The sequence below is a fragment of the Fibrobacter sp. UWR3 genome (genome assembly GCF_900143055.1).
Classification (GTDB): Bacteria; Fibrobacterota; Fibrobacteria; order Fibrobacterales; family Fibrobacteraceae; genus Fibrobacter.
The window spans coordinates 1-57671 of sequence record NZ_FRCW01000003.1; the positions used below are offsets into that span (position 1 = coordinate 1).

At 50.4% G+C, this 57671-nt stretch carries 44 protein-coding genes (1 of these 44 running past the window's edge); 18 read left to right on the top strand and 26 right to left on the bottom strand.

Annotation, left to right across the window (positions count from 1 at the left end):
* Positions 1-95: 95 nt before the first annotated feature.
* The 4 genes from dcm to BUA44_RS04135 all read left to right on the top strand — a co-directional run bounded on the left by dcm (position 96) and on the right by BUA44_RS04135 (position 3067).
* Positions 96-1079, top strand: coding sequence for a DNA (cytosine-5-)-methyltransferase (dcm, locus tag BUA44_RS04125; protein WP_083579470.1), 984 nt, complete (start codon positions 96-98; stop codon positions 1077-1079).
* Positions 1069-2238 carry a type II restriction endonuclease gene (locus BUA44_RS04130; RefSeq protein ID WP_072808915.1) on the top strand — a complete coding sequence of 390 codons (1170 nt, stop codon included), beginning with the start codon at positions 1069-1071 and terminating at the stop codon, positions 2236-2238. Before dcm ends, BUA44_RS04130 begins: the two co-directional genes overlap by 11 nt.
* 252 nt (positions 2239-2490) lie before the next feature.
* On the top strand, positions 2491-2664 hold the full coding sequence (locus BUA44_RS15555; protein ID WP_173357848.1) for a hypothetical protein: 174 nt from the start codon (positions 2491-2493) through the stop codon (positions 2662-2664).
* Between the two features lie 25 nt (positions 2665-2689).
* On the top strand, positions 2690-3067 hold the full coding sequence (locus BUA44_RS04135) for a zeta toxin family protein (RefSeq protein ID WP_072808919.1): 378 nt from the start codon (positions 2690-2692) through the stop codon (positions 3065-3067).
* A 77-nt stretch (positions 3068-3144) separates the two neighbouring features.
* Here BUA44_RS04135 and BUA44_RS04140 read toward each other — a convergent pair whose 3' ends face one another.
* Both BUA44_RS04140 and BUA44_RS04145 read right to left on the bottom strand, forming a co-directional pair.
* Positions 3145-4641: a glycoside hydrolase gene (locus tag BUA44_RS04140; RefSeq protein WP_072808924.1), complete on the bottom strand. Its 1497-nt coding sequence runs from the start codon at positions 4639-4641 to the stop codon at positions 3145-3147.
* A 114-nt stretch (positions 4642-4755) separates the two neighbouring features.
* On the bottom strand, positions 4756-6213 hold the full coding sequence (locus BUA44_RS04145) for an esterase (protein ID WP_072808928.1): 1458 nt from the start codon (positions 6211-6213) through the stop codon (positions 4756-4758).
* 118 nt (positions 6214-6331) lie between these two features.
* Between BUA44_RS04145 and BUA44_RS04150 the strand changes: the two genes are divergently transcribed.
* From BUA44_RS04150 to BUA44_RS04160, 3 genes are all read left to right on the top strand, one after another.
* Positions 6332-6811 carry a GNAT family N-acetyltransferase gene (locus BUA44_RS04150; protein WP_072808930.1) on the top strand — a complete coding sequence of 160 codons (480 nt, stop codon included), beginning with the start codon at positions 6332-6334 and terminating at the stop codon, positions 6809-6811.
* A gap of 249 nt (positions 6812-7060) precedes the next feature.
* On the top strand, positions 7061-7402 hold the full coding sequence (locus tag BUA44_RS04155; protein ID WP_072809612.1) for a P-II family nitrogen regulator: 342 nt from the start codon (positions 7061-7063) through the stop codon (positions 7400-7402).
* A 57-nt stretch (positions 7403-7459) separates the two neighbouring features.
* A complete protein-coding gene (locus tag BUA44_RS04160; RefSeq protein ID WP_072808933.1) occupies positions 7460-8725 on the top strand; it encodes an ammonium transporter in 1266 nt (421 codons plus the stop codon).
* 123 nt (positions 8726-8848) lie between these two features.
* Here the strand turns inward: BUA44_RS04160 and BUA44_RS04165 are convergent, their stop codons facing one another.
* Genes BUA44_RS04165 through gltB form a run of 3 tightly spaced genes read right to left on the bottom strand, consistent with a single transcriptional unit; the run spans position 8849 to position 16693 of the window.
* Positions 8849-10882 carry an NAD(+) synthase gene (locus tag BUA44_RS04165; protein ID WP_072808936.1) on the bottom strand — a complete coding sequence of 678 codons (2034 nt, stop codon included), beginning with the start codon at positions 10880-10882 and terminating at the stop codon, positions 8849-8851.
* A 22-nt stretch (positions 10883-10904) separates the two neighbouring features.
* Entirely contained in the window at positions 10905-12269 is a 1365-nt protein-coding gene (locus BUA44_RS04170) for a glutamate synthase subunit beta (protein WP_072808940.1), read from the bottom strand.
* Complete coding sequence (gene gltB, locus BUA44_RS04175) at positions 12269-16693, bottom strand: glutamate synthase large subunit (RefSeq protein WP_072808942.1); 4425 nt, start codon at positions 16691-16693, stop codon at positions 12269-12271. The genes BUA44_RS04170 and gltB overlap by 1 nt, the downstream gene beginning before the upstream one ends.
* Before the next feature lie 295 nt (positions 16694-16988).
* Here gltB and BUA44_RS04180 point away from each other — a divergent pair, with 295 nt between their 5' ends.
* The 4 genes from BUA44_RS04180 to BUA44_RS04195 all read left to right on the top strand — a co-directional run bounded on the left by BUA44_RS04180 (position 16989) and on the right by BUA44_RS04195 (position 22576).
* Positions 16989-17969, top strand: a complete 981-nt coding sequence (locus tag BUA44_RS04180) for a hypothetical protein (RefSeq protein ID WP_072808945.1) — start codon at positions 16989-16991, stop codon at positions 17967-17969.
* Positions 17966-18931, top strand: coding sequence for a hypothetical protein (locus BUA44_RS04185; RefSeq protein WP_072808947.1), 966 nt, complete (start codon positions 17966-17968; stop codon positions 18929-18931). The genes BUA44_RS04180 and BUA44_RS04185 overlap by 4 nt, the downstream gene beginning before the upstream one ends.
* The gene (locus BUA44_RS04190; protein WP_072808950.1) at positions 18928-20223 is read left to right on the top strand and encodes a hypothetical protein; all 1296 of its coding nucleotides are present in this window, start codon (positions 18928-18930) and stop codon (positions 20221-20223) included. The genes BUA44_RS04185 and BUA44_RS04190 overlap by 4 nt, the downstream gene beginning before the upstream one ends.
* Before the next feature lie 232 nt (positions 20224-20455).
* Positions 20456-22576: a glutamine synthetase III family protein gene (locus BUA44_RS04195; RefSeq protein ID WP_072808953.1), complete on the top strand. Its 2121-nt coding sequence runs from the start codon at positions 20456-20458 to the stop codon at positions 22574-22576.
* Between the two features lie 102 nt (positions 22577-22678).
* Here the strand turns inward: BUA44_RS04195 and feoB (BUA44_RS04200) are convergent, their stop codons facing one another.
* From feoB (BUA44_RS04200) to BUA44_RS04220, 5 genes are all read right to left on the bottom strand, one after another.
* The gene (gene feoB / locus BUA44_RS04200) at positions 22679-24970 is read right to left on the bottom strand and encodes a Fe(2+) transporter permease subunit FeoB (protein ID WP_072808955.1); all 2292 of its coding nucleotides are present in this window, start codon (positions 24968-24970) and stop codon (positions 22679-22681) included.
* On the bottom strand, positions 24970-25209 hold the full coding sequence (locus BUA44_RS04205; protein WP_072808958.1) for a FeoA family protein: 240 nt from the start codon (positions 25207-25209) through the stop codon (positions 24970-24972). Before BUA44_RS04205 ends, feoB (BUA44_RS04200) begins: the two co-directional genes overlap by 1 nt.
* Positions 25210-25220: 11 nt before the next feature.
* Positions 25221-25646, bottom strand: coding sequence for a metal-dependent transcriptional regulator (locus BUA44_RS04210; RefSeq protein ID WP_072808960.1), 426 nt, complete (start codon positions 25644-25646; stop codon positions 25221-25223).
* A 161-nt stretch (positions 25647-25807) separates the two neighbouring features.
* On the bottom strand, positions 25808-27034 hold the full coding sequence (locus BUA44_RS15560; protein WP_072808963.1) for a hypothetical protein: 1227 nt from the start codon (positions 27032-27034) through the stop codon (positions 25808-25810).
* Between the two features lie 16 nt (positions 27035-27050).
* The gene (locus BUA44_RS04220) at positions 27051-29330 is read right to left on the bottom strand and encodes a TonB-dependent receptor plug domain-containing protein (protein WP_072808966.1); all 2280 of its coding nucleotides are present in this window, start codon (positions 29328-29330) and stop codon (positions 27051-27053) included.
* Between the two features lie 126 nt (positions 29331-29456).
* Here BUA44_RS04220 and BUA44_RS04225 point away from each other — a divergent pair, with 126 nt between their 5' ends.
* The 3 genes from BUA44_RS04225 (at position 29457) to BUA44_RS04235 (ending at position 34107) form a co-directional block, all read left to right on the top strand.
* Positions 29457-31223: an ABC transporter ATP-binding protein gene (locus tag BUA44_RS04225; RefSeq protein ID WP_072808968.1), complete on the top strand. Its 1767-nt coding sequence runs from the start codon at positions 29457-29459 to the stop codon at positions 31221-31223.
* Positions 31224-32972 (top strand): ABC transporter ATP-binding protein, encoded by a 1749-nt coding sequence (locus BUA44_RS04230; RefSeq protein WP_072808970.1) that lies wholly within the window; start codon positions 31224-31226, stop codon positions 32970-32972.
* A gap of 103 nt (positions 32973-33075) precedes the next feature.
* Positions 33076-34107 (top strand): DMT family transporter, encoded by a 1032-nt coding sequence (locus BUA44_RS04235; protein WP_072808973.1) that lies wholly within the window; start codon positions 33076-33078, stop codon positions 34105-34107.
* On the opposite strand, the gene BUA44_RS04240 is transcribed toward BUA44_RS04235, so the two are convergent.
* From BUA44_RS04240 to BUA44_RS04305, 14 genes are all read right to left on the bottom strand, one after another.
* Positions 34084-34620 (bottom strand): helix-turn-helix domain-containing protein, encoded by a 537-nt coding sequence (locus BUA44_RS04240; RefSeq protein ID WP_072808975.1) that lies wholly within the window; start codon positions 34618-34620, stop codon positions 34084-34086. The two genes, BUA44_RS04235 and BUA44_RS04240, sit on opposite strands and share 24 nt — an antisense overlap.
* 105 nt (positions 34621-34725) lie before the next feature.
* Entirely contained in the window at positions 34726-36120 is a 1395-nt protein-coding gene (locus BUA44_RS04245) for an LlaJI family restriction endonuclease (protein WP_072808978.1), read from the bottom strand.
* Positions 36121-37431 carry a hypothetical protein gene (locus BUA44_RS04250; RefSeq protein WP_143151862.1) on the bottom strand — a complete coding sequence of 437 codons (1311 nt, stop codon included), beginning with the start codon at positions 37429-37431 and terminating at the stop codon, positions 36121-36123. It abuts the gene before it with no gap.
* Positions 37428-38147: a hypothetical protein gene (locus BUA44_RS04260; RefSeq protein WP_072808987.1), complete on the bottom strand. Its 720-nt coding sequence runs from the start codon at positions 38145-38147 to the stop codon at positions 37428-37430. The genes BUA44_RS04250 and BUA44_RS04260 overlap by 4 nt, the downstream gene beginning before the upstream one ends.
* A gap of 3 nt (positions 38148-38150) precedes the next feature.
* Entirely contained in the window at positions 38151-39179 is a 1029-nt protein-coding gene (locus BUA44_RS04265; protein ID WP_072808989.1) for a DNA cytosine methyltransferase, read from the bottom strand.
* Positions 39176-40255, bottom strand: coding sequence for a DNA cytosine methyltransferase (locus BUA44_RS04270; RefSeq protein WP_072808992.1), 1080 nt, complete (start codon positions 40253-40255; stop codon positions 39176-39178). Before BUA44_RS04270 ends, BUA44_RS04265 begins: the two co-directional genes overlap by 4 nt.
* Before the next feature lie 750 nt (positions 40256-41005).
* A complete protein-coding gene (locus BUA44_RS15565; protein WP_178348737.1) occupies positions 41006-41164 on the bottom strand; it encodes a hypothetical protein in 159 nt (52 codons plus the stop codon).
* A 71-nt stretch (positions 41165-41235) separates the two neighbouring features.
* Positions 41236-41631 carry a four helix bundle protein gene (locus BUA44_RS04275; protein WP_218587594.1) on the bottom strand — a complete coding sequence of 132 codons (396 nt, stop codon included), beginning with the start codon at positions 41629-41631 and terminating at the stop codon, positions 41236-41238.
* Between the two features lie 290 nt (positions 41632-41921).
* On the bottom strand, positions 41922-43409 hold the full coding sequence (locus BUA44_RS04280) for an ABC transporter ATP-binding protein (protein ID WP_072808995.1): 1488 nt from the start codon (positions 43407-43409) through the stop codon (positions 41922-41924).
* Positions 43410-43451: 42 nt separating this feature from the next.
* A complete protein-coding gene (locus BUA44_RS04285; protein WP_072808998.1) occupies positions 43452-44138 on the bottom strand; it encodes an energy-coupling factor transporter transmembrane component T in 687 nt (228 codons plus the stop codon).
* On the bottom strand, positions 44135-44749 hold the full coding sequence (locus BUA44_RS04290; RefSeq protein ID WP_072809616.1) for an MptD family putative ECF transporter S component: 615 nt from the start codon (positions 44747-44749) through the stop codon (positions 44135-44137). The genes BUA44_RS04285 and BUA44_RS04290 overlap by 4 nt, the downstream gene beginning before the upstream one ends.
* A 130-nt stretch (positions 44750-44879) precedes the next feature.
* On the bottom strand, positions 44880-46283 hold the full coding sequence (locus BUA44_RS15570) for a hypothetical protein (RefSeq protein WP_175549773.1): 1404 nt from the start codon (positions 46281-46283) through the stop codon (positions 44880-44882).
* A 227-nt stretch (positions 46284-46510) separates the two neighbouring features.
* Positions 46511-49432 carry a ferrous iron transport protein B gene (gene feoB, locus BUA44_RS04300; RefSeq protein ID WP_072809000.1) on the bottom strand — a complete coding sequence of 974 codons (2922 nt, stop codon included), beginning with the start codon at positions 49430-49432 and terminating at the stop codon, positions 46511-46513.
* Positions 49432-49716: a FeoA family protein gene (locus BUA44_RS04305; protein WP_072799378.1), complete on the bottom strand. Its 285-nt coding sequence runs from the start codon at positions 49714-49716 to the stop codon at positions 49432-49434. The genes feoB (BUA44_RS04300) and BUA44_RS04305 overlap by 1 nt, the downstream gene beginning before the upstream one ends.
* A 430-nt stretch (positions 49717-50146) precedes the next feature.
* Here BUA44_RS04305 and BUA44_RS04310 point away from each other — a divergent pair, with 430 nt between their 5' ends.
* The 3 genes from BUA44_RS04310 (at position 50147) to BUA44_RS04320 (ending at position 53006) form a co-directional block, all read left to right on the top strand.
* Positions 50147-51211: a Fic family protein gene (locus BUA44_RS04310; protein WP_072809003.1), complete on the top strand. Its 1065-nt coding sequence runs from the start codon at positions 50147-50149 to the stop codon at positions 51209-51211.
* A 318-nt stretch (positions 51212-51529) separates the two neighbouring features.
* Positions 51530-52204, top strand: coding sequence for an outer membrane beta-barrel protein (locus BUA44_RS04315; RefSeq protein WP_072809005.1), 675 nt, complete (start codon positions 51530-51532; stop codon positions 52202-52204).
* Positions 52205-52217: 13 nt separating this feature from the next.
* Positions 52218-53006 carry a ZIP family metal transporter gene (locus BUA44_RS04320; RefSeq protein WP_072809007.1) on the top strand — a complete coding sequence of 263 codons (789 nt, stop codon included), beginning with the start codon at positions 52218-52220 and terminating at the stop codon, positions 53004-53006.
* 8 nt (positions 53007-53014) lie between these two features.
* Here BUA44_RS04320 and feoB (BUA44_RS04325) read toward each other — a convergent pair whose 3' ends face one another.
* Both feoB (BUA44_RS04325) and BUA44_RS04330 read right to left on the bottom strand, forming a co-directional pair.
* Entirely contained in the window at positions 53015-55063 is a 2049-nt protein-coding gene (gene feoB / locus BUA44_RS04325; RefSeq protein ID WP_072809010.1) for a ferrous iron transport protein B, read from the bottom strand.
* Positions 55064-55065: 2 nt separating this feature from the next.
* On the bottom strand, positions 55066-55317 hold the full coding sequence (locus tag BUA44_RS04330; RefSeq protein WP_072809012.1) for a FeoA family protein: 252 nt from the start codon (positions 55315-55317) through the stop codon (positions 55066-55068).
* A gap of 160 nt (positions 55318-55477) precedes the next feature.
* On the opposite strand from BUA44_RS04330, the gene BUA44_RS04335 reads away from it, so the two are divergent.
* Positions 55478-57671: the 5' portion of an efflux RND transporter permease subunit gene (locus tag BUA44_RS04335; RefSeq protein WP_083579473.1), read on the top strand. The gene runs 182 nt beyond the window's last position; only the first 2194 of its 2376 coding nucleotides appear in the window; its start codon is at positions 55478-55480; the stop codon falls past the right edge of the window.

A 57671-nucleotide genomic window follows, 5' to 3' on the forward strand; every position in this document is an offset into this window, starting at 1 on the left:
CCCGCCCTTTCTTTTGTCCGCACCCCGGCCAAGCGAATCGGCCAGAACCGCTCCCGCGAGAGTGAACTCGTTCACTTTCAACACGGAGCGAAAAGATGACAAAGAGTTCCAAGAGCGGCAAGTTCACTTTTATTGACTTGTTTGCGGGAATTGGCGGAATGCGTATAGCATTTGAATCTGCAGGTGGAAAGTGCGTTTACACAAATGAATGGAATAAGTTTAGTCAAAAAACATACTTTGACAATTTTGGTGACATGCCCGACGGAGATATTACTAAGGTTGACGCGCAGACAATTCCCGATCATGACGTATTGGTAGCAGGCTTTCCGTGTCAACCATTTTCTATTGCTGGCGTTTCTAAGAAAAATAGTTTAGGAAGGGCAACAGGCTTCGAGGATAAAACTCAAGGAACTTTGTTCTTTGATGTTTGCCGTATTATTAAGGCGAAACGTCCGAAAGCGTTTATGCTTGAAAATGTCAAAAATCTTTGCAGCCACGATAAAGGCAATACGTTCAAAATAATCCAAGAATCATTAGATGAACTAGATTACGAGATTTTTTATAAAGTCTTAGACGGCCAGAACTTCGTTCCACAACATCGTGAACGTATTCTCATTGTCGGTTTTGATAGACAAAGGTTTAATACCCCAATAGATTTTAAATTTGATATAACCCCAGTAGAGCCGAAACCAACTATAAAAGACATTCTTGAAAAGAAACCTGATTCGAAATACACTCTTTCTGACAAATTGTGGAGTTATTTACAAGCGTATGCAGCAAAACACAAAGCTGCCGGAAATGGTTTCGGTTATGGAATAGCTCCGTTAAATGGTGTATCACGTACCTTAAGTGCAAGATACTATAAAGATGGCTCGGAAATTCTCATTGCACAACGAAATAAAAATCCAAGAAGATTGACACCGCGCGAATGTGCAAGATTGCAGGGCTTTCCGGATACTTTCAAAATAACCGTTTCCGATGGACAGGCGTATAAACAGTTTGGAAACTCAGTCGTTGTTCCTTTGATGGCTAGTGTCGCGAAACTGATTGCGGAGAGATTGAAATCAAATGCAAAATAACGCCTCTGACGCTATTAAGGTAGTTACTTTGGGACAAAGAACATTTTGTAAGTTCTTGTCGGCAAATGATACGGACCCCAAACAAAGCCATCAAGCGGGAATCTATATTCCGCAAAACAGTTTTTCTATTCTATTTGATTCTCCAGGAATAAAAGGAGACAATAAGGATAGATTTGTTTCTGTTTATTGGCATTATGAAGAAGAATACATCTCTGATGAAGTGCGCTTCATCTATTATGGGCGGAATACAAGAAACGAGTACAGAATCACGCATACACCGTTTTTTAAAACTGAATATACAGGAGCTCTATTTGTATTTACCCAATGTAACGAAGAAAATTATCAAGCCTTTATTTTAAATACAGATGACGAAATAAATCAATTCTTGGACGCATTCGGCCTCTCTCCGCATAAAACAAATTGCTTGATAGATGGTTGTAAGCCAACAAGCGACAACGATTTGATAAAGGCGTTTATCCAAGATATAGATGACAAGGGAATTGATTTTCCCGATTCAAAAAGAATGTCTGCTGCCGCAAGGGATATTTGTGATAAAACAATTTCTCCTCAAGCATTGATTTTGACAAACCCAGACAAAAAAATTTTAGACTGGACTGATATGGAATACAATATTTTCAAAGCGGTAGAGTATTCTCGCTATGGAAATATTGTTTCACAAGGTTTTCCATCGGTTGATGAATTTGTTGACATGGCAAACCAAGTCTTGAATCGAAGAAAAAGCCGAGCAGGAAAAAGTCTTGAGCATCATCTTGCCGCAATATTTGATGGAAACCATTTGCCATTTGAGGAACAGGTAGTGACCGAAGGAAATAAAAGGCCTGATTTCATATTTCCATCAAAAAAGGCATACCATGATTTGACATATCCAGCAAAAAAACTGATTTCTCTTGCGGCTAAAACAACTTGCAAAGATCGTTGGCGTCAGGTGCTCAATGAAGCGGACAGGTTGAAAGACGATTATAAATATCTATGTACTTTGCAACAAGGTATTTCTATTGCTCAGTTAGATGAAATGCAAGCCGAAAAAGTTAGGCTGATTGTTCCAAAACCGTATATAAAGACATATCCAGAAGAACGTCGTGATGATATTTGGTCTTTGGATAAGTTTATCGCATACGTGCGTGAAACAGTTACATAAATAATTTTGCGTTAGGGATAGTGACCCCTTGGGGCGGCGCTGTGGCGCCGTTGCAAGAGCGGCGCGGGCGTGCCGCAGGCGCGCACGGGGCGCCTTGCAATATAGCCCGACCGCACATATATGTGCGGGAACGCCCATATAATCCCTCCTGGAAGCTGTTATAATAGCCTTTTCTAAGCAGAAAAGGCTCAAAACTTGCGTTTTTGCCCCTAAAAAACTATATTAGGAGTATTACGGCATCAAGGAGCCCCTATGACAACGACAAAAAGCATTGATTCTTACAGATTGACGGACTTGGAAGAGCCGACCGATGAAATGCTTGCCCAAATTATGAGGGAAGCCGCCGAGGACGCTCGTAAAGCCAATGCCGACGCCACCAAACGTTTTTTCGATGAAATTGAAAAGGCAGCCGCGACCATCCGTTAATTGCAAGTCCTGGCGTGAAGAATCTTTGAAGAACCATAAAAGTCTTATTTTTGAGTCAGTTTTTTCTTCTGATGAAAAGGTCGACTTTGTTTGCCGTGCGAAACAGCAAGGTTATTTCATCCGTTTGTTTTTTATCGCGACCTCACACCCATCTATCAATGCCGCTAGAATTGCAAAGCGAGTGATACAGGGCGGTCATGACGTCCCGATTTCCAAGATTATTTCTAGATACCAGAAGTCCATTTTCAACTGCAAGAAGATAATTCCATCGGTGGATCGCCTTTATGTCTATGACAATTCGGTTGAAGACCATGACGCTTCGCTTTTGTTCAGATTGTCGGATGGAAAACTGGTTAAAAGCTACACAGACAACATTCCTCAATGGGCGATGACGATACTCTAATAGCGTCCACCGACTCACCACTTTTTCATACACCTCAGCGAAATAAAAAAGTCGTCCCTTGCAGGGCGACCTTTTACTTATCTCAAAACCACACGTTGCGTTTTTGCATTGCCGCATTTGACCATATACACACCGCGGCTTAAGCCTGCGTTTGTCATGGCGTTGCGGAGATCGCCGATATGTCCGGCTTGGAATTCGCCGATGAACGCGCCGAGCGGGCTAAATACTTTATATGTACTTTGAAGGTTTTGGGGCGCAGCATGCGTCCCGAAGGCAATTGCATCGGTAGAGTCTGAAGGCGGTTCAACCTTTGGCTCTTGCCACAGAATGAATTCGATGGTCGTTGCACTGCGGGCCGGAACGCTGAAACTGCACTTTGTATCGTCGACTTTGACTTCGGTTCCTTCTTTGAGGTTGTTATTGTCGTCGGTGACGTAGGGCTTGAAGTTTCCAATTCTCGTGTTTCCGAAGTCAAAGTCCGCCTTGAATTCATCGTTCTTGGAATTGAGAATGACGACTGCGATTTTCGTCTTGAGGGAATCGCGGTAGGCGGTTACCTTTACGTTTGCTTCCGGATTCTTGGTGGCGTCGATTCTCCAGGAGCCGGGTCGCGCGAAACGGCTGAAGTTCCCCATGACCCAGAGTCGCTTGGTAGGCTCCACATTGTCGGGGTTGCCTTGTCCTTGCGGCCAGAGGGCTCCGTTGCCGCAACTGGCTTCGCTGCAGGAATAAATCCACCAGAAATGCCAGGCGTTCATGTTCGCAATAGTCAGGGCGTCATGGATTACGCCTGCAACGCGGAGAGCACTTCCCATGCCCACGTCTTCCTTGTTACTTCCAAGATCATAGACTTCGGTTTCCCAGAATTCCTTGCCGGCTTCGTGGATTTCGGGATAAGCCGCCGGGTCTCCGCCGTATTCGTGCGTCCCAAAAATATCGGTGTATTTCAGGGCGGCGGGATTGTTGAAGAAGGCTTTTTTGTAATTGGGAAATCCGTACCAGTTGATGGCTTCGGTGCCAATGATTTTGATGCCCGTGGTATCGAGGGTGGGGCCAAGGTAGTCGCCGACCCAATGCGCCAATTCATCGGGTTCGTAGTGGTTGTCGCCGGTGCCGTCGGGCTCGTTTTGCGACGAAATTGCATATAGATTAACGCCAGCCTTCCGCATGTCTTGCGTAAACTTCAAGATGGTGTTGGCCCAGTCCTGAGCGTGATTGAAATCCAGGTGCTTTTTTTCACCGTCGTAATTTATGGTGTATCTAGATGTCCACGGGGCTGCCCAGACTTTGACGCCGTATTCACTCGCCTTTTTTGCGATACTCGTTTCAGATGTGGTGCCGTCCGGGGCGATACGGATGCGGTGCAGCGTAAGCCCGGCGCCACTGGTGGAGTCCCAAAGGAAGGCTGCATTCTTGTCGGTGATGGAACCGGCCCATGCCGAGGCAGCCCCAAAGCCGCTGATGCGCTGGTATTCCTTGCCGATATCTACGTTAATCGTTGCCGCACTGGCGAGGGTGCCCAAAAACGCGACAAAACCTGCAAAAAAGGGAAATCCCTTAATTGAAAACGACATAAAGCCTCCCATACGAACTTTACTTACTATAAAATAAGTTGAAAAATTCGCTTAATATAAGGCTTTATTCGAATTCGTTTTGATAAATTGACAACAGAATGATGTATTTATCCGCTAGAACTTCTCGAAGAACTCCCACGTAGCTTGTGGCACCCAGGACTGCTGCTGGCCGGGGTCCTTGTGGTCCCAGATGTGGCCGCCGCTCTGCGTGCACCAGCGAACGGGGAATCTTTCCTCGACGGTCGTGTAGTCGTAGCACTTGTGCGGGGCGTTGCGTTGGGCTTCTTCGGCGTGTTCGTTCTTCGCCTTGCCGCCTTCGGAGTTGAGCGTCAAGATGATGTCGCGCGCGTTCCGGCCCATTTCAGGGGTGCACATGCCGTCATCGAGGCCAAGCACGCCCATCCAGCCGATTCCCATTTTCTTGCGCTGCGGGAGCCAGATGTTGCGTTCCGCGGTTTCGTAAACGGCCACTGCGCGGAGCACGTCCTGGTGGTTCCACGAAAGGCCATTGCTGAACATGGCGCCGTAGCTGAATCCCGTGGAAAAAACGCGACTCGAATCGATACAGAAGTTGCCTTCGAGATATGCGAGGAGTTCGTCAAACAGGAGGTAATCATCTTGCCCCCAGGGTAGCTGGCTTCCATTGCCTTCGGGCGCAACGAAAATTGCGGTTTCGTTCTTGTCAATCCACTTGAGGCCGTGATAGCCCTCATCCTGCACGGCGCTTCCTGAACCGCCCATGCACTGCATTCCGAAAATGAGTTTGTACGGTTTGTTCTTGTCGTAACTTTTCGGCATGTCAATGCGCACGGTACGCACGCCCTTGCTCCACCTGAAATCGATGTAGGGCTTGTCGCCACGATACTTGTAATCAAGTCGCGTATCCTTGCCGCAGCCACGAGTGGGAACAGGGTCGTTCTTGAGGCCCCATCCGTATTCGTACTGCGGTTGCGGCGGAGCAGCTTTCTTGAGCGTAAGCGCAAGATTCGTATCGAGATTGTTGAGTTTTACATTGAGGGTATCGAAACCGTCGGCAACAATGCGCAGGTCATCCGAATGGCCCACCTTGAGAAGCGCCTTTGCTCCAGACTTCGCGCCGAATGCCGTATTGAAACTTCCATCGGCGACAAACTGGAACGTTTGCGAAGCGCTGCCTACGCGGACGCGCGCGAAGTACTTGCCCTGCGCTTTCACGGAAGACTTCATGTCAACCGTACCCGCGCCGTAGAGAGTTTCATTCAGCCGGCGGTTTCCGAACACGTCGAAAATCTGCACCTGTACCGGAGAATTTTGCCCCTGCGAAAACGATAGAACGCCATTGTTCACGGAGAGAAATCCGACCGAGGCCTTGTTCGCCAGAGCCAACGGTTCTTCGTCCTGGTGAATCGTGAATGCGCCCGAGGCATCTGTTTTCGCATTGAGGCCTTTTTGAACAAGCAAGACATCTGCGCCTCGGACAGCCTTGCCGCCATCGTCGCTCACCTTGCCTGTCAGGGTAAACGCATTCGCTGTCACGACAGACAACGCCATAATAACGCCAACGGACACACCGGTCCATAGAGCATGATTCATAAAACCACTCCTTTTTGATTATCTATTCCAGAAAATACTTTCAAAAAACACGCTCCGAAAGCATGTAAACTTTTTTCCGTTGACAACGCTGTCCACAAAGAGTTCTATCTTTCCCGCTATGATTATCAGGCAATACAGCGAAGCGGACCTTGCGGCAATGATCCGCATCTGGAACGAGGTGGTCGAAGACGGCATCGCCTTCCCGCAAGAGGACTTGCTCACACCCGAAAGCGGCAGGCAGTTCTTTGCCGCACAGACCTACTGCGCCGTCGCCGAAGAGGGCGGCAAGATTTTCGGCCTATATATTCTGCACCCGAATAACGTGGGACGTTGCGGTCACATTTCAAATGCGAGCTATGCGGTCGCTTCGGAATCCAGAGGCAAGCACATCGGCGAAAAGCTGGTGAAGGACTGTCTTGAACAAGCTAAAAAGCACGGTTTCGGAGTTTTGCAGTTCAATGCCGTCGTCGAAAGCAACACGCATGCGCGGCACCTGTACGAACGCCTCGGGTTTGTCCAGCTCGGAACCATCCCGAAAGGTTTCCGAATGAAGGACGGACATTACGAAAACATTTGCCCGTACTATCACGAACTGTAATTCTCTTCCGCAAAAAACAAGATTACTTTATTCGTCACACCCTGTCCTTGCGCGGCAGGGATTTTACGTTTTTTGGATATTATTCAATAAACGAAAAACATTATCCGTAAAGCCAGCGCAGTTTTCTTTCATTTTCCCGAGCAATTTCGCCGTTTTTTGCGAAATTTCGCGCATTTCTCTTTTTTGGCACGCTCTTTGCATAGAGGGGGTGAATTCCAAAATTCCTTGGAATCAAACAAGGACGAAAAAATGAAACTCGTTACGGCCTACATCCAACCCGAACGACTGAATCTCGTGAAGCAAGCGCTTTACGAAAACAACATTTTCAAGATGTCAGTTACCAACGTGCTCGGCTGCGGCCAGCAGAAGGGCTATAACCAGCGCTTCCGCGGCGTGGTGACCGAGGTGAATTTGCTCAAGAAGATTTGCCTCAAGATTGCGGTGAACGATGAATTCGTGCAGCCCTGCATCGACGCCATCATCAAGGGCGCGCGCTCCGGCGAAATCGGTGACGGAAAGATTTTCGTCACAAGCCTTGAACAGTGCATCCGCATCCGCACCGGAGAATCGGGCCCGGAGGCAATCGGTTAGACGAAAGAACGGCGCTTCGCGCCTACAGACGAAAGATCAATCAAAAGGATTTAAAGAATGAACGAAGTTACACAAGTCGTACCTGTCAGCGACGCAATCTTTATGACAGAAAACATCTGGATCATGATCAGCGCCATGCTGGTGTTCATCATGGGTCTTGGATTCGCCTGCGTTGAAGCGGGCCTCGTGCGCGCCAAGTGCGCTGCCAACGTCGCCTTCAAGAACATCGCAGTCCCCGCCATCGGTATCACGATGTACGCCCTGCTAGGCTTCGGCCTCATGTATCCGGGCACCTTCAACGGGATTCTCGGTTTCGCAGGCTTCGGCATTGGCGACTGGGCCAACCCGGCAAGCTTCACCTCTGCCTACAACGGCCACTTCACGCTGTTTGCCGACTGGCTTTTCCAGGCCATGTTCGCCGCCACAGCCGCGACAATCGTGTCCGGTGCCGTAGCCGAACGTGTGAAACTCAATTCCTTCCTCGTATTCACCATTGTCTACGTAGCTCTCGTCTACCCGATTGTGGGTAGCTGGACATGGGGCGGCGGCTGGCTTTCCACCATCGGCAAGGCCGGTTTCCACGACCTGGCGGGTTCTACCCTCGTGCACTCCGTGGGCGGCTGGGCGGCTCTCGCCGGCGTGATGATTCTCGGACCCCGTATCGGCAAGTACGTGAACGGCAAGGTGCACGCCATCCCGGCACACAACATTCCGCTTGCAACCATCGGTGTATTCATGCTGTGGTTCGGTTGGTGGGGATTCAACGCAGGTTCCGCACTCAGTGGCGACCCGAAGGCCACTAGTTGGATTCTCGTGACCACGAACCTCGCCGCCGTCGCAGGTATCATTACCGCAACGCTCACGAGCTGGATCGTCTCGAAGAAGCCCGACGCCACCATGGCTCTCAACGGATGCCTTGCCGGCCTCGTGGCAATCACTGCCGGTGCAGACGTGGTAACCCCGCTCTCTTCCTGGATTATCGGCGCCATCGCTGGCGTGCTCGTAGTCGGCGCAGTATTCATGTTCGACCGCCTGCACTTGGACGACCCGGTCGGCGCCCTCTCTGTTCACCTGGTGAACGGTGTGTGGGGCACGATTGCCGTGGGTATCTTTGACATGACGGGCGATTACAGCGTGCTCACGCAGCTCATCGGTGTTGCCGCCTACGCCCTACCCTGCTTCGCCGGCGCTAGCCTGATATTCTTCGTCATCAAGAAGACAATGGGCCTGCGCGTCACGGAAAGGCAAGAACTCCGCGGCCTCGACCAAAGCGAACACGGACAAGAATCCTACAGCGGATTCCAGATCTTCAGCAATATGTAGATTAAACGAAAGAATTTCTCTGTTGACTAAAATGCCCCGGGACAAATGTCTCGGGGTTTTTGCGATTTAGACTAAAATAAAAAAGCCTCGGCACGGAGGCATAAATACATACATTTTTTTTGATTAGATTTCCTTGAGCCAATCCCCGAAACTTGCGTCGCTGGGCATGCGCCAGTCGGCACGTGGCGATAGCGAGATGGTTCCGACCTTCGGGCCGTCGGGAATGCAACTGCGCTTGAACTGCTGCGTAAAGAAGCGCCTGACAAAGATGGCGAGCGCCTTGTCAATTTCTTCGTCAGTATGCCTGTTTGCGAACGCGTATTTCGCGAGATAGCGGAGCTTATCGGGAGCGGCACCGTATTTCGCAAAATGGTAAAGGAAAAAATCGTGCAGTTCGTAGGCGCCGAGAATGCACTCCGTCTTTTGCGCAATCTGGCCGTTTGAATCGGCGGGCAAAAGTTCCGGAGAGACGGGCGTATCGAGGATGTCGCGGAGGACTGCGACAAGTTCCGCGCCTTTTTCGCGGGTTTCAAGATGTGCGCCGGTTTCGCTGGGGGAAAGTTCTGCGCCGAATTCGCTCGGATTGTGAACTGCGCGGTCGGCATACCAGCGCACAATATGGCGCACGAGCGTCTTGGGAATATCGCAGTTCACCGCATACATGGACATGTGATCGGCATTGTAAGTACTCCAGCCCAGCGCAATTTCGGAGAGGTCACCCGTGCCGATAACAATTCCGCCTTCGCTGTTCGCGATATCCATCAGGATTTGCGTGCGTTCGCGGGCCTGCACATTCTCGTAAGTCACATCGAGCTTTTGCGGGTCGTGCCCGATGTCGACAAAATGCTGGAGGCATGCCTTCTGGATATCGACGGTGCGCAGCTCTACGCCCAAGAGTTTCGCAAGTTCAACCGCATTGTTCTTGGTACGCTTGGTCGTGCCGAATCCAGGCATCGTGAGCGCGAGAATTTCAGAAGCCGAGCGGTTCAGCAGCTTGAACGTTTCCGCAACCACAAGAAGAGCGAGCGTAGAATCGAGCCCGCCGCTCAGGCCAATCACAGCACGCTTGCTGCGGGTCGCCTCCAAGCGCTTGGCAAGCCCCGCGCACTGTATATTGAAAATCTCCGTGCAATTTATATCGCGGGTTTCAATGCTCCCCGGTACAAAGGGCGTCGACGAAACATAGCGGTACTGGAGCGTATCGCAACCACGCAGGCAGTCAAGAGTCGCCGCACGCGCAATAATGGCACGGCTGTCAAAATCCTGGAAGCTTCCTTCACTCAGGCGCTGCATATTCAGGCGCTCCACGTCCACATCGGCATACACGATTTCGGTTTCACGCGAGAACGGCCTACTTTCGGCAAGCATGCTCCCGTTTTCTGCTATCATCAAATGACCGCTAAAGACCATATCCGTCGTAGATTCGTGCACTCCGGCAGAGGCATACACGTAGGCCGCCATGCAACGCGCCGACTGATTCATCACCAAGTTCCTGCGGTAATCGCGCTTGCCTACCAGCGCATCGCTTGCCGAGAGATTCACTATGACGTTCGCACCCGCAAGTGCAAGTTCCCCGCTGGGTGGCGCAGGCGTCCACAGGTCTTCGCAAAGTTCCACGCCTATGCGGACCTCGGAACCCGAATTACAAGACGCGCCGCCCTTCACAGTAATAAAATTCGTGATAGGCACCTCGCCCGCACTGTCAATAAAACAGCGGAGAGGCGCGCAGCCATTACCCGCATCACCACACAGTAAATCCCGCCCGCTGGAAAAATGGCGTTTCTCGTAGAATTCACGCTGGTTCGGCAAGTGAATCTTGGGCGTAATCGCAACAACGCGCCCGTGTTGCACAAAGGCAGCGCAGTTATATAGCCTGCCGAGTATGCGCAAAGGCAGACCCACCGCTATCACGGTGTCGCTTTCTTTTAAGGCGTCCGCAATCCGCACCAACGCGCGGGTGCTGTTCTGCAAAAGCAGTTCCTGGTGGAACAAGTCGCTGCAAGTATAGCCCGTAATGCAAAGTTCCGGGAAAACGACAAAAGCCGCCCCGTTAGAGGCAGCAATTTTTGCGCTCCTGATAATTTCTTCGGTATTGTAGGCGGTATCGGCCACTTTTAAAATGGGCGAAACGGCCGCAAAACGATAAAATCCGAACATAGTGCCGCGCGCAGTTTATAGCTTACTTGAGCGCCGCGACTTTCGCCTTCGCGTCAGCCATAGCACGCACCACGAGAGAGGCGCCGTTCGCGCAGTCGCCCACCGCATAGATGTGTCGGGCCGGATCCGGGATAATCGCTGTTCGCGGGGTAAGTTGCAGGCCCAGGTCATTCACGATTCCCTCGGCAGGCACTCCGGTGAATCCCATCGCGAGCACCACCAAGTCGGTATCGATGACCTCGGTAGAATTCGGGACTTCTGCAGGCTTGAGGGGACGGCCCTGCGGAGACATTTCCCATTCCACACGAACCGCTTCCACGCCAGCCACACGACCGTCCTTCACAATAAACTGCTTGGACGAAACATTCCAACGACGCTCACCGCCTTCATGCTGGGCGTAGCTGGTGCGTAGCATGTACGGCCAATCGGGCCACGGCGTAGAAGGAGAACGTTCCTCAGGGGGCTTGGGCATGAATTCCACCTGGAGCACGCTTTCGCATCCTTCGCGAATGGCCTTACCCACGCAGTCGTTACCCGTATCGCCACCGCCAATCACCAACACCTTGCGGCCCTTGGCGCTGAACTTTTCGGGATTCTTTTCGCCCGGCATTTCGGCTCCGTGCAAGAAATCGAGAGCGAGAAAAATTCCTTCGGCATCGCGGCCCGGGATTTTCAAATCACGGGCGTTCGGCGTTCCAATCGCGAGGAACACCTCGTCAAAATTCTTGTGGATGTATTCTGCCGCAATGTCCTTCCCTATTTCGGTATTGTAGACAAACTTGATTCTAGCGGCTTCGAGCAAGGCGATGCGGCGGTCGATAATGGACTTGTCCAGTTTCCAGTTCGGGATGCCGTAGCGCAGCAGGCCACCCGCCTTCGCATGCTTCTCGAAAACCGTGACGGCATAGCCCTTGCGGCGCAACGCCTCAGCAGCAAACAGGCCCGAAGGACCGGAGCCGATGACGGCGGCAGACTTTCCGTTGGGTTCAGCAGTCGGGAGCACCACGCGACCTTCCTCGAAGGCAGTCTCGACGATGAACTTCTCGATCTGGCGCACCATCACCGGATCGTTATGTACGTTGCCGGTACAAGCGGATTCGCAAAGCGCGGGACAAACGCGGCCCGTAAACTCCGGGAAAAACGCAGTCTTGCTGATGATATCGTATGCGCGTTCCGCATTCCCGGCAGCAATCGCCGCATTGAATTCGGGGACGAGATTACCGAGCGGGCAACCCGCACCATGGCAGAACGGGATTCCACAGGTGTGACAGCGTTCCGCCTGGCCGATGATTTCGATTGAAGTGAGCTTGCGCTCGACTTCGTTGTTGTCCTTAACACGCTCTTCGACAGGGCGGTAGATGTCTGCGATTCGGTTGATTTCCTGCATTATGCCCTCCCCTTCTTCGCCAACGCGTTCCTGTAATCCACCGGGAAAATCTTCACGAATTTCGGGCGTTCGCTGTTCCAGTTCTCCAGAATGCGCTTGCCCTTCTCGCTGCCCGTCGCTTCAACGTGCTGCTTGATGATGTCGAGCAGTTCGCTTTCGCTCTCGGTGCCCGGAAGTACGCTTTCCAGGTCGGCGGAATCCACGTTGCAGCTCAGGTCAAAGTGGCCAGTCTCATCATAGACATAGGCAAAACCACCCGTCATACCCGCGGCGAAATTCACGCCCACGCGACCAAGCACTACAACGCGACCGCCTGTCATGTATTCGCAGCCGTGATCGCCCACGCCTTCGCTGACCAATAGCATGCCCGAGTTACGGATGCCAAAGCGTTCGCCGGCGAGACCGTTGATGAAAATCTTGCCCGAAGTTCCGCCATAACCGATGACGTTACCCGCAATCACGTTGTCTTCGGCCTTGAAGCTTGCATTGCTGGGCGGGCGAACGATAATCTTACCGCCCGAAAGACCCTTGCCCATAAAGTCATTGGCTTCGCCCTGCAAATCGAGAGTGATACCCGGAGCAAGGAATGCACCGAAGCTCTGGCCCGCGACACCCTGCAGGTGAATCTTGATGGTATCTTCGGGGAGGCCCTTCACGCCGAAGTGTTCATCCACCTCGCCGGAAAGTTCCGTACCGACCGTACGGTCGACGTTGTGTACCACCGTGCAGAGTTCCACGGCCTTGCCGCTCTTGAGCGTATCGGCCACGAACGGCAGGAGTTCACGACGGTCGAAGTTTTCAAGCGGTTCCTTCACGAAGTTCTTGTCGAAGGACTTGACGCCACTACCCACAGTTTCGAAAATCTTGCTGAAGTCGAGGTTGTGCGCCTTGTAGAAGGCAATAGCTTCGTCCCGTTCCAGCAAGTCGCTACGGCCGCAGGCTTCCGCCAGGGAACGCAGGCCAAGGCTTGCGAGAATCTCGCGGACTTCGTCGGCAATGAAGAAGAGGAAGTTTTCCACGTATTCGGGCTTGCCCGCAAAGCGCTTGCGGTAATCCGCATCCTGCGTGGCAATACCCATGGGGCACTGGTTCGTATGGCACTTGCGATCCATCACGCAACCAAGGCTAACGAGCAGGTTTGTCGCAAAACCGAATTCTTCGGCACCGAGGAGGGCGGCAACAACAACGTCACGGCCCGTCTTGAGCTGACCATCCACCTGGAGCTTGATGCGCCCGCGCAAATCGTTCAGCACCAGCGTCTGTTCTGCTTCGGCAATGCCCAGTTCCCAGGGGAGGCCCGCATGCTTGATGGAAGTAAGCGGAGATGCGCCCGTACCGCCATCGTGACCGGAAATCAGCACCACGTCGGCATGGGCTTTGGCGACACCAGCGGCAATCGTGCCCACACCTACTTCGGACACGAGCTTCACAGAAACGCGTGCCTTCGGGTTGGCGTTGCGCAGGTCGTAAATCAACTGAGCCAAGTCCTCGATAGAGTAAATATCATGGTGCGGCGGCGGAGAAATCAGCGACACGTTCGGAATGCTGTGACGGATACGCGCCACAAACTCGTTCACCTTGTGGGCCGGCAGCTGGCCGCCTTCGCCGGGCTTTGCGCCCTGGGCCATCTTGATTTGCAAATCCTTTGCATGACGCAGATAATCGATGGTCACGCCAAAGCGGCCCGATGCCACCTGCCGAATCGCAGAACTGCGGATATCGCCGTTAGCCGCCGGAGTATCGCGGTCGGGGTCTTCACCACCTTCACCGCAGTTGCTCATGGCACCGATGCGGTTCATGGCAATGGCAATCGTCTCGTGGGCTTCGGGGCTCAAAGAGCCAAGGCTCATCGCGCCCGCCACAAAGTGATGGATAATCGATTCGCGAGATTCGACTTCGCTAATGTCAATCGGGGTTGCCTTCTTAAACTTGAAGAGGCCGCGCAGAGTCGCCTGACGTTCAGACTGATCGTTGATCAGTTTGCTGTAAACCTTGAACTTTTCGTAGTCGCCACCCTGCACCGCCTGGCGGAATGCGGCAAGCGACTGCGGAGTCCACAGGTGCTTCTCGCCTTCCTTGCGGAATGCATACTGGCCACCCGACTGCAACACCTTGCTTGCATCGGCAAATGCAATCTTCTGGCGCTCGCCCACTTCGCGGGCAATCTCTTCGAGGCCGATACCTTCGATACGGCTTGCCGTACCCGGGAGGAACTTCTCGATGAGTTCGTGGTTCAGGCCCACGGCTTCGAAAATCTGGGCACTGCGGTAGCTGCGGAGGGTAGAAATACCCATCTTGCTCATAATCTTCAGCAGGCCCTTATCCACCGCCTTTACATAATTTGCAGCAGCCGTCACCGAGTCCACATCCAGGTCACCATTGTGGCACATGTTGGTGATGCTCTCGAAAGCGAGATACGGGTTGATGACCGTGGCACCGTAACCGAGGAGCAGGGCAAAGTGCATCACCTCACGCACTTCGCCGCTCTGCACAATCAGGCCGATTTCGGGGCGAACGCCCGCTTCCACCAGGGCACGGTTCACGCAGGCCGTCGCCAAAAGCGAAGGCATGGGCACGTAACCCCAGTCGATGTTCTTGTCCGAAAGCACGATGATATCGTAGCTGTCCTGCACGGCGCGCACGGCATCGCCGGCGAGGTTCTGCAAAGCTGCTTCCAGCACGGAACCGTCACCGCCCAGCGGGAACTGCATCTTGAGCACCTTCGCCTTGAACGCCTTGTCACCGATATTCTCGAAGCGGCGGATTTCGTCTTCCGTCACAATCGGGCGCGGAATCTTGATAAGATGCGCCTGTTCCGGAGTCTCTTCCAGAATGTTGCCGTGGTTCCCGATGTATGTCGTAAGGCTCATCACCAGCTCTTCGCGAATCGGGTCAATCGGCGGGTTCGTCACCTGCGCAAACAGCTGCTTGAAGTAGTTGAACAACGGCTGCGGCTTGTCCGAAAGTACGGCCAGTGCGGCATCGTTACCCATGGAGCCAATCGGCTCTGCACCGTTCTTTGCCATGGGCAGCAAAATGATGGAGAGGTCTTCGGCAGAATAACCAAAGCGCTTCTGCTGCACCAGAATATCTTCGGGAACGTCGGACGGGTTGATTTCGCTGAAAAGCCCGCGAACGCTCATCTTGTTCTCGGCAACCCAGCGGCGGTAAGGCTTGGCGCGTGCCACCTGCGCCTTCATTTCCGCATTCTTCAAAATGCGGTGGTTTTCCAAATCCAGATAAATGATTTCGCCGGGCTTGAGGCGGCCCTTTTCTTCCACCTCGTCATCGCGCAAATCAAGCACGCCCGTCTCGGAGGCCATCATGAAAAGACCGTCTTTACACAGAGTGTAACGTGCCGGACGAAGACCGTTGCGGTCGAGAATCGCACCCGCATTCACGCCATCGCTGAACGCCACGGCAGCAGGGCCATCCCACGGTTCCATGAGCATGGATTCATATTCGAAGAACCCACGCACGTCGCGTCCCAGGTAATGCTTCTTGCCCCAGGCCTGAGGCATGAGCATCATCATCGCATGCGGAAGGCTACGACCCGCAGCGACGAGAAGCTCAAACATGTTGTCAAGGCTAGCCGAGTCACTCTGCCCCGCCGGAACAAGCGGCAAGAGCTTCTGCAGGTCATCGCCGATAATTTCGCTCTTCAGGTGCGGTTCGCGGGCACGCAGGCTGTTGAGGTTTCCGCGCAGGGTGTTGATTTCGCCGTTGTGAGCGAGGTAGCGGAACGGGTGTGCCAGCGGCCATGTGGGGAACGTGTTCGTGGAGTAGCGCTGGTGAACAAGCGCAATCGGGCTCTCGAAATCGAGATCGTTCAGGTCCTTGTAGAAGCCCTCAATCTGGCTCGCAAGAAGCAGGCCCTTATAGACGATGCTACGACGGCTGCAACTGCAAACGTACAAGCCCTTGCAGGCCTTTTCCATCAGGCGGCGGGCAACATACAACTTAATATCAAATGCACCGTCTTTTTCAAAAGCGGAACCGTCGAAGAACACCTGACGGATATGCGGCAACGTCTCGCGGGCCGTGCGACCGATCTTGTCGGCATTCACCGGCACCTCGCGGAAGTTCAGCACCGGCATGCACTCGGCAGCGGCAATCTCCTTGATCTTCGCGTCAAAGGCATCCGCCGCAAGCGTATTCTCCACAAAGAACATCGCCACGCCGTAACGCGCAGGCAGTTCCGGGTACAACTTGCGGAAAAACTTGTGAGGCATCGAAAGCAAGAGACCCGCACCGTCGCCGGTTTCCGGGTCTCCACCTGCTGCACCGCGGTGCATGAGTCTCTTCAAAACGGTAATGCCCTGCAGCACAATCTGGTGCGAGGCAACGTTATTAATATTAGCGACCAGACCGACACCGCAGGCGTCGTGTTCGTTCATCGGGTCGTAAAGAGCTTGAGCGTTCATACTCGTCCTTTCCTAATTTTGCGAATCATTCTCAAATCCGCGCATTATTCCTATTTTTGCGATAAGGCTTTGCAAAATCCGTGCCAATTCCAGGAAATACCCGCCAATTATTGAAAAAGCGGAAAGAATCTGTAAAACAATAGCAGAATCACAATATTAGTCCAAATCTTTAATTTCAAATTTTGTAAAATAACTAGCAGAGATTACAATATTTGTAATCCCAAAAAGACTCTCTCAACCCCTAAAAGGGTATTATTAAGAATCACCACCCACATCCCTTTTTTATATTTTAATTATGCGAAATTTCAGGAGGATTTTTTACAACGTTATTCCTCTTCGAGGCTTGACTGCTGCGGTTATCCAATACGAACGCAAGCGTTCGTGCTGTCTAACCTTGCACGTCATTCTCTCGCTCGCGATGCTTACAGCACCGCTTTTCGCACATGACTATTGGCTAGATTCCGAAGAGGTTGGATGCTACGGTCTCGCAGGCCTACTTGGCGGAGGCGGAGGAGGACTCGCCACTAAAACTATCTGCCATTTTTTCGCCGATGACGGGCCAAAAAACATTTTCCCCTGTTACGAGCCAGACTCCAACGGAGGCTGCCGTATCGCACGGTACGCAAGCAGAACAAGGCTCCCGATGGTCGGCACACCTGAAGTTTTCAATCAAGACATTGAATGTTTCCGCTACAAGAACGAATCCTACATCGTCATTCCTACATCTATCCCGGAACAGGTTCAAGATTCGATTTTTCACTTTCCCACTCAAGCCAAATGTTATAGTGACAGCTTGAACTGCGGCAACATCAAAAGTGACACATTACCCCACGAAGGGCTTCCAAAGCCGTATTCTCATAAATATTTTTACTCCTGCAAGTATGCGTCCGCAACAACAGAAGGCTGCCCGATTGCAGAAAACGGCCTTTCCCTTGTCTTCGACGAAACGGGCAAACTCAAGCACTGGAAGCGAGACGGCTTATTGCTCTATCTCGAAATGAAGGCTGAAAACAACGTTACAAAATTCATGAACCGCGTAGAGCAAGAAGGCAAGCGTTATCAAAGCTATAAGCTTATATCGCCATGGCATTTTTACGATAACGACGCAACAAACATTATCGAAAAGTCCATCCACAAGGCGAGTGGGATGCAGTTCTTCTCAGGAATAAAAAAGTCTGAACGGAAGGACCTGCATTTCAACACGATGCAAGAGGCCATCAAGACTTGCAAAGAATGGATCCCTCTTAAAACGAATCAGAACGGAGGTGGAAAATGAATTCTTTTTCTGCACTCCGCATCATCGCTATTGCTGTATTTTTTGCTGGAGTCTGCTTAACGGCTTTCGCCCAAGACCGCTCCGCATCAGCAAGAGACAGCGTCGCCGCCTACTGCGTCACGTTCGAAAACGACAGCACCTACACGGCTCGGCTTTTCCGCAAAGAAATTTCGCCCGCCAAAAAGAAACCTTTTAAAAGCGACGATTACTTCCTCAATCTTCCACGAAACCTAATAAGCAGTTATTCTCCAAAAAACGTATTCCATCTGACAAATGCCCCAAAAAATCTTCCGCATTACTACGGACAGCTCTTCCGTGCAAGCGAAAGCAAATCGGAATGTCTCTCCGACATCACACGCAAAGAACGGGAATACAACGTATTACTTGTTGGCCCATGCGTAAAATCCATGCCCGTAGCCCATTACTGCCTTATAGAAGGGAAACATCCCGCACTTTACCGCACCGAACTTTTCGAGAACGTTCCGGAAATCAGCCTGTTCGATGGAACAGGAACGGATCTAAACAGCTTGACTTGCAGCGGCACGGCGCAAAAAGAAACATCAACCGAATGGGATTTTGCAGAAATTGGAAAATTTAGGCTGGGCCCCTATACGGAAGAAGACTCCTGCCACGGGAAAAGTTCCTGGGAACGGAAATCGTCCGCTCTAATCCCCGAATACATCAACTTGTCCATAGACACCAATTTCAAGGCCACCTCAAAACAGCTAAAAGGTTTCTACGGCAAAAGCATTTCTGCCGTTTGGAACATCTCCATGGAATGCGGATTCGATAAAGTAAAGCAAGCCTTTGAATACGAGATTATACTGACAGGAAAATGTCCGAGATTCATAAAACCACCGAAGACCAAGCTAAAAGCCGATAATTTCTGGGCCTTGAACATGGTTCAAGTTCACGGAGAATACGAGACTAAAAACTGCGCTATAAAGGGAGGCCTCGAATGAGAAAATTCGCCCTACTCCTTTGCTGTTTTTTGGTCATCCAAGCATTCGCCAAAACACCCGTCCAATTCTGCGTCTCGTTCGAAGACGAAGAACACTACAGGTTGCTACTTCTCGATGAAATCCCGACGGATTTTACGCCTTCAAAAAAAATTGAAAGTGCACCCGATTCCATATTTTGCGACACGCCCTTTTGGGCATACACCTTCTGGCCCAGTTTCGAAGGCGATAAACGGAGCAATTTCCGACGCAGTGATTACGACCGCGGAGAACTCGACAATCTAGACAAGCAATGCGACGAGAAACGCCTTTCAGCAAGCACACCAAAAGCAGTACCTTCTCTCGAATGGAATACCGGCACCATTGACGGCAGCATATACCACAAGAAAAACGCACGCAAGTTTATCCAAAAATTTTACAAAAAAACATTCACGGGATACTGGATGGCTGACCTCGCCTGCATCTGTCCCCATTTTGAAATAGCTCACCACGCATCCACAATCAAGGCCAAAATCGTCGGGGAATGTAAACCGGATTTCAAAAAAGAATTGAGAATTGTTCCCAAAGCAATCCCAAAGGACACCGCTGTTCGTGAATGGGAGCGCAAACCAGCCCCCATCGCCAACCCAGACTGGATCCCATGTTATACCAAAGATTATTTCAACGGCGGCTGCAAAATCCAAAACTATGCCAGCATGAAACCGCTACCAGTTCACGGAAAAACTTCTGGAATCGACGAAAGCTTGGAATGCCACCACGTTGACGGGAAATCCTACATTAATTTCGGCACCGATTTACCCGCCGAAACATATAATAAACCGTCTTCCTATAAGACGTTCGCAAAATGCTATACAGATAGCATCAACTGCAATTACAGCGATACCACCGCACCGCAACTCACAACACCATTCTATTTATGCAAAAAATTCAACCTGAAAGAAGGCGGCTGCGAGCCTATGGAGCACGGCATTGATTTTATCATCGGGGAAAGTCTGCAATTCGAAGGCTGGAACCGCAAAGGCATGCACTACTTCTTTAGGCAGAAAAATGAAGGAATCGACGAATTTATCAGCCAGCTATTCTATTTCGACCCGCCTAGCCAAGAATATCGCGAAATTTTGCCCGAAGGGATTTCTAATAAAGACATCGGCAGAATGGGCGACGAAGCGGCCCGCAAAACGCCCGGTATGTTCTTCTACGACGGCCTCACGAAAGTCGGCTACGAAAAATTTGAAAAACCGATGTTCAAGAATCTCAAAGAAGCCATGCAGCACTGCAAGGAACACAAGTTCTAAAGATTTCAGCGCTCAAAAAGACAAAATCTTCCCAAGCAACCTGTTTACATAATTTGTAAATCACTTGACGTCTTTTCAAAAAACGTAATCTTTACACTAAAGAAACGCACATACCAGAGCACATCTTTTTTTCGTTTTTCGAGCAAATTTTGCGATTTTATAAGAAAAAAGTTTTTTGGCATACTTTTTGCGCTCATGGCACCGAAAACAAAACTAACACTAGGAGATTGCCATGAGCAACGAATACAGGCTGAAGGCCATCAAGGAAATCGCGAGCGAAGCCGCGGGCGCAAACATGCCCGCAGCACCCGCAAGTCTCGACTTTTACGGCGAGGACGTCTTTAACGCGGAGGCCATGCGCGCCTACCTGCCCAAGGATATCTGCAAGAAGCTCTTCGCCACCATCGACGAGGGCGCACCGCTTGACGCGAGCATCGCGAACGAAGTCGCACACGCCATGAAGAAGTGGGCAATCGACCGGGGTGCCACCCACTTCACGCACTGGTTCCAGCCGCTCACCGGCTCCACCGCCGAAAAGCACGACTCCTTCCTGGAACCCGAAAACGGCAAGGCCATCATGGCCTTCAGCGGCAAGAACCTGATCGTCGGTGAACCGGACGCGTCCAGTTTCCCGAGCGGCGGCCTTCGCTCCACCTTCGAAGCCCGTGGCTACACCGCCTGGGACCCCACCTCCCCCGCTTTCATCAAGCGTCACGGTAACGGCGCTACGCTCTGCATCCCGACTGCATTCTGTAGCTATACCGGCGAAGCCTTGGACAAGAAAACTCCGCTGCTCCGCTCCATTCAGGCCCTGCAGAAGTCCGCCGATCGCCTGATGAATTTGTTCGGAGTCGCCCAGCAGAAGGTCACCGTCACGCTCGGTGCCGAACAGGAATATTTCTTGATTGACAAGCGTTTCTACCTGCAGCGCCCCGACCTGTACCAGGCGGGCCGCACGCTGTTCGGTGCAGCTCCGGCAAAGCACCAGCAGATGGAAGACCATTACTTTGGTAGCATTCCGGCCCGCATCTTGAACTTTATGAACGACGTGGAAAAGGAACTCTGGAAGCTTGGCATTCCGGCGAAGACCCGCCACAACGAAGTCGCCCCGGCACAGTTCGAACTTGCCCCGATGTTCGAGGAAGTGAACCTCGCCTGCGACCACAACATGCAGATTATGGAAGTGCTCCGCCAGGTGGCCGACCGTCATGGCCTCGTGTGCCTGCTGCACGAAAAGCCGTTTGCTGGCATCAACGGTTCCGGCAAGCACAACAACTGGTCGGTGAACTACGGCAAGACGAACCTGTTGAACCCGGGCAAGGACCCGCACCAGAACGCCATCTTCCTCACTACGCTCTGCGCGGTGATTTACGCCGTGGATACTCATGCCGACCTGCTCCGCATGGCTGTTTCGGGCGCGGGCAACGATCACCGTCTCGGTGCCAACGAGGCTCCTCCGGCAATCATCTCCATGTACCTGGGCGACCAGCTTGCCGACGTCATCGACCAGCTCGAAAAGGGTGACCCGAAGTCCAGCAAGCAGGCTGGCGTCATGAAGCTCGGTTCCGACACGCTGCCGCCTCTCCCGCGCGACGCGACCGACCGTAACCGTACTTCTCCGTTCGCCTTCACCGGCAACAAGTTCGAATTCCGCGCTCCGGGCTCCAGCCAGAGCTGCTCCGAACCGAACGTCATCTTGAACACGATTGTTGCCGAAGCATTCGACATCATTGCCGACAAGCTCGAAAAGGTTCCGGCCGACAAGTTCCACGAAGAACTGCAGTCCTTGCTGCAGAAGATCGTGAAGGAACACAAGAAGGTTATCTTCAACGGCAACGGCTACACCGACGAGTGGGTGGAAGAAGCAGCCAAGCGCGGCCTCCCCAACACCCGCACCACCATGGAAGCGCTCCAGGCCCTCAACAAGGCCGAAAACATCGCCCTCTTCGAAAAGTACGGCGTGTTCAACAAGCGCGAACTGGAATCCCGTTACGAGGTGAACCTGGAAGAATACCACAAGAAGATCCACATCGAAGGCAAGATTTCCGACGACATCGCGAAGAACGTTATCTTGCCGCAGGTGCTGTGCGCCTACAGCGCCGCCCTCAAGACCAACGCCATGGCCAAGGAACAGGGATTTGCCGCGGTGGATTCCTACGCCCAAGAACTCGGTGAAGGCTACAAGGCTCTCGCCTCTGCAATCGAGCGCATGGAAAAGGCTCTCGGCGAAAAGCACGAGAACATCCTCGAAGCGATGGCGGATCTCCGCGTGCAGGTGGACAAGCTCGAAAAGGTTATCCCCGACGAGAAGTGGCCCCTGCCGAAGTACAGAGAGATGCTTTTCATATACTAGACCTTCATAAGCAAACTCCTCCTTATTGCTCAATAGAAACAAGGCCGTGTGTCCACAAGGCACACGGTCTTTCCTTTTACAATAAACTTCTAGAGAACAGCGTTAGTCGAACACTTTCTTCTTGCGTTGGTCGCGACCGATTAACACGAGGCTCACGACCACTCCGGCAAGCAGCGCTACCGAGGTGACGATCCATGCGGTAGAGCGCCCGCAGGACACCTGGAAGAACAGTACCGAGAGGCTCCAGCCGATAATTGTCTGGAACACCATCATGAGCGTTCCATAGAAGCGTCCGAGTTCACGGAAAGCAGTTCCCATGGCGGCAAGGCACGGCACATAGAGTAATATGAACAGCAGGTAAGCAAGCACCTGGAAACGCCCGAGGTTGAAATGCGCCTGCATCGTCTTGTACGCACCTTCGTTCCCGACACTTTCGGATTCATCAATCGCATCCTTGACGCCCAGCGGGTTTGCAATCGAAGTAAAGACTTCTACCAGGTTCGCCGGGACGCTCACGAGAGCTTCTTTCACCGTCGATTTCAGGCTGAAGCCTTCGTCCGCGGCGGTTTCTTCCGGAGCCGAGTCGTCCGTGCCTTCAATCGCATACAGCGAATTGAGCGTTCCGACAATCGCCTCTTTCGCGAAGAGCCCCGTAAAGAGAGCCACCGAAGCGGGCCAGTTATCGCGTTCAACGCCGAAGGGTTCGAACACGGGCGTAATCACCGTGCCCACGGCACTCAGCACCGACTTTTCGTTGTTGTCGTTACCGAAACTTCCGTCAGTACCGACGGAGCCCATAAAGCCAAGCACTGTCACCATGATGAGCACGACCTTGCCCGCACGGAAAACAAATTCCTTGAGGCGGAGCCATGCGTGGCGGAAAAGGTTGCGCATCTTGGGCAAATGGTAAGGCGGCAGTTCCATGATGAACGTCGATTCCTTGCCCATGAAAACCGTATGGCGCAAGAGCAGGCCGTAAATCAAAGCAATCACGATGCCCGTCAGGTAAATCCCGAACACGAGCGTTCCCGCGCTTTCGCCGAAGAACGCCGCGCCGAATAGCGCATACACCGGGAGACGTGCGCCGCAGCTCATGAACGGCACTAGGAACAAAGTAAGGAACCTTTCGCGCTTGTTTTCGAGCGTACGCGTGCCCATGAGCGCCGGCACCGAGCAGCCAAAGCCCACAATCATCGGCACAAAAGCCTTGCCTGGGAGCCCGAGAAACCGCATAAATCGATCCGCCACGAACGCCGCACGCGACATGTAGCCGGAATCCTCGAGGAACGAAAGGCAAAGGAACATGAAGAAAATGACCGGAATGAATGTTGACACCGTCTGGATGCCCGTACCGATGCCGTTCGCCAACAGCGCCACAACAACGCCCGGCGCGCCAACCTTCGTCAACAGTTCCGTCATGCCGTCCACGAAAATGCCACCGAACAGAATGTCGAAGAAATCGATGAACGCACTGCCAACCTTCACCGCAAACCAGAACACCAGATACATGGCAATGAGGAAAAGCGGAATTCCCAGAATGCGGTTCAAGAAGAGCTTGTCAAGCTTGTCAGTTCGCGTGCGCTTGGTAGTATTGTCGCGGATGACCGCCTTCGCGATGTCGCGGGCATAGGAGTAACGGGAATCGGCCAGCGCAAATTCCACCTCTTCGCCCAAGTCTTCTTCAATCTTGTCGTGCGGAATTTCGACACCGAGTTCGTCAGCGAGTTCCAAAACTCGTCCGCTATGCTCCAGGTATTGCACCGCCGTCCAACGGGGACTTGCACCGAGTTTGTCTGCCACGGGCTTAAGCGGCACCGAGATTTCTTCAATCAGCTTTTCCAGAACTTCGGAATGCTTGACCGCTTTCGGGAGCGGAAGTTCTCGGCTGTTGTGCAGCAGCTTGTGCAAGTCGTTCACGAATCCTTCGCAGCTCTTGGGCGAAACCGCCGTGAGGCCAATCGCCGTCACGCCGAGAATTTCTTCGAGCTTGTGCAGGTCCACATGGATACCGCGACTCGCCGCGATATCCATCATGTTCACCGCCAGGACCATCGGCACGCCCTTTTCCATCAGCTGACTCGTGAGGAACAGGTTGCGCTCCAGGTTCGTCGCATCCAGGATGTTCACGACCAAGTCCGCCTCGCCCTTGAGCAAGTAATCGAGAGCGGCACGCTCGTCTTCGGAGTTTGCAAACAGTGCGTAGATGCCCGGCAAGTCCACCACGCGAATCGTGTGGTTATCGAGTTTGAACTGGCCCTCTTTCTTTTCGACAGTCACGCCAGGCCAGTTGCCCACAATCTGGTTCGAGCCGGTCAGCGAGTTAAAGAGCGCGGTCTTTCCGCAGTTCGGGTTGCCCGCAATCGCAATCGTGAAAACTTCTTTCTCGATAGGCATCAGACTCTCCTCAACTTGAGCACGTTGGCTTCTTGTTTGCGGAGCGAGAGCCTGTACGAAAGCACGCTCACCTCGACCGGGTCGCCGAGCGGGGCCACCTGCAAAACCCGCAGCACCACGCCGCGCACAAGCCCCATTGACAAAAGTTTGGACTTGTACTGAGAATCACCCGTGTTGTATCCAATAATTTCGGCCTTGTCGCCTTTTTTAAGTTCCGAAAACTTCGGTTCGTTATTCATACACCAACGATTTACTTTTTCTTAGATTTAGCGGCGTTCGACTTTTTCGCCGTCATACCCGTATTGGGGGAGTTCACGAACTCCTCGATTTTCTCGAGAGTCTCCGTCGAAAGAATGTGCTCCATGCAGCAGGCGTCCTTGTCGGCAATCGCCTCGGACACGCCGAGCTTGATCAAAAAACGCTTCAACAGAATGTGACGGTTCAAAATCTGGGACGCCACCAGCGCACCTTCCGAGGTGAGTTCGATGCCACTGTAAGGCTCCTGCGTCACAAGGCCGAGCTTCTTGAGTTCGATTACCGCCTTGGCCACCGACGGCATCTTGACCTTGAGCGCCGCCGCAATGTCGCGGACACGGGCAATCCCGTTCGCAAGGCGCAGCATGTGCACCATTTCCAAGTAGTCTTCAAGGCTCTGGCTTAACTTTACTTGTTCCATAGGACGGCTCCGATTAGACAAAAAACATACCTTGTTTATTAGTCAACGCTAAATTTAGAAAGCCTCGGCTAATTAGTAAAGGCTAATCTACGAAAAGAACGCCAAAAAGCCACCCCGCGGTTAAGCAGGGTGGCCTTATTGTATGGTGATTGGACTAAATCTTAGTCAGCCATCGGAACGATGTAGTAGGCGGTTCCGGTGGTCACGTCCATTTCCTTGGAGACCTTGCCGCTAGCGATGTCGTAGCGGTAGATAGCGCCGCCCTTCTTGTCGGCATGGCCCAGGAGCACGCTCTTGCCGTCGGCATCCAGGTGAATGGACGGAGCGAACCACGGGATGGTCGGAGAAAGATCCACTTTTTCAACGGTCTTCTTGTAGACATCGACAACCACAAACTGCCATTCATAATTGTTGAAGTTGCTCGGGTCGGCAAAGCTGCCGAAGAATCCCATAAACTTGCCGTTACCCATGTAGGTGCCGCCCACCATCAGGTTGTTTTCGTTCGTTTTCTTGCCATCGTATTCGGCATCGTGCATGCGGAAAACCCAGTCCTTGTCGAAGTCGGTTTTACCCTTCTTGATGCGGATCCAGCCTTCCTTGTAACCTTCAACGTAGCAGTAAGAGGCGTTGGAATAGAAGTAGATATCGTCCTTTTCATCGACAAAGGACATGGTGTTGTTCATGTCGTCCATGCCGCCAACGGCCGCGACCTTGTCGCTAAAAATGGCCTTTTCGACCTTGTCTGTTTTCACGTCGATAATCACCACGGAAGCGCGCGGGCCCGCAATGAAATTGTTGAAGTCGACGAACTGGCTCAAGGTCAGGAACATCTTGCCGTCACGGATTACGGCGGAGCCCGGAACCGATGTCAAGGCTCCACTTTCTTCGTCAATGTACTCGGAAAGATCGATGGTAGCCGTGGTCTTGAGCGTTGTCGGGTCAAGGGCGGTAATGGCGTCGCCCATGGACTGTTCCACGTACATCTTGTTTTCGTCAACGAACTTCATCATGATGGCGCGGGTCCCCTGGAACTTGGCCGTAGCGGAGGCCTTGGCAGGCATATTGCCGTCTTTATCCAGTTCGTAACGCGAAAGGGTGCTGTTCATGGCGTCGTCAGTGGCGAGCACGTAAACGGAGCCGTTGAAGTACGCGACGCCGCCAGCGTTCGGAGCTTCGATAAAGTCTTCGACAACCTTGGCCTGATTATCGGAAAGAGAGGCTGTTCCGACAAATTGAGAGGCGTCCATCATAAAGGAGAGCAGGTACTTGTCCCCCGAAGAAGAGCCGTTGTCGCCAGCAGAACTGGAGCTGGAGTCATCGCCGCAGGCCGCGAGCATCATTGTGGACGCGATTGCAGCAATCGTTATTTGGTTTTTGAAGAGGTTCATTTGTTTTCCTTTTTTGTTATAGTGTAAACTTGACTTTGGTCGCAAAAGCACGACCGGGCTTGGATTCACCGTACTTGTCATACACCCGGACATCCATGAAGTTGCGGACTTCGAAATTCCAAGAGAGCATGTTGGCGAGAATGGAGTATTCCACGCCTAAATCTTGGGTGAACGAGCTGGGAATGGTGCGGTCTTGCCTTTTGGAGACCTTCCAGGAGTAGTAATATTCATCGGTGTAGTTGGCAAGCCAGTAGAGCTTGAAAAAGTCATCTCGGTAAATCAGGTCGCCCACATGGAATTCTGCGCCGAAGTTCATGTAGAGCGTAGGAATATTCGGAACGGTCAGCCCCTTGGCGATTCCGTAGGCCAAATCCGCTTCGCGGCTTTCGGCTTCTTGCCTGGTGAGGTTGTAAGAAAGTGAAATGTATTCGTTCACATCGACTGCGGCGTCGATTTCAAAGCCAGTCGTCTTGGTACCGACACTGTTGTAGTAAGGGCGCGGAACCGACGCGTAGTTGTTCCAATAAATGCGGTCTTCCATGAGCATGTAGAACCAGTTGAATTCCAGATGCAACTTCAAGAGCAGCGGAATCTGTCGCATATCCAGTTCGGCACCTGCGGTAAAGTTGTCGGACTTTTCGGGTTTTAAGTTCGGGGAACACTGCACATACATTCCGTCGCCAAAGATTTCTTCGCGGGTCGGGAACCGCAGGCTATGCTGGTAGCCACCCTTGACGGCAAACTGCTCAACAACCGACAAGTCGTCAATCAATTTGACGCGGAAATTTTCGCTGTAACCGAAATCCTTATTTTCGGCATAGTCGTCTGTCAACTGCTGTATACGCTTTTCGCCGTCATCGTCCGCCTTAATGGAGTAGTAATATCCCTTGACGCCCGCCACATTCTGGATTCGTTCGTTCCAGAAGTTATTTTCGAGAGAAAGCCCCGTTACAACGGAATTGCTGTGCCCGGGGAATCCGGCGCTGTTGAGCGTCTGCCCTTTAGCGGCGCGCTTGTCTTCCGGATCTTGCGATTCGTAGCGGTAAAGGCCGCTCCAGGTGAGAATGTGGTTTTGCGTGAACGCGTAGTCAAAATTCCAGGGAGCTACAATCGTTTGGTTTTCGCGTTCAATATGCGATGCCCCACCCATAGAAATTTCACCAAAGGCGGTATTCGCTTCGCGAACATTCTCTTTGTCCCAGCCGTAGTAATAAGTATGACTCGTATCGATGACAGCCTCTTTACCGAAGGCGTAGCTGAACAAAAGCGCGGCCGAAAGCCCCTTGACAAACAAATTCGCCTTTTCGAGAGAAAGGTTCACGCCGTACGATTGCGCATTGGAGTTCGCCTCTTCGATGCGGTGGGAATTCGACTGAATTTCTTTATCCATCGCGTTGTAAATCACGCCCAAAGTCGCCTTGTCAAAGAAGTATTTCTCGAAGGAGACAAAAGGCAACACGTTGTAACTGTAATAGCGATCGTGATCTCGCGTTACAACCGTGTCCATGTAGGGTGTGGTGAATTCGTAATCGTTGTCGGAGTAGTTGTAATAGGCCGAAATTCCGGTGGCGATAGCGCGGCTCTTGGCCGAATCAGTTACCCACACGTATTTTGCGTCGAGCGAGGCCTTATGCGTGTTGAAACTCCCGAAGCTGTAAGAGCCCGTAATGGAACTCTTGGGCAAATCATGCGTTACGATGTTAATCACGCCGCCCATGCCGTCGGTCGCGAAGCGTTCGGGCACATAGCTCTTGTAAATCTCGATGCGGTCAATCTTGTCGATGGGAATATCGTTGACGGAGAAATTCCCGTTGCCGTTATCGACAGGGACGCCATCGACAAGCACCTTCACATTTTTGCCTTCCATGCCGCGGATGTTGATTTTGCTTTCGCTGCCCATGCCTCCCGACTGGCGGATTTTTACGCCCGAAGATCGATTCGTGGCATCTGCGATGGTGGCGCTGGAGCCCTGAAGTTCCGTGGCATCCATGACCTTGACCGATTCGGCTTTGGTTTTCTTGTCGACGGGTGCGGCTTCGTTGATTCCTTCGCCTTCGATGCCCATTTCGTCAAGGACCGTTACGCCGGACGAGCCCGATTTCGCTGCGGACTGTTCTGCCGGAGCGCTTTCGTTTGTGGAGGTTTCCTCGGCAAAAATATCGTCAAAATTCGTAATTTCTTCGGCAGATTCGGCGTTTGCGTCGTTCAACGTTTCCTGCGCACGCGCTGCCACAGAGGCAATCGCAAGAATCACCAACACGAGAGTTGTCAATTTGTATGCAAAAAGGTGTTTCATCGCGTCCAAATTGAGAAACAAGCGCAAAAAAATTCTACTCCAAAAGGTTTGGCGAAAATCCGTTTGGAGTAGAACAGAAAACGTTTTTTTCCAAAATTTGATTCAGCCCTTTTGGGAGGAAACTCTATGAAAAAGAAATCTCTGCTCTCTTGGATTTTTCTGTTTGCCAAAAACAAGAAAAAATACTACATCGCAAGCATCTTCTTTGCGCTTTTGCGCGTCGCTTGCGGAATCGCTCCTTACATCATTATCGCAAACATTGTGCGCGAACTGCTTTCGGGCGTGCGCGACTGGGATGTTTACCTTAAGGAATGCCTGATTATTGCGGCATTCTGGTTCGGGAATGTCCTGTTCCACAGCATTTCGACGACGCTTTCGCACGTAGCGACGTTCAACGTTCTCGGCAACATCCGCAAGGATCTTTGCGACAAACTTTCACGAGTGCCGCTGGGTTCTGTTCTCGACATGCCTTCGGGCGCACTCAAGAACATCCTGGTAGAACGCATCGACAGCATGGAAACGACGCTTGCGCACGTAGTCCCGGAATTTACCTCGAACCTGATTCTCCCTGTGCTCATGTTCGCCTACCTTTTTCATATCGATTGGCGCATGGGGCTTGCCTCGCTCGGCACGCTCCCGATTGGTATGGTCGCCATGGCGGTTATGTTTGCCGGAGCGCAGAAGTGGTTCGATAATTCTATCCAGAAAACGAAGACCTTGAACGACACCGCGGTTGAATACATTAACGGCATCGAAGTCATCAAGGCGTTCGGCAAGTCAAAGTCTTCTTACGACAAATTTGTAGTAGCCGCAAAAGAAGGGAGCGACTGTTTTGTCGAATGGATGCGTCGCTGCATTTGGCCGCATTCACTTGCCATCACGGTCGCTCCTGCCACACTATTGACGGTGTTGCCGTTTGGCGGTTACTTCTATTACAACGGTTCCATTACGGCAGTGGATTTTATCACCGTCATCATCGTTTCGGTGAGTATCATGATGCCGCTCCTCACCATCATGAGTTACAGTGACGACATCAGCAAGGCGGGCGTCATTTTCGGTGAAGTCGGCTCGGTGCTCGAAATGAAGGAACTCGCACGCCCCGCGGCCGACAAGCGCAAACCCGCCGACAATTCCATCACATTGAAAGATGTGCGATTCAGCTATCATAAGGGAATCGAATGCGAAGAAAAGAAGGAAATTCTCCACGGCATCAACATGGTTCTCCCCGAAGGAAGCTTTACCGCATTCGTGGGCCCGAGCGGTTCGGGCAAATCGACGATTGCTCGCCTTATCGCCTCGCTGTGGGATGTTGACAGCGGCGACATCGAAATCGGTGGCGTGAACATCAGGGATCTTTCGCTCGAAGAATACAACCGCCGCATCGCCTACGTTTCGCAGGACAATTTCTTGTTCGACATGTCCGTCCGCGAGAACATTCGGCTCGGGCGGCCGACCGCATCGGATGCCGAAGTCGAAGAGGTGGCGCGCCAAAGCGGCTGCTACGAATTTATCATGAGTCTCGAAAACGGCTTCGACACGATTGTCGGCGGCTCGGGCGCCCACCTCTCCGGTGGCGAGCGCCAGCGCATCGCCATCGCCCGCGCGATGATGAAAAATTCTCCCATCGTCATTCTCGACGAAGCGACCGCCTATACCGACCCCGAAAACGAAGCCATCATCCAGAAATCCGTGGCAAAACTTGTTAAGGGCAAGACGCTCATCGTGATTGCTCACCGCCTCTCGACCGTCAAGGACGCCGACAAGCTCTACGTCATCAAGGACGGCAACATTGACAGCTGCGGCACGCACCAGGAACTGCTCGAAAAGGGCGGCCTCTACAAGTCCATGTGGCAAGCCCACATCAGCGCCAAAGATTCCGAGGAGGATGCATAAATGTTCGATACTCTCATTAAATTCTTTAACTTCTGCAATGCGGAAAACCGTCGCAAATTCTACGGTTCCATTATCGTCGGCGTTTTCAACTCCTTCTTCATGGCACTCCGTATCGGTGCCATGGCAGTCATGCTGCAGGGCGTTATTCGCCACGTGCAGGGAACGGCGCCGTTCACCATGGATATCGTTTGGCTTTCGCTTGGGATCATGGTTGTAAGCCTTATTGGCGCAACCGTCACCAAGCGCATCATGAGCATGTGGCAAACCGAGGGCGGTTACCGCACTTGTGCGAGTAAACGCATCGAGATTGCCGAACACCTGCGCTATCTGCCTATGGGCTACTTCAACAAGAACAGCCTCGGCTACATTACCTCCGTCACGACAAACACCATGGAACAGCTCGGCGACGTGGCCACACGCGTGGTCATGATGGTCACGCAGGGCATTCTCGACACGGTTCTAATTATCCTGATGATTGCCTTCTTTGATTGGCGAATCGCAATTGTGGCAACCATCGGTTTCGCGGCATTCCAGTTCATCAACACGCTCATGCGCATGAACGTTCGCGCTATTTCGCACGAAAAAGTGGAATGCGACAGCAAGGTCGTTGAAAAAGTTCTCGAATACATCCAGGGAATCGCCGAAGTCAAGGCCTACAACATGACCGGCAAGCGCTCCAAGGAACTGAACGAAGTCATCGACAAGTGCACAGCAGCAAACATTAGCATGGAACTCAAGTGCGTCCCGCTTTCGAACTTGCAGACCTTTATTGCAAAGCTCACTGGTGTTGCCATCATGATGTTCTCGATTCATTTCTATTTGAACGGAACTATGGAACTTGCCGATTGTGCTATCATGCTCGTGTGCTCCTTCATGCTATTTGCAGTCCTTGAACTGGGCGGCAGCTACGCGGCCCTCCTCCGCACCGTAGATATCGCCGTGAACCGCGCAAACGAAATCTTGAACATGCCCACCATGGATATCGACGGCGAAGATATTGCCCCCGTCAATCACGATATCAAGGCCGACACCATCGATTTCGCCTACGACAAGCGCAAAATCATTGACAACGTGACGCTTTCCATTCCGGAAAAGACGACTACGGCCATCGTGGGCCCGAGCGGTTCTGGCAAGACGACGCTTTGCCATTTGCTCTCTCGCTTCTGGGACGTAAACGCTGGTTCGGTGACATTGGGCGGTCGCCGCGTGCAAGATTACAGCATGGATAGCCTCATGAAGAATTTCAGTTTCGTGTTCCAGAACGTGTATCTGTTCCGCGATACGATTGAAAACAACATCAAGTTCGGGAATCCAAGCGCCACGCACGAGCAAGTCGTAGAAGCCGCCAAGAAAGCCTGCTGCCACGACTTCATCGAAAAAATCCCCGACGGTTACAATACGGTCATCGGCGAAGGCGGCGCAAGCCTCAGCGGCGGTGAACGCCAGCGCATCTCGATTGCACGCGCCATCATGAAGGATTCTCCGGTCATCATTCTGGACGAAGCGACTGCGAACGTGGACCCGGAAAATGAACGCGACTTGATGCTTGCCATCCAGGAACTGACCCGCGAAAAGACGGTCATCATGATCGCGCACCGCTTGAAAACCGTGCGCCACGCCGACCAGATTATCGTCTTAGACAAGGGCCGAATCGTGGAACAGGGCAAGCACGAAGAACTCGTGAAGAACGGTGGAATCTACGCCCGATTCATTGATTCCCGTCGCGAGGCTGTTAGCTGGAAGCTGTAATGAATATTGCCGCTCCCGGCGTGATGATGGGGGCCGGCGGCGAGTTCCTTTCGCAGGCGACTCGTTTGGACGCGCTCCCATCATAAAATTCTCCATTTAAATCATGGACAAGAATGTCATTGCGATTGGTTATGCGATAGCGGCGGCCGCATTTTATGCACTGAATGTTCCCTGCTCCAAAATGCTGCTGGCCCATATTTCGTCTGTATTCATGGCTGGGCTGCTCTATATTGGCGCAGGGCTCGGAATCGGCATTCTCTACCTGTTCCATGTCAGGCGCGAGAGCCAATCGGAACGGCTCTGCAAAAAAGATTTCCCCTACACGCTAGGCATGGTCCTGCTCGACATTGTCGCCCCCATACTGCTCATGTTCGGCGTCAAGTACGGAACATCCAGCAACGCATCGCTGCTCGGGAACTTCGAAATCGTCGCGACAACGCTGATTGCGCTGTTCATCTTTAGAGAAAAGGTGTCCACGCGTTTGTGGATTGCGATTTTATTCATAACGACATCTAGTTTCTTTCTCTCGTTCGAAAACACCGACAGTTTCAATTTTTCTGTCGGCTCCATCTTCGTTCTCGGAGCGACCATCTGCTGGGGGCTAGAAAACAATTGCACCCGCAAAATTTCGGACAAAAGCACATACCAGATTGTAACCATAAAAGGCCTCTGTTCCGGAATCGGTTCCATCGTCGTTTCACTCGTCACAAGCGAAATGAACTTTGCCGTAAAATACATCCCGCTCGCCCTGCTGCTCGGCTTTGTGGCTTACGGCCTGAGTATTTTCACCTACATCCGCGCACAAAAATACCTGGGGGCAGCAAAGACCAGCGCCTTTTACGCCTTTGCGCCCTTTATCGGCGTCCTGTTTTCTGTCGTGCTCCTGAACGAAAAAATCACGCTGCAATACGTCGTGGCGTTCCTGGTCATGATTGCCGGTACCATTTTTGTGGTTTACGATACGCTTGTCCGCTCACATTCGCATATGCATCAGCATATTTTCACGCACACGCATGGCGGCATAACCCATACACACGTTGTTACGCATTCCCATTTGCACAACCATGTCTTCTCCGATGCAAAACACGGCCACAGCCACGACATCAAGGACCTAGAGAAAATCTCGACACACTGATGAGGAATTTAATCGCCGATTACCCCTGCGAGTTCTTTTTTTTGACCTGTATGCGACCTTGCGTTCGCCAACGCAGTTCAAGGCAAGCGTTTTGTTCATGTAGTTCGCGCGTTCTAGTTCTATTGCGTTGCGCAGAATGCTTGTAAGAAAATCGTTAGGACTTGAGCCAGCCTCGGTCGCCAACTTTCGTACTGTTTCTTGCAAGTCGTAAGGAACCTGGACGGCCATGCTCTTCATCGGAGTTATGTACAGTTCGCCACCGACGGCCTCCGACATCTTCAGCAACTGCTTGTACGAAGGGTTCGTTTTCAAGGATGCAATGCGCGAGATAGCGCTTTGCGTCGTGCCCATCTTGTCGGCGACATCTTGCTGCGTGAGCCCCAAGGAATCTTTCAGGAAATCAAAATCCGTCAGGAAGGCCGACAGCGCCTCGTAAGTCTTGGCGTACGAATCCAGGCCTTTGTCTTCGTTTTCGAGCGAAGACATAAAATCGATGACTTGATTCTTTTTCATTGCATAACTCCCTGTTTGACAAGTTCTCTGTATTGCTTCAGTTTTGTAAATAATATAGCATATTTGCTATATTTGGCAAATTGACTTTGAAAATATGGAACTTTTCTAATGAGGAATTAGCTTTGCGAGTTCACTTTGCGCAGCGGGGTTGTTTGCGTAATTTCGCATGACAGATTTCATGTCAAGGAGAATGCAGTGGATTTTGTGATAAGGTCGGTTTTCGTCCTCCACGTTTTTCCAGTCACCATAGATGTAACCGACGCGTTTCATTTGGAAGGTCGCTGAGCTTGCCGAAGCGCCTTCCGCATCCGCACAGTACGGCATAACGAAGGCGTTGTAAATGCTTAAAGTGTCATCCTGAGCGAAGTGTAACGAAGTCGAAGGATCTCCCAGCATCTTTTCTACATATTCCGCATAAGCCATCTGCTTACAAACCGATTCGGCCCCTGGTAAATGCGAATTGAAACCAGTCAAGCCGTATTTGTAGTACTTTGAATCAAGGATACACACACCCTCCCCCATAACCATAATCGTATCGGGCCGGAGTGTGGAACGTTTCGGGTCATTCAGGACTATTTCTTCTTCAGATTCATCAAGTTTTTCATCGCGGCATCCGTCATTCCACCGTAAATGCGGATTAAATTTATCCTTGGCAACTCCCTGCGGCAACTTCCCGAAAATCTTATCCACCATCGCTTCCCACACAGGGGCGAAGGTGTTTACGCCAAACAACGGCTCGTTTTCACTACCATCTTCGCCACGATTTTCCTTGTTTCCCAAATAACGGACCATCTTCAACATTGCATGGAAAAGTTCCAGGTGTTTGTCGTTGAAAGTCGCTGCAATTTTATCCTGAATCACTTCTGCAAACAGTTCATAATCGAACAAAAGTTCCGGCTCTTCGACTTCGTCTTCTGAAATTCCGTAAAGCGGACCAATCAGTTGAGCCGCCTCTTTGACACAAAACTTGTGGACGAGCGTTATCAGGTTGTCTTCGCGGTAACTTGTCTTGCGTGTAATCAAGTTTAGATATACAACTTGATCGTGACCTTCTTCGTCTTTGACGACTTGTGGCTTAATTCTTTTGATGGTTCGCGGCCAGTTAATTTTGCCGGAGAAACCCTTCTTGTAAATCGTTTCGGATTCCACAAAGTAACCGAAATCGAGATAGTATTGCAATACCGAAAGATACGCATAGAACGGGAAATCCAGTTGGGATTTTTTCAAGTCTTCTTCGGAGAAATAACTTTGCAGGGATTTGTCGTTCAATACGGCAATAAGTTGGTAAAAATCCCACTTGCAAACATCCTCGGACGGCTTTGACGCGCGATACCCCATCGGGAAATAGATTTTGGGGCGGTTGTCCTCGATCTTTATCCCGACAAACGATTTGTCCTTCTTTTCGTCACTTGAACGCCAAGCATCATACACGCAAAAATCCGCAAAAGACGATACCGTCTCTCGCATAGACTTTGTGACATTTGGGTTCTGTTCAGACATTTAGGTGTCGGCTTTGCTTTCGGCGTATGTTTTTGTTAGATCGTCTTTATCCTTTTCAATATCTTTGAATATTTTTTTGAAAGCATCAAAACCAACATTATCTTTAGATTTAAATTCCTTCGCAAGTTTGGCAAACGAAACAACATCTTTATTTTCAGTAACATCAGGCTCGTTGAACACTTCTGTTGCTGAATTACGCCTAAATACATCATACCATAGGTATTTTAGGACCTTCTCTGCGAAATCTTCTTTTGAAATGTTTTCGTACTTGGTGACCTTTTTGTCTTTTACCTCTACGGCATCAGTCGAAATAAACCATCCACCAAGACATTTATCTTCTGACTTCGAAAGAATTCCTTTTTGAGATAAAATTTTCTTGTTTACCCAATTTCGGAAGCTACCCCAACGGACACCTGTTGAAACTTCACTTTCTTCATCCTTGCCAATAATTATATCATATTGTGCGGCATCATCCAATTCATTTTCAATCATTTTGAACTTAAAACGACGTTGGAAGGCATTATCCATCGTGAACACGTTCTGGTCGCTAGTGTTCATTGTCGCGTAGATAGACAAGTTGGGTGGCAAACGTATTGCAGTATTTGTGGAAAAATGGAGCACACTTCCATCATTTGCCTGAACATCTATGCAGGAGTAACATTTGGGATTGGTATCTGTTCCAGAACCTTTCGCCTCAACGCTATGTTTATTCTTTTCGTTTGTTTGTTCGTTCTTAAGTTTCTGAATGTCACGAATATCGGCATTTATATCCTGGTTGTCAACGCCATAAGAGCTCCATCCAGAATCATATTTATTTTCAGTGGATTCATCCGCAGGTTCACCCTTCTTAATTCGGTCCAATAATTGAAACATCTCACCAAAAATCGCAGCTGCGTTTCCGCGATTGATTTCTTCAATAATCAGGAAGAATGGCTCGTCCGGATTCAAATAAGCACGGCGGACTATTTCAGAAAATGGACCAGGCTTAAATTTATATTCAACCCCTTTGTTGTCTGGCAAAACACAAGGATAAATTTGGCCAACAAAATCAGCATTGCAATATTCTGGATGAAACACACAACGAATAGTGTGGTATTGTTTGTCTGTGACAGAATGTTCCTTCAGTTTTTTGTCAACAACTTCGTTTACCTTATAACTCTTGCCACAACCAGGAACGCCATAGTAGATTACTTGTTCGCAAGAATGTGGTTTATTACTAGGCTTTGTCTCGGATGGATTATTGTCTTTATCAGTTTTTACGTCGAATAACTTTGCCAGTTGTTCAACATTTTTCTTTATGGAATCACTCATAACATCACCTCAATAACTTTAGAATCGCAAATTCGAGCGAAGTCACTTTTCCCTTCTTTCTTGATAATTCCAGCATGTTTCAAAGACCCCATAAAATACGAAAAACAAGTTATTTTAGTTAGTTTCTTCATATGAGTTGAACCTTTTTCCATAACATTGATTGAAAAGATGATTTCACGTTTTTGATTATTCATGATAGATTGATATTCACTTTCAGTAACTTTATTTTGAAGGACCCCCAAAAGAAGCGCAAATTCTGATTCGTTTATCCTATCGTATGTAAGAAAATGCCTAAGCACTTTTTGGAATATCTTTCCATACTGAACATTGCGGTTTTGAATGATGTTACGAATGCAATTTCTAATAATCTCATGCTTTATATTTTCGAATTGATACACCCCTTTATCTTCTCCTTCAGATTCTGATTTCTTTATTGAATCGATGCAGAGATAGTAAGCTTTTCCCAAATCAGTAAAAAGATGCTTTGATACAAATTCATAATCGTTAATAATTCCAGCATTTTTCAAAAACGGGAAAATACTCCGAATATAACTTACGGTTGTAAAATATGTAGCATGATTTTGAAAATTTTTATATGTTTCTACAAAACCATCTTTTTTCATTTCAAGATATCTATACATTTCATAAATGTATTCATCGGTCGTCTCATTAAACTGAGTGCCTGGAGAATTCGGGGTGTCGATTACAATCTTCATAAATCACCTCTTTATTTGTTTTTTTATTGCTTTTGCAATAATGTTCGCCAACATTGGCGGAACCGCATTTCCAACCTGTTTATACTGACTACCGCGAGTTCCGATTATTTCAAAATTATCTGGAAAACTTTGTAATCGAGCCGACTCACGTACTGTAGGAATACGTGGTTCTTTGTAATGGAAATAGTTCCTATGCCCTGTATCAATTGTATTAGATGGTTTGAATGTTCCCATTCGTTCAAAAGCCTTGTTGTATTTTCGAATGTTCCAAAATTCAGGTGGTAAACTTTTTATATTTCCGCCATCAGGGATCTGATTAACGATTCCAATAGTCTGTTCGGAATGGTTCGTGTAATCTTGATTTAGCGGATGTTTACAACAACCCCTCATCGCTTTTTGAAACTCATTTGCAGGGTCGGATCCGTAGTGGTTGTTGTCTGAACCTTCTAAATCGCTAATACCATCTTTTGCGCTTAGTTTTTGGACAGGTGTAATTTCCTTAGGGAAAACAAACGTCCCTTCTTTCACGCCTACATAAAAGACCCTTTGTCGATTTTGAGGGATTCCATAATCAGAAGCATTTAAAAGTTTATATGATATTTTGTATCCTAGTCCTTTTTCCCCAAAGCGTTCCACCAAATCCTTAACAAAAGCACCTTTATTGAGTGTAAGCATACCTCTAACATTTTCGATAACAAAGAAATAAGGATTTGCTTTTTTGACGGCTTTGTAGAATTCCAAATACATCTTATTTCGAGGGTCATCGACTTCTCTTCTTCCAACAGTGCTAAAACCTTGACAAGGTGGTCCGCCAATAATCCCTGATATTTTGTGCTTTTTTAGCAAATCTGGAAGAATTTTTTCATTAAATTCTTCAACAGATATTGTCATGCCAACTTTATTATGTCGATTGTAGTTAAATGTCGTCACGGCATCCTTCCACATATCAACAGCAGCAACCGTTTTAAATCCAGCTTGTTCAAAGCCAAGACTTAGCCCGCCAATTCCACAGAACAGGTCGATTATTTTCATTTCAGATGCCTCCTGATGATTTCTTCTGCGACAACCTTCGCTAAAAGAGGGGGCACAGCATTTCCAACTTGCCTGTACTGTTCCGATCTATTTCCAACAAATTCAAATATATCTGGAAAGGATTGCAGACGAGCAGCCTCTCGCACCGTAGGAATTCTGTTGTATCTTGGATGGAAGTAATTGCTATGATTATTTCCCGTATCTATCGTAACAGAAGGCATGTCATCAGACAAACGTTTATACGCTGAAGAATGGCGGTTATTTCTTTGCGTTGGCCAAAGTTCTTTAGGGACGTCTTGCCAATTGCGTCCTTGCTTCACAAATGAAATTCGCTTTTGAACGATTTCTGCAGGATATCGGATGTCGTGATTTACTAATCCTGTCGAGCCTTTTCGAAGGTACGCTAAATAAGCGTTAGGAGATGTTGGCTCTGTGTATTTTTGATTTTTCTCATACGAATATAAATCAGATATGGCATCAGATACTGTAATCGGTTTTGGGGTTTTCTTTAACGACGCAAAGCTAAATGGCGCATTTTTCGTCATCACAAAAAAATTGCGCAATCTTTTTTGAGGAACTCCATACTCTGATGCGTCTAAAATTTGATGAGTAACCTTATAACCCCTTTCTTCAAATATTTCGGTTATACGGTCTTTTGCGTATCCATTGTTTTTTGTTATAATACCACGAACGTTCTCAATAACGACCGCTTTGGGCTTGGCTATATCAACAAATTTGATGAACTCAAAAAACAGCCTGTTTCTGGGATCGTCACATTCACGATTATATCTATTTGCACTTGAAAAGCCCTGACAAGGAGGTCCGCCAATAATGACATCAATGTTTTTTAGATTATCAAATTCATTCAGAATAAATTTTTCATCAACATTCAGAATGTCGCAGCAGATTCCTTTCCCATTTTTAAAATTGTGATTGAAAGTTTTTATAGCTGCAGCATTGAAGTCTATTCCTCCAACAACTTTAAAACCAGCAAGTTCAAATCCTTTGCTTAGTCCACCGCACCCACAAAACAGATCAATACAAGTGGGTTTCTTCTTCTGTCGAGTCTGGGCCATATCGCTCCATTTTGAAAGTGAACGAGTTCACTCTCGCGGGAGCGGTTCTGGCCGATTCGTTTGGCCGGGGTGCGGGCAAAAAGAAACGGCGAGGAGCCGACTCACTCCTCGCCTAAAAGCGCGACATTTTCAAAAGAATACAATACACCCGCATAATCTTGCAATGGATTGCTTCACCCTTTCAGGGTTCGCAATGACGTTGCAAAACAATCCCGAGCGGATACAGTACGCCCAGGGTACACTACGCCCATGCAATCCACGGGCGGTGGCGAGTCATTGCCTTATTCCTTGTGTATGAAAGTGTCGAAGTTTCAGTTAGAGGACAAGAGCAAAACTCAGCGAGTCCACCCTTGTTCTGCACCTGTCCAGGCTTTTTCGAAAATAAAAAAGGCGTGGAGTTGAATGCATTTACCTACCTGAGGCCTTCGACTGCCCTACACAAATAAACACAAACAACTCACGCCCCAAAATGGCCGTTTGCCTACAGGCAGATTTATCAAATATGCATGTACCAAAACGATGCGGCAGGCTTGCGCCGGTCGCAGACGTGAGCGTCCGTCTTATTCCCTGTGTATGAAATTGTCGAAGTTTCAAGTAGAGAACAAGAGAAAACTCTATTTGCCTTGAAATATAGATTTTTGGAATGGCAAAAGGTGACATTTGCCGTTTTTGTTGAAAAAAAACGACCTAAAACATCAAAACCGGCCCCTGCGGACCGGTTTTAGATAAAAAAACGTTCCAAGGCCCTAGTTAAAGGAGCCCGTGTTCCTTGAGAATCTTCTCGTACTTGTCGGCACGAGATTTTTCTTCGTCAGCACGAGTTTCAGCCTCGCTGGCGCGTTTTTCGGCAGCTTTAGTGCGCTGGCGTTCATCGTACACCAAGTCATCCAATTCCTGTTGCCAAGTCATATAGCGCTTCCTCGTTTCGTTGTCCGACAGACAAATATACAAATGTGTGGTGTGAAGTGTGTAGTGTGAAATTATTTGGAAGTTTTTTTGGCGGTTTTGGTTATAGCGCTAAGCATCCGGATTATTACTCGGCATGGCTCAATAATTATTTTGAATTCCTTTGCTTCTAAATATTGTGCCTCGTACAACAATTCCACCCAATACTCGGTTTCTCCCGCTTCTTTTAACGCAATATACATTTTAGCGATAAAATCTGCCTTGCTTTGTGCAAACTGAGCTTCTTTGATGTTTGCTCCTATGCTGGTTGCACTACGCAGTAGTTGTTTGCTAAGAACATACTCTCTTTTGTTTGAGGTCAGATCTTGATACAATTTCACAATCTGTAATGCAAAACTCTTGCTCAAAGAAAGAACATTCTGTTTAGTACAGGTGCTATGCATTTGTTCTTCTTGCTTGTCATTACACATTCCACATCACACACTTCACATTTTTATGGCTGAATACCAGCGCGAACATGAAGCGGTTCGTGATGGGCAGTTCCTCGAACGGAACGTGGTTTGGATCCATAATGCTCCTTTACGTGGCATGCGCCGCGCGGTAAAAAAACAAAAAAAGAGCCGTTCCTATGTCATATAAAATAATACGATATAGAAAACGGCTCTTTTGTGAGCTTGGCCAGCTATTTGCTGGTTATGTAGAATATAGCAAATGAGTTTTAGAAATACAAACTTTTCTGGGATAACGGGCAAAATTTAGACTAAAAAGCGTTCCAAGGCCGTTCAATCATCGATTCAATCAACTTTTCCTGATTGCCTTGCAGCAGGTACTGTTCCGCGATTTTTCCGTGTTCCATGCGAATGACGGACTGGCAACAGTTTAGAATGAATTCGGGGTCGTGGGTAATCACGAGTAGCGTTTTTCCAGTGGCGGCCAATTTTTGGAGAGTTGCCGAAACGGCAAGCATCTGTTTGTAATCCAGGCCGCTGGTGGGTTCATCAAACACGACAATCTCGCGGCCGCTAGAAACGCCGCTGCCGATAGCCACGCGTTGTTTTTGACCGCCCGAAAGCGCCATCGGGTGGCAGCTAGCGTATTCTTTCAGGTTGAGCCTTTCAAGGATTTCTAGGGCAGAATTTTCATCTTGCGGATTCATGCCTAGCAAGATTTCGTCAAGGACGCTTTCTGTAAACAGTTGGTGGTTCACGTCCTGCATAATCAAGTATGCGCCGTATTTACGCGCCTTGCGTTTCTGTCGCCAGGTTCCGCGAAGCCCACACAACACCTGAGCAAGCGTCGATTTTCCGGCACCGTTATGCCCGATAATGGCTGTGATTTGATTGCGCGGGAGTGAAAGTTCCGGAATGTCAAGAACCGGGAATTTGCGATTGTAGGCAAAACGGAGGTCTTTGAAGACCAATGATTCTTTAAGAGTTCGCTTCGCAGGCTCCTTCGAACCTTCCGGCCCTTCGGCAAGCTCAGGGACCTTATTTTTAAGTTGTTCCAAATTCATGCAGCGCAGTCCGAGACTTGCCGCATATTCCGGGCCTTTCGCCTCGAGTTCGGCGGGAGTCCATTCGTCTTGAATTTGTCCGTCTTTTACGTAACAAATTCTGTCTGCAATGTCGCGCAGGTAATGGATGCGATGTTCCACGATAACAACGGTCTTGCCGCGGGATTTCCAAAACTTGATGATTCCGGCGAGGTCTGCGACGGTCTTCAGGTCAAGATTAGCCGATGGCTCGTCAAGAACGAAAATTTCGGGGTCGGTCGCAGAGACCGAGGCGCAGGCGATTTTCTGCTTTTCTCCGCCGGAAAGGTGGAAGATGTTTCGGCCCGCCAGATGTTCTATGTGGAATTCCTTCACGACGCGATCCACGCGCTCCCGGATTTCTTCCGGGTCCATTCCCAAGTTTTCACAGCCAAAAGCGATTTCGCTGTCGGTATCGATGTTGAAAAACTGCGAACGCGGATTTTGGAAAACGGAACCCACGTGTCTTGAAATTTCGGCGAGCGTCATGTCGGCGGTATTCTTGTCGCCGAGCAATACGTCGCCCGCCATCGTTCCCGATTGATAAAGCGGAATAAGCCCGTTGATCAGCTTAGAAATAGTCGTCTTGCCGCAACCCGACTCCCCCACAAGCACAACGCATTCGCCGGACTTGATTTCGAAATTCAAGTTCTTGATGACGGCATCGTCCAGGGAATCAGAGTAAGAGAACGAGACGTTTTTTAATGTGATAGTCATTTCTAACAAGCAAGGAGATTCCCGCCTTCGCGGGAATGACAATTAAGAGACTAACCGAGAACAGAATAAAACTACAACCGCAATACAATAAACAAACACGGCAACATCTTGAACGAGGAACCCGATTTTGACAACGCAACTACGTCTCGTTTCTGGCGAAAGTCCGCGCGTCGTCGCCGCCACCGAAAGTTCATCCCCGATTTTTGTGAGCGACACCAGTAGCGGAATAAGTCTGTATTCCAAAATGGCAAGCGGGTTCTTTAATGTCCGCAGGCTGAACAGGCGAATGCCCCGCATGCGCATTGCGTTTCCGATATCGCGGGCTTCATCGAATACGGTCGGGAAAAAGCGAATCATCACCGCTAAGGGAATCGTCACTTTGTTAGGAATATGCATCTTCGACATTCCCGCCATGAACTCGTTCACCTTGGTGGTCGTCATGACATAGTAAAAAATAACGCTTATCGGCATCACATGCGAAACAAGCATCATTGTCGAGACAAACAGCGTGCCCGCCAGCCCGACATCCATCGCTTTTAAATAATCAAAACTGAATGCAGATATTGCGTACAAGAAAGAAAAGAGCAGGGAAAACCGCCATCTTTTTTCAAGCACCAATAAAACTGCCGGCAAAACAACAATCATAGCGCCGTAAATTACAGGTGCGGAAAGAATGATGCTGTTCCCCGCAATCGTTAAGAACAGTTTTGTTCGCGGATCCAATTTCACCGGGCAAGACCGATTCGTTCGAAATGCTTTTTCATGATGCGGCGAGCCACGAGTCCACCGATAACGGCACCCAAAATGCCGAAGGTGTAGATTCCGACCAGGGGCCAGATGCTGTTAGAAAGTTCCGCCAGCTTCGCAACGTAACCTTCGTCGCACATGCCACGGGTATATTCCAGATATTCCTCGGTATAAAGCCAAAGCGGAAGCATCATTGAAGAACTCATTAGGCTCAAGACAATGTTTGACATGTACAAGCCAGCAAAATTTTTCCCTATGATTTTCAGAATTGTTCCCGACAGTAGCCCAACTGCAAGGCTTATCGCAAACATGATAATGCTCTGACCCATCACTAACATTGCGCCCCCGAAAATGCCGCAGAAAAGCATGCAGCACAGAATCGGCCTTTCTATTTTCGAATAAAACAGGAACATGGGAACGCTCGTCACAAGCGCGATACTCGCGGTCGAAAAAACAATTAGGGCAGGAATGTAGCCGATGCTCGACGACATAAAACCAAGCACGATATAAAGTGCCGAAAATATGCCCACATTCACCAGGTCGCGGACCAACGTATTCGATGATTTTTTTCCAGTCGTTCTAACGTCACTCATAAAAGTCTCCAATAGCAAACAAATGCACGCCAAATAGAGTTTTTTGATGCACTTTTTTCTACTCCATTTAGACAGAAAAAGGACCGCGGCAAAACGCCACAGTCCCCTTTTTGCGCATTATGCGAGGTAATTAGAAGCTGTACACCGTTTCAAGACCGAAACGCAGAGCATTGTCGTCTTCGTTATCCTGCACTGCAACATCCACCATGCCGAAAGCGGTGATTTCCAGGTTTTCGACCGGAGTGATGTAGATGCGGCCACCGACATCGAACGTAGCAGCGGTATCGTCATCATCATCCAAGGTGTGCGTGTGGTATTCTACAGGAATGCCGAACTTGATGAATTCGGCAAGCTTGAAAGCCGGTTCGGCATACACGAAGAAGTATTCCGGAATTTCGCCGTTGTCAAGGTCGCTTGCATCTTCGGCGGCATCGCCCCTGTCAACAATGGCATAGAAGGCAGTCGTCTTGATATCGAACATACCCACTTCGAAGGTCGGCTCAACCAAGAAGGCGTGAGCGGTAGAAGTCCAATCCTGACCTTCCACGACATCGCCGTCGTCACCCAGGTAGTCGGCATGGAAGCCATACACAGCCCTGAAGCCAAAGCCACCGAGAGAGAGGCCCGCTTCTACACCGGCATGGAGTTCGTTATGCTGAGTGGTCTGGAAGCTCTTGTAGTCTACATACGGACGCAAGTGCTGACCGGCATAATCGAATTCGTAGGCGGCGTGCACATCGTAAACCTTGGCACCTTCTTCGTCGGCCCAGTCGTTATCGCCACGACCAAAGCCAACACCGAGAATGAAGCCAGCCAGGTCAATTTCAAGACCGCGGATATCGTGTTCCTTCATACCGGCGGCGTTATCGGCAGGATCGTCGTAGTCATAGTAGGCAACGAATGCACCTTCCGAGAAAGTCAGGTCGCCCAGCTTAACCGAGAAGAAATCGGCCGGCTGGTACTGAATATAGGCGCCGTTGTAAATGGCGGCCGGATCAGTCGTTTCACCGTCGGCTTCGAGGCCAACGAATGCAGACCACTTTTCGTTGAACTTGACTTCAAAATTCAGGTCGAAGGTAGAAGCGTAGGAATGGTTCAGGTCATCTTCTGCCCAGACATTGCCTGTGTAAGCATCAAATTCCACTTCGCCATTGTACTTGACTTCCATCTGGGCTTCCGAAGTGCCTTCGTTCATGCTAGCCTTGAGCATGCCGAGAGCGTTACCGGCGGCGTCAGCGACTTCGCCCGGGTTAGTGTTTTCGGCAGGAGCGGATTCAACGGTTTTTTCTTCGGCAGGAGCGGCAGCGACAGGAGTTTCCTGAGCCGGAGCAGCGGCAGGGGCTTCCTGGGCAGGAGCCGGAGCGGCCTGAGTTTCAGCAGGGGCAGCAGCGGGAGCTGCAGCAGGAGCTTCCGCAACAGGCGCTGCAGCGGGGGCTTCGGCGGCAGGGGCAGCTTCCTGAGCGAATGCGGGTATCGCAAACACGGAGGCAGCAGCAAGGCCGAACACAAGATTAGACGTCAAACGGTTCTTCATTTTTCTCTCCCTTGACGGATTGATTTTCTGTTTTTGTAACACTCCGTCAGGTTTTTTACAAATAGTGCTACAAAAACGCTTGGCTATCGCCTTCTGTGTGCTATTGTTGCAAAATGCGTGCCAAGATGTTTTAGTTTAGTTTCAAAAATTAGACTAATCTAATTCAAGTTTTTTAATTAAGGGCCGGCAGGTTTTGGGCCTACCAGCCCTATTCTTGATTCCAAAGGTTAGTCTTCGAATCTCTTTTCCTTATTGGCCTTCATGCCGAAGAGCTTGAGGAAGATTCCCGTACCCACAAGCACCACGATGGCAGCGACAATCCATGTCACGTTTCCACCAACAGGCACCTGGTAAAGGAGTACCGCCACAGCCCAGGCAAGGAGCGTCTGCACCGTCGCCATGAGGATTGCGAGGCCGAGGCCGATTTCGCGGGCAACCACACCCATGGCTGCAAGGCACGGCACGTAGAGCAGGATGAAGATGAGGAATGCGAACACCTGCCAGTTAAAGCCATCCACCGGGTTACCGTTTTTGTCCGGGTTGTGGAAGTAGGAGCGGAGGTTCGCATAAATATCCATCGTCTCGGAGAGGTCGCCTTCTTCGAGAGCGCCCATTTCGTCTTCGGAGAGTTCGAGGCCTGCGGCAGCGAGCTTGGCAAACACGGCTTCGCGGGTCTTTTCATCCTCTTCTTCTTCGCCGAAGGTTTCGATGGCTGCATATTCTTCGCAGGTCAGCACCTTGGCGTCGGTAATCTTGTCCAAAGTTTCTTTCTTGAGTTCGGCTGCTTCCTGGCCTTCCAATTCACCGGTGGTTCCGAGCGGGTCGGTGAGGGAGCCGAATACTTCGGCGAGGTTAGCAGGAATCGAGCCGAGAGCTTCGAGCACGGCGCCCTTGATGTCGGGTGCGCCACCTTCTTCCTCTTCTTCGGCAGGGCATTCGTCAATGCCCGCGATAAGGGGCTTTTCTTCTGCAGGAGCGGCTTCGGCAACAACTTCTGCGGGTTCAGCAGGTGCTGCGGCACTATCGGCAACCACAGCGCTATCGGTTGCAGCAGAATCAGCGGCAGCAACAGTCGAATCGGCCTTCACGCTATCCGTAGCGGCAGAATCAGCGACTGCAACTTGTTCCGGTTCCGCAGCCTTGCCATCTTCATTCGTTTCCGAATTCTGAATTCCGGATTCCGAATTGTTCTCCCCCACCATGGAATAGAGCGAGTTCATGGTACCGATAACAGCTTCCTTGGCCAACAGGCCCGTAAACAGCGACACGGATGCAGGCCAGTTTTCACGCTCGACACCGAACGGTTCGAACACCGGCGTAATCGCCTTACCGATTATAGAAAGCAAGCTGTTTTCGGAGTCGCCGTTACCGGCAGTGAACTCGTTTGACTTCACCACCTTGGATTCGTCAACAACGAAACCTTCGGGGAGAGCAACATTTTCAGCCTCGCCTTCTTCATTTTCCTTGACCATCTGGTAGCCGTCTTCGGCCTGGACAATTTCGGTCGTCTTGCCGTCAACATCGACATACATCTTCTCGACAATACCGAAACTGTTGAGGAACCCGAGCACGGCAACGGCAAGCGTAATCACCTTACCGGCGCGCCAGATGTAGTCGCGCAGGCGCTGCCAGCAGTGAATCATCAGGGACTTGAACTTGGGCAAGTGATACGGCGGAAGTTCCATCACAAAGTTGCTGGCCTGGCCCTGGAAAAGCGACCTCTTCAGGAACAAACCGTAAGCGATAGCGAACAGCACACCGGCGAGGTAAAGCAGGAACACCACCGTGCCCGCCATCTTGCCGAAGAATGCCGCCGCAAACAGTGCATACACCGGGAGGCGTGCGCCGCAGCTCATGAACGGCACCAAGAAGATGGTGAGGAAACGTTCACGCTTGGATTCCAGCACGCGGGAGCCCATAATGCCCGGCACGCCGCAACCGAAGCCCACCATCATCGGCACGAAGGCACGACCGGGGAGCCCGAGGAAACGCATGAAGCGGTCTGCAACAAAAGCCGCGCGGGCCATGTAACCCGAGTCTTCCAAGAACGAAAGGCACAGGAACATGAAGAAGATGACCGGGATGAAGGTCGAAACCGTCTGGATACCGGCACCGATGCCGTCGGCGAGAACTGCCGTGACAAAGGAGGGGCAGCCGAGTACATCGCCCAGCAGGTAGCCGAGGCCATCCACGAAAATCGCACCGAACAGCACGTCAAAGAAATCAATGAACGCAGAACCGATCGTCACCGCAATCCAGAACACCAGATACATGATGACCAGGAATATCGGGAGTGCAGCCCAGCGGTTCAAAAGAACGGCATCCAGTTTGTCGGAGAATGTCTTTTTCGTGCGGACAGAAACAGTCGCCTTCCCCGCCACCTCGTGCGAAATGGAGTAGCGGTTTTCAGCCATCGCGAATTCCGGCTCTTCGCCCAGAATCTTCACGACTTCGGCCTTGTCGAGCTTTACGCCCGCTTCGGCGAATTTGTCTGCATAGCTCTTCTGGTTGCCCAAGTACATGAGCGAAACCCAACGGGAGTCCGCATCCAAAAGCTTTGCGACCGGAGCCACCTTCGGTTCCAAAACCTTCACGGCCTCTTCGACCTTGTCGCCGTAAACCATCTGCTTCGGGAGCGGCATCGGGCTCGCAAGCACGTGGCCCATCTGGCTAATGAAATTGGTGACGCTCTTTTCGCTCACGGCAGAAAGCGGAATGCACGGCACGCCGTAGAAATCAGAAAGTTCGTCGAGATCCAGCTGGATTCCGCGATTTTCGGCAATGTCCATCATGTTGACGGCAATCACCATCGGAATCTTCATGTCGGCAAGCTGGCTCGTAAGGAACAGGTTGCGTTCCAGGTTCGTCGCATCGACGATGTTGATAATCAAGCTCGCTTCGCGGCTGAGCAAGTAATCGACAGCAGCGCGTTCGTCTTCGGCATTTGCGAACAAAGCGTAAGTACCCGGAAGGTCCACCAGGCGAATCTGGCGGTCGCCCAGTTCAAAGTAACCTTCCTTCTTTTCGACCGTCACGCCAGGCCAGTTACCCACATGCTGGCGTGCACCCGTAAGGGCGTTAAAGAGAGCCGTCTTACCGCAGTTCGGGTTACCGGCAATTGCAATCGTCAAAAGTTTTCTAGCAGCCATTATACCCTCCTCAGCTTGAGCACGTTCGCTTCTTCTTTACGGAGCGAGAGTCTATAAGAAAGCACGGCCACTTCGATTGGATCGCCGAGCGGGGCAGCTTGCAAGACTTCGATCTGGACGCCACGCACAAGCCCCATCGAAAGAAGCTTGGACTTGTAGCGAGAATCGCCTTCGTTATAGCCGACGATTTCCACCTTGTCGCCCTTTTTGAGTTCCGAGAACTTGGGCTCGGTACTCCACTTTTTCGTTTGCGACTTGCCGCCGCAACCACAATTACAGCTCATATTATCTATCATCCTTTTTCAATTAGTCTAGGCTAATATAGTTTAATAAAACTAATTAGTCAAGGCTAAAAATATTATAATAGCCATACTTTTTTAGACAAATCTAACTTTGAAACGGAAAATTTACATTATTTTAGCGTTATTGCCCTTGTTTTTGCAGTTAGATTTATCTAACTTTTAGTTAGACAAGTCTAATTCTGATTGTTGCCATAGCTTTTAGACCCGGGCTTGTCTGGTTGAAGCAAAAATCCAATTCCCTCCTTGTGTCTCTTTGGGAACGATTGCGCCCCCGCTCAAGTAGCTCTGAGCAGGGGCGTTTTTTTTAGAATGGTGGTGTTTTACCACCTTTAAAGTAATATTTTTGCATAAAAACCATAGAAAAGGTGGTATATTACCACCATTTTAATAGATTTTTTATTATATTAGTGATATGAAATCAAAAAATCTCGAAGAAGCCCTGGAATTATGGAATTCAATGCTGCCGCTCAGCGAGCATGGTAAGCAACGTCTTGACAGGCGGTTTACGGTCGATTTCAACTACAACAGCAACCACATCGAGGGGAATACCCTCACCTACGGGCAAACCGAGCTTTTGCTCTTTTTTGGCAAAGTGAACGGCGCAGCCAAATTAAAGGATTGCGAAGAGATGAAGGCTAGCGATGTCTGCCTTAAGTTGTCTTTGGCGGAATCCCAAGAGAAAAGTTTTCCCCTTACCCAAAATTTTATACGACAACTACACAGGACCCTTCTCCGGGAGGATTATCAAGTTTACTACACACGTCCTGATGGTACAGCATCGTCCTACACAATACATGCAGGCCAATACAAGACGAGACCGAACAGCGTCGTCACTCGATACGGAGATATCTTCACCTACGCTTCACCCGAAGAAACACCCTCATTGATGAGTGACCTGGTGGATTGGTACAATATGATCGAAGAAGAGGGCTCGCTTTCGCCAGTGGACATGGCTATCCTATTCCATTATAGGTATATTCGTATCCACCCTTTCGAGGACGGTAACGGAAGAATCGCGCGACTGATGGTCAACTACATACTCGCAAAGCATGGTTACCCGCTGCTTGTAGTCCGCAGCCGTAAAAAGGACGATTATCTCGAAGCGCTCCACGAAGCAGATTTAGACGTAGGCCCCGCCCCGTCCGATGGCGCAAGGGCGACACTAAGGCAGATTCGCCCCTTCCGGAATTATTTCCGCAAAATGTATGCTAGTGAAATCATGTACAATGTCCAATTTATCACGGAGCAGGGCAAAGGAATTTGGTGGTTTGACGGAGAACGCATTCAATTCCGTAGCGAGAATTCTAGCAAAATTCTCAATCTACTCGCCGACAATCCGGACATAACATACGACGCCCTCAAGAAAAAAATTGGCATAAACATGTCCGCTATACAAAAGCAGTTGAAATCCATGATGGACAAGGGCTACATTGTCCGAACCGAAAACAGGGAATGGCGCGTGATTATCACTCAGTGATTGAGTGTGGTCATGCTCTTGGCGCAAATCGCCATGGTCGAGAGGTTGTGCAACAGGGCCGACTACACGCTCACCACGGCGCTTGTTTACCTGAGCAAGCCGTACAGTCGCGAGTCATCCTGAGCGGAGAACCGTAAGGTTCATAGTCGAAGGATCTAGGGCGTTCCCCGGCCCAAGTTCCCTGAGCTTGCCGAAGGGTGGGCCGGGTCGGGCTATACTCGCTTCGCTCGCCGAGCCTGTAGTCTCGGCCCTTACGGGTGACTATCCCTAACGCAGAACTTCTTCACGAAAAAAAGATTAATTATATTTCAGCACAAGATGAAAAAAAACATGTTCGTAAAATTAGCGTTGGTCATAGCTATCCTTGCTTCTCTTTGTCACGCCAGTGATGTTTCCAATAGATTTTTTAGGTTCGGTACTAGCATTGGTCTTTCCTACGATTTTTTGGTCGGAAAAGATGGAAACTTGATGAATCCCATGGATTTCAATGGCCCAGGGTTTCTGCTTGCAATCAATACCATCTTTAATTTTCACGATTTACCAGCACTCCGTACGGGGCTGACGTATAATGTCCGCTCACTTGAAAACAACGTCGGCTTCGCAGACGAAAAGCTTGATCGCGACACCTACGTACGATACGAGACGGTCAGTTTGGGAATTCCCGTTCTTGCTCATTTTCAAACACAACATCTGTTCTATTTTGATGCTGGTTTGACCTTCGCCTTTATCATAAATGCGAAAGAGGCCTACAGCTGGAGAAAAAACAGTGCCTACGGATTTTTAACAAAGTGGGATGGCGAGGGCCTTTCCTTCTGCGACGTACAGCTCACTGCTGGAACGGGAATCATGCTTGGGAACCGCTTTGAATTGGGCTTACAAACATTATTCGGCCTGACAACTGTTTTGGACGCAAGTGAAATAAACAAGCGGTATGACGATATTAGCGTGCACCTGTTATCATTCAGCCTAACTCTCGGTTTCTATTTCATTTAGCAACGCGTTAATCATGAACGAGCCCATATTACAAATTGCGCAAGGTCTTGCCATCCCGTTTTTAGGGACGGTTCTCGGTGCAGCCTGCGTCTTCTTTATGAAGAAGCAGATGGGACAAAATCTTAAGCGCGGACTCCTGTCTTTTGCGGCGGGCGTCATGGTGGCGGCTTCTGTATGGAGCCTGCTTTTGCCCGCAATCAGCGCAAGCGAATCGATGGGAAAGTTGGCTTTTATTCCGGCGACGGTCGGGTTCTGGGCCGGCATTCTATTCTTGTTTGTTCTGGATAAAATTACGCCGCACTTGCATTTGGGTAGCGCCACGCCAGAAGGCCCCAAAGCGAAACTCAAGCGCACGACCATGCTCACGCTTGCGGTGACTTTGCACAACTTGCCCGAAGGAATGGCCGTCGGCATCGTATTCGCAGGCTGGCTTTCGGGGAATGTCGCCATCACGCTTTCGGGTGCGTTTGCGCTTGCCATAGGCATCGCCATCCAGAATTTCCCTGAAGGGGCGGTGGTTTCGCTCCCGCTCCGTGCCGAAGGGGCTTCCCGCAAAAAGGCTTTCGCCTTGGGAGCGCTCTCCGGAGCCGTAGAACCCGTAGGCGCGTTAATCACGCTGCTTGCGGCCGAGGCGCTCTCGCCGTTCATGCCCTACCTGCTCTCGCTTGCGGCAGGAGCCATGATTTATGTCGTAATCGAAGAAATGCTCCCCGAAGTCAGCGAAGGAGAGCATTTTGATGCCGGCACCATCCTTTTTGCCGTGGGCTTCACGCTCATGATGGTGCTCGACAGCGCACTATAATTTTTCCGTTAGAAAATCAGCAATCCGATGTGGTAGCCGATAAAGGCGAGCCCCAAAGAAATCGCCAAATAATACCCCATGATGGTCGCAAGCCACTTGAACGAACCGGCCTCACGGTAGGTCGTTCCCATCGCCAGCACGCAGGGAACGTTGAACATCGACGCAAACAGGAACGCGAGCGCTTCGGGCTTGGTGATGGTACTTGCAAGCACCTCGCCCAGGTTTTCACTTGCAGCCACGCGGGTCACAAGCGAGAACGCCTCACCGGTGTGGTTGAAGAGCGTACTCATGATGCCAAGCGAAGCTTCCTTACTGAACATACCGCCCAGATAAGAGACGAACAGCTCCCAGCGCATTCCGAAGAACATCGTCACGGGCTCAATCGCATTGCCAATCTTGTACAGGAGTGTATTTTCCACATTCCCGTCGCCCGCGTAAGAGAGCGCCCAGAAAAGAGCCGCCACCATCAGGATCATCTTCAAGGCCTTCTTGAAAATGCCCCAGGTGCTTCGCCCCACCATCGCGGCAATCATCTTCCAGTGCGGCTTGTGATACGGCGGCAGCTCCATAATCATGCCCACGCGTTCATTCTGCGGGACAAGCTTTTTGCCGAACAGGCGCGAAGACAGGCAGAAGCTTGCAAAAATCAGCGCCACGTAGCCGATACCGAACAGCGGTGCGGCCGACCCGAAGAATGTAGACGCCAGGAACAGCACCACCGCCACCTTGCTCCCGCACGGAATCGCCCACAACAGAACGAGCGCAAGCAGGCGCTGACCGCGGGTATCGAGCACGCGCGTGCCGCAAACCGCACCCGCCGTGCAGCCAATTCCGGAGAACAGCGGCATAATCGCCTTACCCTGCAGGCCCAGGCGCGAAAGCCAGTTGTCGAACGCATACGAGAAACGCGCCATGTAGCCGATTTCTTCGAGAATGCGGAATACGAAAATGATGGAGAAAATGAAACTCGTCATACAAATCGTGATGCAAGTTCCTCCGACGAGCACCAGATTGATGAACGAAATCACCACAGGCCAGACGCCAAGTGCGCCGCCAACACGTTCTACGAGCGACTGCAATACAGGCTGCATTCCAAAACCGATTCCCATGCCCGGGAAAGCGAGAATCATGCACGCAATCAGCGAGACAACCATGATGCCGAACGCAAAGAACTTGCCCTTGATATGGTGCGTTGCGATGCGGTCCCACTTGCTGAAAACTTTTTCGATGGACTTGGGCGTCGCCGATTCACGCACAATCTTCGAAACCCAGCGATACTTGGCCTCGCCGGTGAGAATTCCGCCGTCGCGCCCTTCGTCGCTATCGAGGATTGCCTCAATCGCATTCTTCCTCGCGAACGGAAGCGATTCATTCACGACACCGCAAATGAGTTTGTCTTTTTCGAGGAGTTTTTCTGCAATCCAGATTTTTTCGCACACGCCATATTCAAAGTCGCCGAGGGCTGCTTCGATGCGGCTAATGATATCATCCGTTTTTGGGGCAACCTCGTCCCCGCCAACGAGTTCCTCGCGCAGGCTCCCGCTATCCAGGCAAACAGGCGTCTTGATAGCCGAAACCATCTTCTTGAAAAATTCAGGATAACGTTCCGTTTCGGCCGCGCTGAAACCGAGCACCGGAACGCCGAGGCGCTTTTCAATCGCAGCCACATCAATCTTCTTGCCCGCCGCTTCGGCCACATCCATCATATTGAGCACCAGCATCACGGGCATGCGAATGCCCACAAAATCCGCCAGCATGTAAAGGCTGCGTTCCAACTGCGATGCGTCCACCAGAATACAGACGAGGTCGGCCTTACCACTCTGAATGTAGTCACGGGTAACGACTTCTTCTTCGGAGTTCGCCGAAAGTCCGTAACTGCCCGGAAGGTCAATTACTTTATATGTCGTGCCGTCAAAAACAAATTCACCCTCAGCCTGCTCCACCGTTTTGCTGGGCCAGTTGCCCACGCGCTGGTGAAGCCCCGTTAAGTTGTTAAAAAGCGTCGATTTACCGGAATTGGGCTGCCCGAGCAAAGCAATAGTCTTAATTTCGATCATCTTTACGATTCTACCTTGACAAAAATCTGTGAACTTTCCTTATGGTTGACAGCGATAACCGTATCGCGGCAAAAAACGAGCACCGGCGAACGTTTATCGTTCTTGAGGAGCGTAAAGGCAGAACCCGGCGTAAGCCCGATGGAAACGATTCTTGAAATAAAGCGGGAATCGCCCTCGATCTGTGCGACAGTTCCGCAACGATTTTCGCCCATTTCGGCGAGACTCAAACGGTCAACAAATTCAGCGTTTTTCATGCGCCAAAAGTAGCCGAAACCCGCACAATAAACCGCTCCAAATAGACTTGTGACAATCCGGAAAGATTTACAACCCATTCGGTTTTGAGCAAAACCATTTGGAGTAGAATTTTTAGGCTCATCTCTCTACTTTTTGCTCCGCAAAAAAAAAGAGGATACAATGAGCCTTCCAAAGATTAACATCGAAAGAATCAACGAGCGGTTCGGCCGTTTTGGCGAATTCTTGCTCAATCACCGCGCCATTTTGCTGGTGGCGTTTGTCGTTTTGCTTGCGGTTTCGATCGTGGGCATGAAAAAAATCTACGTCGAGGCGTCGTGGGACAGCTACTTTATTGAGGGCGACCCGATGCTTGTCGAAACGGACAAGTTCAAGGAAACTTTCGGTAACGACTATTTCGTGGGCGTGCTAGTAGAAAGCGACCATTCCATCTTGACGCCGGACAACCTGAAACTTTTACGCGAACTTTCGAACGAACTGCGCGATAGCCTTTCGTATTCCGACGGCAAGGCGACTTCGATTGTCGATTTGGAATACATGCTCGGTACCGAAGAGGGCATGGAAATCACGCAGATTGTGCCCGAAGAAATCCCGACGGACGAGGCGGGCCTCACTGAAATCGAGAAGCGCCTGGCCGACAAGCCGGAACTGGCGAAGAAGCTTATTTCGAGCGACCGCAAGCAGGCCTTCATCAACATCAAGCTGCGCCCCTTCCCCGAAGATTCCGTATGGAAGGCTGAAGGCGAAGCGAAGGGCGTGAAGGCAGAAGCGCCCGACATGAAAACGGGCCGCGAAACGGCTGCAATCATCGCAAAAGAAAAGTACGCACCGCTGAATCCGCGCGCTACGGGCATGCCTTACCTGAGTTTCGAGAAGATGACTTACATCGGTCAGGAAATGGGCCGTATTTTCATCATGACGATTCTCTGCGCCATCATCGTGATGTTCTTGGTGACGCGTTCGCTCCGCGGAATTGTCTCTCCGCTGATTACGACTTTTGCAGGCGTCATCATGACATTTGGCCTGGTGGGTTATCTCGGACTTTACATGGATGCGACCAACATCATGGTGCCCGTGATTTTGGCCTTCGCCGTTTCAATTGCATACAACATTCACATCAACTCGTTCTTCCGCAAGAACATGATGCTTACGGGCAAGCGCAAAGAATCGGTGCTTTACGCCATGCGTGAAACCGGCTGGTCGGTGCTGTTCTCGGGCCTTACCACGATTGTCGCGTTGCTCAGTTTCCTTTCGGTGATGCTCAAGCCGATTCGCTCCGTGGGCATTCTTTCGTCGATTGCGGTCGGATTCATTTTGCTTGTAGCGTTGACCATTTCGCCGATTCTCTTGAGTTTCGGCAAAGACAAGAAGCCGAACGCCAAGGTGCTTGAACGCGGCGACACGCACATGGGAATCATTCTCGATTCTGTCGGCAAGTTCGTTCTCGGGCACGGAAAGCCCATCGCCATCGTATTCGCCGTCGTGACCGCGATTTCTGTTTTCGGGCTCACCAAGATAGAACCCGCCTTTGATGTGGAACGCACCATGGGCCGCAAGGTCGAATACGTGAACAAGATGCTCTACGTGGCAGAATCCGAAATCGGAAGCTTCTACTCTTACGACTTGGTGATTGACTTTGGCGCAAACGACAAGGCCAAGGAAGTCGAAAACCTGAAAAAGCTCGATGAATTGCAGGAACACGCCGGCAACTACCCGCTTACCAAGCGTTCCACCTCGATTCTTGATATCGTCAAAGATTTGGACCGCACGCTGAACGAGAACCGTCAGGATAAATACGCAATTCCCGAAACTGAGGAAGAAGTCGCACAACTGCTTTTGCTCTACGAAAACGCGGGCGGCAGCGAGGCAACTTACTGGATGGATTTCGATTACAGGAAGCTCCGCCTGATGATTGAAATTTCAAGCTACAACTCCAACGAACTCCAGAAGGAAATCGAAGACTTGCAGAATTTCGCACGCGAGCTTTACCCGGACGCAAAGGTGACTGCCGTGGGTAACTTGCCGCAGTTCACCGCCATGCAGCAGTACCTGGAAGTGGGCCAAATGACTTCGTTCCTGATTTCTGTAGTCATCGTGGCAGTCCTTTTGATGATTGTCTTCGGCAGCATTCGCACGGGCCTTATCGGCATGATTCCGAACATTGCGCCGGGTATTTTCGTGGGCGGTTACCTCGGGCTTACGGACATTCCGCTTGACATGATGACAGCGACGCTCATCCCGATGATCATTGGCCTTTCCGTTGACGATACGATTCACTTTATCAACCACGGGCATGTGGAATTTGACCGCACCCACGATTACCGCGAATCGATTCTCAATGTGTTCCGCACGGCGG

Excerpts from the sequence above, each read along its gene's own strand:
- BUA44_RS04230 (WP_072808970.1), top strand. The coding sequence starts at position 31,224 with ATGTTCGATACTCTCATTAAATTCTTTAACTTCTGCAATGCGGAAAAC.
- BUA44_RS04305 (WP_072799378.1), bottom strand. The coding sequence starts at position 49,716 with ATGAGCTGTAATTGTGGTTGCGGCGGCAAGTCGCAAACGAAAAAGTGG.
- dcm (WP_083579470.1), top strand. The coding sequence starts at position 96 with ATGACAAAGAGTTCCAAGAGCGGCAAGTTCACTTTTATTGACTTGTTT.
- BUA44_RS04225 (WP_072808968.1), top strand. The coding sequence starts at position 29,457 with ATGAAAAAGAAATCTCTGCTCTCTTGGATTTTTCTGTTTGCCAAAAAC.
- BUA44_RS04160 (WP_072808933.1), top strand. The coding sequence starts at position 7,460 with ATGAACGAAGTTACACAAGTCGTACCTGTCAGCGACGCAATCTTTATG.
- BUA44_RS04330 (WP_072809012.1), bottom strand. The coding sequence starts at position 55,317 with ATGAAAAACGCTGAATTTGTTGACCGTTTGAGTCTCGCCGAAATGGGC.
- BUA44_RS04185 (WP_072808947.1), top strand. The coding sequence starts at position 17,966 with ATGAATTCTTTTTCTGCACTCCGCATCATCGCTATTGCTGTATTTTTT.
- BUA44_RS15565 (WP_178348737.1), bottom strand. The coding sequence starts at position 41,164 with ATGACTTGGCAACAGGAATTGGATGACTTGGTGTACGATGAACGCCAG.
- BUA44_RS04280 (WP_072808995.1), bottom strand. The coding sequence starts at position 43,409 with ATGACTATCACATTAAAAAACGTCTCGTTCTCTTACTCTGATTCCCTG.
- feoB (WP_072809000.1), bottom strand. The coding sequence starts at position 49,432 with ATGGCTGCTAGAAAACTTTTGACGATTGCAATTGCCGGTAACCCGAAC.
- BUA44_RS04275 (WP_218587594.1), bottom strand. The coding sequence starts at position 41,631 with ATGTGTAATGACAAGCAAGAAGAACAAATGCATAGCACCTGTACTAAA.
- BUA44_RS04240 (WP_072808975.1), bottom strand. The coding sequence starts at position 34,620 with ATGAAAAAGAATCAAGTCATCGATTTTATGTCTTCGCTCGAAAACGAA.
- BUA44_RS04205 (WP_072808958.1), bottom strand. The coding sequence starts at position 25,209 with ATGAATAACGAACCGAAGTTTTCGGAACTTAAAAAAGGCGACAAGGCC.
- BUA44_RS04245 (WP_072808978.1), bottom strand. The coding sequence starts at position 36,120 with ATGTCTGAACAGAACCCAAATGTCACAAAGTCTATGCGAGAGACGGTA.
- feoB (WP_072809010.1), bottom strand. The coding sequence starts at position 55,063 with ATGATCGAAATTAAGACTATTGCTTTGCTCGGGCAGCCCAATTCCGGT.
- BUA44_RS04140 (WP_072808924.1), bottom strand. The coding sequence starts at position 4,641 with ATGTCGTTTTCAATTAAGGGATTTCCCTTTTTTGCAGGTTTTGTCGCG.
- BUA44_RS04315 (WP_072809005.1), top strand. The coding sequence starts at position 51,530 with ATGAAAAAAAACATGTTCGTAAAATTAGCGTTGGTCATAGCTATCCTT.
- BUA44_RS04310 (WP_072809003.1), top strand. The coding sequence starts at position 50,147 with ATGAAATCAAAAAATCTCGAAGAAGCCCTGGAATTATGGAATTCAATG.
- BUA44_RS04260 (WP_072808987.1), bottom strand. The coding sequence starts at position 38,147 with ATGAAGATTGTAATCGACACCCCGAATTCTCCAGGCACTCAGTTTAAT.
- BUA44_RS04290 (WP_072809616.1), bottom strand. The coding sequence starts at position 44,749 with ATGAGTGACGTTAGAACGACTGGAAAAAAATCATCGAATACGTTGGTC.
- BUA44_RS15560 (WP_072808963.1), bottom strand. The coding sequence starts at position 27,034 with ATGAACCTCTTCAAAAACCAAATAACGATTGCTGCAATCGCGTCCACA.
- BUA44_RS04155 (WP_072809612.1), top strand. The coding sequence starts at position 7,061 with ATGAAACTCGTTACGGCCTACATCCAACCCGAACGACTGAATCTCGTG.
- BUA44_RS04130 (WP_072808915.1), top strand. The coding sequence starts at position 1,069 with ATGCAAAATAACGCCTCTGACGCTATTAAGGTAGTTACTTTGGGACAA.
- BUA44_RS04170 (WP_072808940.1), bottom strand. The coding sequence starts at position 12,269 with ATGCAGGAAATCAACCGAATCGCAGACATCTACCGCCCTGTCGAAGAG.
- BUA44_RS04190 (WP_072808950.1), top strand. The coding sequence starts at position 18,928 with ATGAGAAAATTCGCCCTACTCCTTTGCTGTTTTTTGGTCATCCAAGCA.
- BUA44_RS04265 (WP_072808989.1), bottom strand. The coding sequence starts at position 39,179 with ATGAAAATAATCGACCTGTTCTGTGGAATTGGCGGGCTAAGTCTTGGC.
- BUA44_RS04145 (WP_072808928.1), bottom strand. The coding sequence starts at position 6,213 with ATGAATCATGCTCTATGGACCGGTGTGTCCGTTGGCGTTATTATGGCG.
- BUA44_RS04320 (WP_072809007.1), top strand. The coding sequence starts at position 52,218 with ATGAACGAGCCCATATTACAAATTGCGCAAGGTCTTGCCATCCCGTTT.
- gltB (WP_072808942.1), bottom strand. The coding sequence starts at position 16,693 with ATGAACGCTCAAGCTCTTTACGACCCGATGAACGAACACGACGCCTGC.
- BUA44_RS15570 (WP_175549773.1), bottom strand. The coding sequence starts at position 46,283 with ATGAAGAACCGTTTGACGTCTAATCTTGTGTTCGGCCTTGCTGCTGCC.
- BUA44_RS04180 (WP_072808945.1), top strand. The coding sequence starts at position 16,989 with ATGCGAAATTTCAGGAGGATTTTTTACAACGTTATTCCTCTTCGAGGC.
- feoB (WP_072808955.1), bottom strand. The coding sequence starts at position 24,970 with ATGCCTATCGAGAAAGAAGTTTTCACGATTGCGATTGCGGGCAACCCG.
- BUA44_RS04195 (WP_072808953.1), top strand. The coding sequence starts at position 20,456 with ATGAGCAACGAATACAGGCTGAAGGCCATCAAGGAAATCGCGAGCGAA.
- BUA44_RS04210 (WP_072808960.1), bottom strand. The coding sequence starts at position 25,646 with ATGGAACAAGTAAAGTTAAGCCAGAGCCTTGAAGACTACTTGGAAATG.
- BUA44_RS04150 (WP_072808930.1), top strand. The coding sequence starts at position 6,332 with ATGATTATCAGGCAATACAGCGAAGCGGACCTTGCGGCAATGATCCGC.
- BUA44_RS04270 (WP_072808992.1), bottom strand. The coding sequence starts at position 40,255 with ATGGCCCAGACTCGACAGAAGAAGAAACCCACTTGTATTGATCTGTTT.
- BUA44_RS04235 (WP_072808973.1), top strand. The coding sequence starts at position 33,076 with ATGGACAAGAATGTCATTGCGATTGGTTATGCGATAGCGGCGGCCGCA.
- BUA44_RS04165 (WP_072808936.1), bottom strand. The coding sequence starts at position 10,882 with ATGTTCGGATTTTATCGTTTTGCGGCCGTTTCGCCCATTTTAAAAGTG.
- BUA44_RS15555 (WP_173357848.1), top strand. The coding sequence starts at position 2,491 with ATGACAACGACAAAAAGCATTGATTCTTACAGATTGACGGACTTGGAA.
- BUA44_RS04250 (WP_143151862.1), bottom strand. The coding sequence starts at position 37,431 with ATGAGTGATTCCATAAAGAAAAATGTTGAACAACTGGCAAAGTTATTC.
- BUA44_RS04220 (WP_072808966.1), bottom strand. The coding sequence starts at position 29,330 with ATGAAACACCTTTTTGCATACAAATTGACAACTCTCGTGTTGGTGATT.